The sequence below is a fragment of the Nocardia sp. 852002-51101_SCH5132738 genome (assembly GCF_001665695.1).
Classification (GTDB): Bacteria; Actinomycetota; Actinomycetes; order Mycobacteriales; family Mycobacteriaceae; genus Nocardia; species Nocardia nova.
This window is the reverse complement of sequence record NZ_LZML01000046.1, coordinates 1-50,454: the sequence shown is the minus strand read 5'-3', so window position 1 is coordinate 50,454 and position 50,454 is coordinate 1. Positions and strand designations below refer to the sequence as shown.

Here is a 50,454-nt window from a genome sequence, read left to right as displayed (position 1 = left end):
TCCCCCGCCGTCGAAGAAGCCGCCCCCATCGAAGCCGCCGCCGTCGTACCCGCCGCGCTGGTCGTAGCCGCCGCCGTCGTATCCGGCGGTGTCGTATCCGCCCTGGTCACCGCCGTCGAAGCCTTGCCCGGGATCCTGACCGGCGTCCTGCCCCGCGTCGAATCCGGCGTCATACCCTGCGCCGTAACCGTTTTCGAAGCCGGCCGCGCCGTAACCGACGCCGTGCATGCCGCCGAACAGCGCGTCGAACAGCAGCACCGAGCCCACGCCCCAGGCACCGGCCACCAGTGCGGTCTTCCACCACGGCTCGGAGTACCAGCCGGCCGGCACCGGACGACCGGCGACCCGGCCGCCCGGGTAGTAGTTCGGAGTTTGCGGGGAGGGTGTGGGCGATGCCTCGATGCGGCGGCCGTCGAAGTCGACGGTGCGGTCCTCGGTGACGCGTCCGGCGGACCGCTGCCCGTCCAGTTCGGGGACCGGTGGGCCGGGGTCGAGATTCATCGCGGTCCGCGCCGCGCGCACGTAGTACAGGCCCTCGATCGCGGTTTCCTTGGCCAGCCGCGCCTGGGTGACGGTGGTGGCCTGATCGATCTGCGAGCCGGCGGCGTTGAGCCGTTCACCCGCATCCGCGAGCGCCTGCTTGGAGGCCTGATCGGTCCCCGTGAGGTTGTAGACCTGGCCGCCGAGGCGTTCGGTCAACCGGCGGGCATCGGCCTTCGCGTCGGCGAGTTGGTTGTTCTCCCGGGTGCGTTGGTTCGAACGCCCCGCGACCGCCATCGCGACGAACGCGATCAGCACGACGACCAGAAGAATCAGCAGGAGCCACACATCGACCAGGGTACGCGTCGACGGTTTGCCCGAGGCTTGCTCTCAGCCTGCGACGGCCGCGTCGTAGTCGAGTCGGGCGGCGCCGTAACCGCCCGGCTCGCCGTCGGAATCGCTCAGTTCGGACAGTGCGAACTGCCGCTTGCCGGCCGTCTTGGCCGAATACATCGCCCGGTCCGCGCTGCGCAGCAGATCGGAGAAGTCGCACGGACGTCCGGGCGGGGAGAACGCCGTGCCGACGCTCGCGGACACCGGCACCGGCCCGGCATCGGTCGGCACCGGATCGTGCAGGGCGGTCAGCACGCGCATCGCCACCTCGGCGAGCGTATTGCGGCGGGCGGGCAGGGCGATGACGAATTCGTCGCCGCCGTAGCGGCATACGACCGTTTCGTCCGGGCAGGCCGCCCGCAGCCGCCGCGAGATCTCCACCAGCACCTCGTCGCCGACGGAATGGCCGTAGCCGTCGTTGATCTGCTTGAAATCGTCCAGATCGATCAGCAGCAAGCCGACACCGCGGGTGTGGTCGGTGGCCATCAGCCGCACCCGCTCCTGCAGCAGGGAGCGGTTGGCGAGGTCGGTGAGCGCGTCGTGCGTCGCCTCGTGCCGCAGCCGGTCCTGCAGCGCGGCGATCTCCTGCACTCGCACCGAAACCGCCGCCGTCAGATTCCGCTCCTGCTGGGCCAGGGCGCGCTGCTGTAGGGCCTCGGCATAGCTGTCGATGGCATGGCTGGCCACGAACGGCCACCGGGTCGCCACCAGGGAGCCGGAATCACCCGGCGCGAAGCCCAGCAGCGCTCTGGTGGCAGGAGCGAGCATGCGGGTGCGGTCGAGGGGCGCCTCGGCCAGCCGTCGCCCGATCGCGCGGGCGGCGGATACCGGAAACGGTTCGGACTGTGCAAGATTCAACAATTCGTCGACGATGGCCGCGAACACCTGCTCGAGGTGTTCCGGACCGACTGTCAGCCCGCTGCCGGGATAGACGGCACGAACCCAGTCCCGTGTCGTCGCCGCCACGATGGCGGCGGTCTGCGTGTCGAGTTCGGCAGGCATCGCCGATCACCTCGCGCAGACGTCGTCGACGCCGGCGCTCCGGCCGGTCACGCCCTCCGGAACGCGCTCACTGCTTCGCGGTCGAGTACACCTTCGGCGCACGCTCACCGCCCCCTTTCCAGATACCCCCGTCCGGCAAAAAGGATCCTAGCAAGCCACTCGGCACCGAAAAACGCTGTTTTACAACCTGTTCCGATACGTCGCGAATGGCGATCGGCAGTGTGATCGACGCCGGGCCTGCGGCGTTACACCTTGCCCCAGCGTGTCGCGCCCGGTGTGTTGGCGCCGACGTTCACCCGCGGGTGGGCGCGTCTTCGCGAATCGTTCTTATCGCAGGCCAGAGGGCTCGACATCGCACCGGATCGAGCGGCGGCGGCGAGTCGCTGGTGACGAGTATCACAGCGAGCTGGCGAGGTTCGGTCGTGGAGTGAACGTTCGATGCTCCGCCTGCGCGTGGGGGTCGCTGCGGCACCGGGTTGTGCCCAGGTGTGGGAACAGGCGGCGGCGGATGGGTGCGCCCGACCGCCGGTGGCGACCTTGCCTTCGGCGGTGACGGCGGTCGTGCCGTGAACGCTCGGAAGGCGCCACCTCGACCGGCCGACGCGGTTGCTGTGCAGTCGCTGTGGGCCGGCTGCGGAGGGAGCCGGGAGCGCCGGTGCGCAGTCCGGCGGACGCGCCGTGCGAAAACCGGGTGTGCGATTGGCATTCCGGAAGTGAAGTTCGGTACAGTCCTACACGCAGACGACATCGTGGCGATCCCATTGGTGTCGTATGCCTGCGGGTGTAGTTCAATGGTAGAACCTCAGCCTTCCAAGCTGATGGTGCGGGTTCGATTCCCGTCACCCGCTCCGATGAGGGGATTGTCGGCAATCCCCGGCCGCCGGATCCCGTCCATCGGGAGGCGCCAGCGGAGCCGCTGGACGGAAACGGGATGTAGCGCAGCTTGGTAGCGCATCCGCTTTGGGAGCGGAGGGTCGCAGGTTCAAATCCTGTCATCCCGACCACGGACGACCGGGAATTTTCGCCCGGTCGTGGGCGCTGGAATTGTGAGGCCGCGTTCTGCGGCCGACCGGACGATCGCAACCGTACCCGGACCCCGACAAGACGGTATTTCCGAAGGGAATGCCGGCTATGGCCTGGATCGTATTGGTGCTGTCCGGAGTCTTCGAGGCCGTCTGGGCCACCGCGCTGGGGAAATCACACGGCTTCACCCGCATCGTGCCGTCGGTCGTCTTCGCGGCTGCGCTGGTGGCCTCGATGTCGGGTCTCGCCTATGCGATGCGCACTCTGCCCGTGGGCACCTCCTACGCGGTGTGGGTAGGCATCGGGGCCGCGCTCACCGTGCTGTACGCGATGGTCACCGGGACCGAACAAGCGTCGCTGGTGAAGATCGCTCTGCTGCTGTTGATCGTTGCGAGCGTCGTGGGATTGAAACTGACCGGATAGCCGGTCGAGGATCACCGAACCCGCCGGCGGCGTCCCGGCCGCGACGTTCACCCGGATGGGTGAGCGCTCGCCTGCCGGGACCGCCGGTCGGTGGAAGTTCCTTATCGATTGCCGCGCGCCGGCCGCGGTGATCCGGCCGAACGAGCATGCGCCTGAACATGTTTCGTTCCGCCGGTCGAGCGGGCGGACGAGCCGCGCTCGGTCCGGCCGGGGGCCGCCGCCGTGCGTTCACGCGCGGGTTTGCCACCTGTGCGGGCGGGCACGTCGGCGGTGCCCCGGTGTCCGCGACCCGTGCGCGCGCCCGCGCGTCCGTTGTCCGATGCGGCCGGGCGCTCGCCGACGGTGGTGCGCCGGTTTCGCGCTGCCGTGGTTCGGCCGCCGGCCGCGGTATCCGTGGTGGCCGTCGTCATTCGGTCGCCGTCGTGCCCGGATCGGTGGCGTCCGGCTGCCGTGCGGCCCGCGGATACCGTCGCGGCGCTGTGGTTCGCGGATTCGCGGCGTTCGCTCCGCGCCGCCGGGCCGCGGCTCCGCCTCGGCCTGCGAGACGGGCTGTCGGCGCCCGAGGCGGGACGGCGTGAATTCTGTTCGGCGCGTCCGGGTTTCGAGGCGGTGGGAGCCACCGGCGCGGCGACCGTGCCGACCAGTGCGGTGACCTGAGCGGAATCCGGACGCACCTGTTGCGGGCGGACGTCGAGTCCGGCCTTGCGCAGCAGGACCGCGACGTCCTTGCGCTGTTCCGGCAGCATGATCGTCACCACGTCGCCGCTGCTGCCGGCGCGGGCGGTGCGCCCGGAGCGGTGCAGGTAGGCCTTGTGCTCGGCGGGCGGATCGACGTGCACGACGAGTTCGACGTCGTCGACGTGGACGCCGCGGGCGGCGATATCGGTCGCGACCAGCACGCGTGTGGTGCCGTCGGCGAAGGCCGCCAGATTGCGGTCGCGTGCGACCTGCGACAGATTGCCGTGCAGATCGGCGGCCGGAATTCCGGCGGTGGTGAGCTGCTTGGCCAGCCGTCGCGCGTGATGTTTGGTGCGCATGAACAGAATTCGCCGCCCGGTTCCGGAGGCGAGGGTGTGGACCAGTTCGCGCTTGGCCTCGCTGTCGCCGATCTCGAAGACGTGGTGGGTCATCGCGGGCACCGGGGAGTGGGCCTCGTCGACGGTGTGTGACAACGGGTTTCGCAGAAAGCGCTGCACCAGCTTGTTCACCCCGTTATCCAGGGTGGCGGAGAACAGCATCCGCTGACCGTCGGCCGGGGTCGCGGCGAGGATTCGGGTGACACCGGGCAGGAAGCCGAGATCGGCCATGTGGTCGGCCTCGTCCAACACGGTGATCCGCACCTCGTCCAGGGCGACCAGGCCCTGTTTGATCAGATCCTCCAGGCGGCCCGGGCAGGCGACGACGATATCCGCGCCCGAACGCAATTCGCGGACCTGCCGGGCCTGCGGCACGCCACCGAACACCGTCACCACCCGCAACTCGCACGCATCGGTCAGCGGTTCGAGAGTCGCCGCGATCTGAGTGGCGAGCTCGCGGGTGGGCGCCAGCACCAGACCCGCGGGGCGGCCCGGGAGGCGCCGGTGACCGAGCCGGTGCAGCCGGTCGACCATGGGAATCGAGAAGGCGAGGGTCTTACCGCTGCCGGTACGCCCGCGAGCGAGCACATCGCGGCCGGCCAGCGTGTCCGGAAGCGTAGCGGCCTGAATCGGCAACGGTGCGCTGAAACCCTGCGCGGCCAGCGCGCGCAACAGGGGCGCGCCGACGCCGAGAGTGTCGAAGGTGGCGGCAGGCGTCGATGAACGAGTCGTCATGAGTAGTCGTGGTGCCTTTCGAGCAGCAGAGGTGAACCGCAGCGGCGCTGGGTTGGCAGCGGAGCCGCGGTTGCAGCGACGCTGAGCTTCGTGGCCCGCACGAAGGCTGACCGCTGGGTGGCCGACGCGAAGAGTAGACATCCACGACGGAGGGAGTACGAATAACCGATACTCCCGGTTAAGACTATCCCGTCGGGGCCGTTTCTCCCCCATCGCGCGAGGGTGACGGTTCTCTCCTCGACAACCGGTGTTGATGACCGGGCGGCGGGGGATGTCACGGGGCGGGTTCACAGGTTTCTCCCAGCGGCGTCCCAGCACAGCGGGGGCACGGCCGACCATCATGGCAGCCATGACCGAAACTGCTATCGCGCCCGGCCGCCCCGCGGACGGGGTGGCGACGCCCGGCCGGGGCGGGACCCGGAGCCTGCCGTGGGAGTATCTGGGACTAGCCGCGCTGCTGGGCGGCACCGCGATCGCCTATCTGTGGAATCTGAGCGCGAACGGCTGGGCCAATTCCTTCTATGCCGCCGCGGTGCAGTCCGGGGCGAAATCGTGGAAGGCGTTCTTCTTCGGTTCCTCGGACTGGGGCAATTCGATCACCGTCGACAAGACGCCGGCGTCGCTGTGGCCGATGGAGATCTCGGCCCGACTCTTCGGGATGAACAGCTGGAGCATGCTGATCCCGCAGGTGCTGATCGCGGTCGCCGCGGTCGCCCTGCTCTGGTCGACGCTACGCCGGACCTTCGGCCCCGGCGCCGGGTTGCTCGGCGGGCTCGCGCTGGCGGTGACGCCGGTGGCCACGCTGATGTTCCGCTACAACAACCCGGACGCGCTGCTGGTTCTGCTGATGATCGCCGCCGTATGGGCGATGACGCGTGCCCTGGAGGACGGCCGGTGGCGCTGGCTGCTGCTGTGCGGCGGCTTCGTCGGACTCGGATTCCTGGCCAAGCAGTTGCAGGTGCTGCTGGTCGTGCCCGCGCTGGCGCTGACCTATCTGTTCGCCGGGCCGCCCCGGCTGGGTAAGCGCTTGCTGCAGTTGCTGGCCGCCGGAGCCGCGGTGGTGGTCGGCGCCGGCTGGTGGGTGCTGGTCGCGCAGTTGTGGCCGGCCGATTCACGGCCGTACTTCGGTGGTTCGAAACACAATTCGATCATCGAGCTGACCCTCGGCTACAACGGGCTGCAGCGACTCGGGGTTGATTCCGGCGGTGGGTTCGGCGGTCCGCCCGGACCCGGCGGCCGCGGCCACGGGCCGTCGTTCGGTTCGGAGGCCGGGATCACGCGACTGTTCAGCGAGACGGTCGGCGGTCAGATCGCCTGGTTGATTCCGGCGGCGCTGATCCTGTGCGTCGCGGCTGTCGTGCTGTGCGGCAAGACGTCCCGCACCGATACCCGGCGCGCCGCACTGCTGCTGTGGGGCGGCTGGGCGCTGGTCACCGCCCTGGTGTTCAGCTTCATGAAGGGAATCTTCCACCAGTACTACACCGTCGCCCTGGCACCCGGTGTCGCCGGCGCGGCCGCGATCGGGGCGGTGGTGCTGTGGCGGCAGCGTGATCGGCTCGGCGTCCGCGTCGTGCTGGCCGCGGCCACCGCGCTGACCACGGTCACAGCGGTGATCGTGCTCGATCGCACTCCGGATTTCGTGCCGTGGTTGCGGTGGATCGTCGGCGTGGCGGGCGCGGTCGCGACCGTCGCGCTGGTGATACCGCAGCCGCGCCGGACGGCGGCCTGGACGGCCGTTCTCGCGGTGCTCGTCGCGATCGCCGCACCGGTGGCCTATTCGACCCAGACCATCGCCTCCGCCCACAACGGCGGCATCGTCCTCGCCGGACCGAAGACCAGCGGTGGCTTCGGATTCGGTTTCGGACCGAACGGGCCGGCCGGCGCGTGTGGTCCCGCCGGGCCGAGCGGATGTGCCCCGGCGGGGCCCGGCGGCGGGCCGGCGGACGACGGCTCGGATTCGGCCGGCGCCAACCGATCTCCCGCACAACCGGGCCGGATGTCGCGACCGGGCGACCCGGCGGCCGCCGGACCCGGTGCCACGGAACGCGGTGCCGCCGACCGTCCGGCCGGTCCGGGTATGGGGCAGCGGACGAATCAGCAGCTGATCGATCTGCTGAAGAACAACGGCGCCGGGTACACGTGGGCGGCCGCGGCCATCAGCTCGATGGGTGCCGCGGACCTGCAGCTCGATTCGGGTTACGCGGTCATGCCGATCGGCGGCTTCGGTGGCGGCGATCCGTCCCCGACCCTCGATCGATTCCGTGCCGATGTCGCACAGGGACGGATCCACTACTTCGTCGGTTCCGAGCGCCGCGGCCCGGGATCGGGTGCGACGTCGGAGGCGAGCCGGATCGCCCAGTGGGTGGAGAGTACCTACGCGGCCACCGATGTCGGCGGCACCAAGGTGTACGACCTGACGGCGCCGACCCGGTAATCCGGGCGGTACAGGGCGGCGGTGGCGGCCCTGTACCGCCACGACCCCCGTCCGGTACGGCAGACTGCGACCATGGCCACGGCGTCGAAATACAGTGCGGGCGTTCTGCTGTTCCGGCAGGCTCCGCGGCTGCAGGTCCTGCTCGGGCACATGGGTGGTCCGTACTGGGCACGCAAGGATGCCGGCGCCTGGTCGGTGCCGAAGGGGGAGTACGAGCCGGATTCCGAGGATGCCCGGACCGCCGCGGCGCGGGAGTTTACGGAGGAACTGGGCCTGCCCGTGCCCGAGGGCGAGTGGATCGCGCTGGGGGAGTCGCAGTACGGCAGCGGTCGTTCCCGCAAGCAGGTCACCGTGTGGGCCGTGGCCGGTGACCTGGATCCGGAGCAGGTGGTCCCCGGCACCTTCGAGATGCAGTGGCCGCCGAGATCCGGTCGGATGCAGAGGTTCCCGGAGATCGATCGGGTCGAGTGGCTCGAACCGGAACTCGCTCGCGAGAAGATCGTCGCCGGTCAGCGGCCGTTTCTGGACCGGCTCACCGAGGTACTCGCCGCCGGCTGAGGTTCAGCGGTAGGTGTCCGCGAAGCGCTCGCCGCCGGCTTCGATGAGCCGTACGCCCTGGAGTTCGTGGACGGTCAGCCGATGCGTGGGGCGCCCCGTGTCCCAGGCCGGGATGAGATTGCGGCGGCGGGCGGCGTAGGCGGTCATGAGATCGCGTGCTAGCCGGGCCGGCGATACGCGGTCGACCGCGGCCCGCCGCAGAATCACCACCAGCAGATGTTGCGGAATCTCCTCGGCGTCGCCGAGCGGCCGGAAAGTTCTCGCCCGCACCGGAACCGACAGTGGCGCCGCCGTTTCCGTCTCCACGAATTCGGTGATCGCCGCCGATAATTCGGCGGCGGGCACCGGCGTCGGCACCAGTCGCGGCAACACCGCGGTGGTCGCGGACAAAACCCGGGGCGCGGCACTCGAGCCGGGCATCGGATATACCGTTCGCAACTGTTCGTGGCGTGCGATCAGATCGGCGAAGGCGTCGCGCAATCCGACGGCATAGAGATAACCCGTGAAATGCAAGGTGAACGATGCCGTGCCCGCGGGCGTCGGATCGACAGGCGGCACGGCGGGGACCACCGCGGGGGTAGAGCGCAGTTCCATGCGGTATTTCCGTTCCTCGTTCGCACCCCCGTCCCGGCGGGCACATGCGGAGCCTAACTCCGAACGGCCGCCCGCGCTGTTCGACGGGTACGACGAGGGTTATCGGCCGTACGGCCAGCGCCAGTCGGCCACCTCCGGAATATCGGCGCCGTGCTCGCGCGTCCAGATGCGCGCGGCCAACCGGGCGTCGGCCATTTCCTGGCGCAGGCCGGCCGCCTGGGTGCCCAGCCCCGGAACCCGGTCGATCACGTCCATCACCAGGTGATAGCGGTCGAGGTCGTTGAGCATCACCATGTCGAACGGAGTCGTGGTGGTGCCCTTCTCCTTGTATCCGCGCACGTGCAACTCGGAGTGGTTGGTGCGCCGATAGGTGAGCCGGTGGATCAGCCAGGGATAGCCGTGGAAGGCGAAGATGATCGGCCGATCCCGGGTGAACAGGGTGTCGAATTCGCGATCGGGCAGGCCGTGCGGATGTTCGTCCGCCGGCAGCAGCCGCATCAGATCGATCACGTTCACCACGCGAATGCGCAACTGCGGCAGCCGTTCTCGCAGAATGGCGGCGGCCGCCAGCGTCTCCAGAGTAGGTATGTCACCGGCGCAGGCGAGCACCACATCGGGTGTCGTGCCCGACTCGTCGTTGTGGCCGGCCCATTCCCAGATTCCGGCGCCGCGGGCACAATGCAGCCTCGCCTCTTCGATCGACAGCCAATCCGCCTGCGGCTGTTTGCCGGCCACCACCACGTTCACGTAATGGCGGGAGCGCAGGCAATGGTCGTAGGTCGACAGCAGCGTATTGGCGTCCGGCGGCAGATAGACGCGCACGATCGACGGCTGCTTGTTCATCACCACATCGAGGAAACCGGGGTCCTGATGGGTGAATCCGTTGTGATCCTGCCGCCACACATGAGAGGTCAGCAGATAATTGAGGCTCGGAATGGGCCGGCGCCACGGCACCGCGCCACTGGCGTCCAGCCATTTCGCGTGCTGGTTGAACATCGCGTCGACGATGTGGATGAACGCCTCGTAACAGGTGAAGACGCCGTGCCGTCCGGTGAGCAGATATCCCTCCAGCAGGCCCTGGCACATATGTTCCGAGAGCACCTCGATCACGCGGCCGCGGCGGTCCAATTTCACATCGAATTCGCCGATTTCGGCCTGCCAATTGCGGCCCGTCACGGTGAGCACGTCCTGAAGCCGGTTACTGGCCAATTCGTCGGGTGCGAAGATCAGGAAATTGTCGCGATTGGCGTCGGTGATATCGCGCAGCCAGGTGCCCAGCACCTGGGTGGCCTCGTGCGAGGTGGCGCCCGGCGCGGGAACCTCGACGCCGTAGCGGCGCCAGTCGGGTAGTCGCAGATCCTGCATCGTGGCGCCGCCGTTGGCCACCGGATTGGCACTCATCCGCCGCGGCCCCGGGGGAACCTGGCGCAGCAACTGCGGATACGGCCGGCCGTCCTCGTCGAAGAGTTCCGCGGGGCGATACGACTGCAGCCACTGCCCGAGCACGCGGCGGTGATCGTCGTCGGTACGCGCGGCCGGGAGCGGGACCTGATGGGCGCGGAAGGTGCCCTCGACGCGGTCGCCGTCGACCACCGGCGGGCACGTCCAGCCCTTCGGCGTGCGCAGCACGATCATCGGCCAGCGGGGACGGGTGCCGTCGGCGCTCTCGCGCGCGGCGCGCTGGAATTCGGCGATGCGGTCCAGGCTGCGATCCAGCGCCGCGGCCATCGCCTGGTGAACGGTCGCCGGGTCGTGCCCGGCGACGATGATCGGGTCGTAGCCGTAACCGTGCAGCAGCGAGAGCAGTTCGGCTTCCGGAATGCGGGCCAGCAGGGTCGGATTCGCGATCTTGTATTCGTTGAGCGCCAGAATCGGCAGTACCGCGCCGTCGCGCGCCGGATTCAGGAATTTGTTCGCGTGCCAGCTGGTCGCCAGCGGCCCGGTTTCGGCCTCGCCGTCGCCGACCACGCAGAACACGGTCAGGTCGGGGTGATCGAGCGCGGCGCCGTAGGCGTGCAACAGGGAGTAGCCGAGTTCGCCGCCCTCGTGGAAGGAGCCCGGCGTCTCCGGCGCGCAGTGGCTGGGTACGCCGCCGGGATAGGAGAACTGCGCGAACAGCGCGCCCATTCCTGTCGCGTCGCGCGAAATATTGCTGTACAGCTCGGAATACGTGCCTTCCAGCCAGGCACACGCGTTGGGTCCGGGGCCGCCGTGGCCGGGTCCGGCGACGAAGACCGCGTCCAGATCGCGGGCCCGGATCGCCCGATTGGCATGTGCCCACACCAGATTCAGTCCCGGCACGGTTCCGAAGTGCCCCAGCAGCCGCGGTTTGATGTGCTCGGCCGTCAGCGGGGTGCGCAGCAGGGGATTGTCCGTCAGATAGATCTGGCCCACCGCGAGATAGTTCGCCGCGCGCCACCACGCGTCCAGATCGGCGAGTTCGTCCGGTGACAGCGGGCCGGGAACCTCGGCCAGCCGATACGGTTCGGGCGCGATCGTGGCGCCACCGCTGCCGCCGGTATTGTCGGCCGCCGTATCGGCTCCGGTCGGATCGGTGGCCGGGACCCGTCCTTCCGAACTCGCCAAGTCGGTCACGATCGTGCTCCTCACACTGGGGTGTTCGGTAACCGCATCGGATGGAGACTCGAGGCCAGGCTACCGGGCCCACCGCGAGAGCGCCGTGCGCACCGATTAGGGTGCCGCGCATGCAGACTTTGGCCAGGATCATCGGCTCGGCCGCCGTCGCGGTGGCCGCGGTCGCCCTCACCGCCTGCGGGGGCAACGACAACAACTCGGCGAGCCCGTCGACCACCGCGCCCGGCACCCACGCCCCGGCCGCGACCTCGGCCGCCGCGGCTCCGACGGCGAGCCACGGCCGCGAATGCACCGCCGACGACATCGGCGTCACCGGCGGCTTCGGCCAGGCGCCGACCATCACCATTCCCGACAACTGCGATCCGCCGAAGCAGCTGGTCACCAAGGATCTCGTCGAGGGCACCGGCCCGGCGGCGGCGAGCGGCCGGCCGGTGGAGATGAACTATTCGCTGGTCACCTGGTCGGACAAGAAGAAGCTGGACAGTTCCTTCGATCGCGGCCAGACCTTCCCGCTCACCCTCGGCACCGGTGAGGTCATCCCGGGCTGGGACCAGGGTCTGATCGGCATCAAACAGGGCGGCCGCCGCCTGCTGATCATCCCGCCGGACCTCGGCTACGGCCAGGGCGGGCAGGGCGTCAAGCCCAACGAGACCCTGGTGTTCGTCACCGATGCCGTGAAGGTCGGCTGAGTCCCGCCCGCCGGACGTGGGATAGCCGATTGTCGGGTGCAGGCCGGTGTCGACTACCCTGATCGGGATGCGATTTCGGGGGGAAACGACGCCGTCGTCACACGGCACCCGAACATCGTCGCCGGCGGATCACACCTCCGTCCGGCGGCCACACAGACCAGTGAACAACGAACAAGGAGCATGTCCGTGAAGAGCACCGTCGAGCAGCTGAGCCCGACCCGGGTCCGCATCAATGTCGAGGTGCCCTTCGAGGAGCTGAAGCCGGACTTCGACAAGGCGTACCGGGCGCTGGCGCAGCAGGTTCGCATTCCCGGCTTCCGCCCGGGCAAGGCCCCGGCCAAGCTGCTCGAGGCCCGCCTCGGTCGCGGCGCCATCCTGGAGCAGGTCGTCAACGACGCGCTGCCGGCGCGCTACAGCGAGGCCGTCACCGCCTCCGAGGTGAAGGTGCTCGGCCAGCCGGAAATCGAGATCACCAAGATCGAGGACGGCGACGAACTGGCCTTCACCGCCGAGGTCGACGTCCGTCCCGAGATCGCGCTGCCCGACTTCGAGAGCATCGAGGTCACCGTCGATCCGCTGAGCATCGGCGACGAGGACATCGAGCAGCAGCTGCTGTCGCTGCGCCAGCGCTTCGGCACCCTGAAGAGCGTCGAGCGCGCCGTGCAGGAGGGTGATTTCGTCTCCATCGACCTGTCGGCCACCGTGGACGGCGAAGAGGTCTCCGAGGCGACCACCTCCGGGCTGTCGCACGAGGTCGGCTCCGGCCAGCTGATCGAGGGCCTCGACGACACCCTCGTCGGCCTGAAGGCGGAGGAGTCCAAGGACTTCACCTCCACCCTGGTGGCCGGCGAGCACGCCGGTAAGGAAGCCGTCATCACCGTGAAGGTGAACTCGGTCAAGGAGCGCGAGCTGCCCGAGGCCGACGACGAATTCGCCCAGATGGCAAGCGAATTCGACACCATCGACGAGCTGAAGGAAGACCTGCGCAAGCGGGTCGAGCAGAGCAAGAAGGTGCAGCAGGCCGGCGAGATCCGGGACAAGGTGCTCGAGGCGCTGCTGGACAAGACCGAGGTGCCGCTGCCCGAGGCCGCGGTGCAGGCCGAGGTCGACGCCGTGCTGCACGACGCGGTGCACGGCTTCGACCACGACGAGGCGAAGTTCGCCGAGGCGCTCGAGGCCCAGGGCAGCACCCGCGAGGAGTTCGACAAGGACTCCAAGGAGGCCGCCGAGAAGTCGGTGAAGACCCAGCTGCTGCTGGACGCGGTCGCCGAAGCGGAGAACACCGAGGTCGGCCAGCAGGAGCTGACCGAGCGGATCCTGTTCCAGTCGCAGCGCTACGGCATGGCGCCGGAACAGTTCATCCAGCAGATCCAGCAGGCCGGGCAGCTCGGCGCGATCTTCGCCGACGTGCGCCGCGGTAAGGCGCTGGCCGGCGTGGTGATCAAGGCCAAGGTCACCGACACCGAGGGCAACGCGGTCGACACCGCCGAGATGTTCGGTGAGCCCGCCGAGGCGGTGTCCGATTCCGAGGGCGCCGAGAACGCCGCCGAGTAGCCATCGGCGACATATGAGTCAGCTGTAAGCGAAGCAAGGCGGTACCGGGAGTTCGGTGCCGCCTTGTTTCGTTAGGGTTTGTGTCAACCGAATCAGGCCGCGGTCGAGCGTCGGGGACGGAGGCGGTAGCTTGCGTAACCACGAAGGGCCCCGGAAGACCGCATATTGGACAGAGGCTGTGCCGGCAGGCATCGTGCCGGCGAGAGAGGGCAGGTATCCGTGACAATCAATCAGGCTGTGGCACCTTTGAAGTCGGGGCCGGTCATGACATCCGCGACTGCTGGGCTCAACCTCAGTGATTCGGTGTACGAGCGTTTGCTCCGCGACCGCATCATCTTCCTGGGCACCCAGGTCGACGACGACATCGCCAACAAGCTGTGCGCGCAGATCCTGCTGCTCACGGCCGAGGACCCGAACCGCGACATCTCGCTCTACATCAACTCGCCCGGTGGGTCGGTCACCGCGGGTATGGCCATCTACGACACCATGCAGTTCGCCGAGTGCGATATCGCGACCATCTCGTTCGGCCTGGCGGCCTCGATGGGCCAGTTCCTGCTCACCGCGGGCACCAAGGGCAAGCGTTACGCGCTGCCGCACACCCGGATCATGATGCACCAGCCCTCCGCCGGCATCGGCGGCAGCGCGGCCGACATCTCGATCTACGCCGAACAGCTCGCCCACACCAAGCGGGAACTGAACGAGCTGCAGGCGTTGCACACCGGCCAGTCCGTGGAGCAGGTCACCGCCGACGCCGACCGCGACCGCTGGTTCACCGCGGCCCAGGCCCTGGAGTACGGCTTCATCGACCACGTGATCACCAATGCACGGCAGGCGAACGGCGCCGGTAACTGAGCGCGAAACCGCTCATCCCCCATCGACTTTGGAGAAGAAGATGACCCTGATCGATCCGCGTGCCGGTCTGTCCGGTATCGCACCGGCGAGCCCGCAGGCCCGCTACATTCTGCCGTCGTTCATCGAGCACTCGAGCTTCGGCGTCAAGGAGTCCAACCCGTACAACAAGCTGTTCGAGGAGCGCATCATCTTCCTCGGCGTGCAGGTGGACGACGCCTCGGCCAACGACATCATGGCGCAGCTGCTGGTGCTGGAGTCGCTGGATCCCGACCGCGACATCACGATGTACATCAACTCGCCCGGTGGTTCCTTCACCTCGCTGATGGCCATCTACGACACCATGCAGTACGTGCGTGCCGATGTCGCGACGGTCTGCCTGGGCCAGGCGGCCTCGGCGGCGGCGGTGCTGCTGGCGGCCGGCACTCCGGGTAAGCGGGCTTGCCTGCCCAACGCCCGCGTGCTGATCCACCAGCCGTCGCTGGAGGGTGGCATCCAGGGCCAGGTCTCCGATCTGGAGATCCAGGCTGCCGAGATCGAGCGCATGCGCCGGTTGATGGAGACCACGCTGGCCCGCCACACCGGCAAGGACGCCGACACCATCCGCAAGGACACCGATCGCGACAAGATCCTGACCGCCGACGAGGCCAAGGACTACGGGATCATCGACACGGTGTTCGACTACCGCAAGCTGAGCGCCCAGAAGAAGTGACCCCGCCGCGGAGCTCGCGAGCGGGCTCCGCGGACGCTGGTCCGGGCGGCGGAGCGAGGTCGGCACCGCCCGGATCGGCAGCCGGGATGGGTCGTGGCGAGCGTGTTGGGTGAGCTTTCCGACACTCTCTCCGCGAGAAACATCCTCGAGTTGTCGACCTCCGTCGCGTCGACCGGGTACGGTCGGTCTAGGGACCTTGGCTCATGGGGTGTCGGCACAAACGACCGACCCGGACGACATACGCCGAAGTGCGAGAATCCGATCGACGCGCGACACTGATCGGATGCACGGCGGGTAGCGTTGTTCGAAGGCGGCTTGTCGGCATCCGGGACAGACGGTTGCACGCGGACAAGGAAGTAGGGACCCACGAGATGGCGCGCATCGGTGATGGCGGCGATCTGCTGAAATGCTCGTTCTGCGGAAAGAGTCAGAAGCAGGTCAAGAAGCTCATTGCGGGACCAGGGGTGTACATCTGCGACGAGTGCATCGACCTCTGCAACGAGATCATCGAAGAGGAGCTGGCGGAGTCGAGTGAGGTCAAACTCGACGAGCTGCCCAAGCCGGCCGAGATCCGGGAATTCCTCGAGCAGTACGTGATCGGCCAGGATTCGGCCAAGCGCACGCTGGCGGTGGCCGTCTACAACCACTACAAGCGCATCCAGGCCGGTGACAAGGGCCGCGACAGCCGCGGCGAGCCGGTCGAGCTGATGAAGTCGAACATTCTCATGCTCGGCCCCACCGGCTGCGGTAAGACCTACCTCGCGCAGACGCTGGCCAAGATGCTCAACGTCCCCTTCGCCATCGCGGACGCCACCGCGCTGACCGAGGCCGGCTATGTCGGCGAGGACGTCGAGAACATTCTGCTCAAGCTGATCCAGGCCGCCGATTACGACGTCAAGCGGGCCGAGACCGGAATCATCTACATCGACGAAGTCGACAAGATCGCCCGCAAGAGCGAGAACCCGTCGATCACCCGTGACGTCTCCGGTGAGGGCGTGCAGCAGGCGCTGCTGAAGATCCTGGAGGGCACCCAGGCGAGCGTGCCGCCGCAGGGCGGGCGCAAGCACCCGCATCAGGAGTTCATCCAGATCGACACGACGAACGTGTTGTTCATCGTGGCCGGCGCCTTCGCCGGACTGGAGAAGATCGTGCAGGACCGGGTCGGCAAGCGCGGCATCGGTTTCGGCGCCGAGGTCCGGTCCAAGGCCGAGATCGACACCGCGGACCACTTCGCCGAGGTCATGCCGGAGGATCTGATCAAGTTCGGTCTTATCCCCGAATTCATCGGCCGCCTGCCGATGGTCGCCTCGGTGACCAACCTGGACAAGGATTCGCTGGTCCGCATCCTGTCCGAGCCGAAGAACGCTCTGGTGAAGCAGTACGTCCGGCTGTTCGAGATGGACGGTGTGGACCTGGAGTTCACCAAGGACGCGCTGGAGGCCGTGGCCGATCAAGCCATCCTGCGCGGCACCGGCGCTCGCGGTCTGCGCGCCATCATGGAAGAAGTGCTGCTGCCGGTGATGTATGACATCCCCAGCCGCGACGATGTGGCCAAGGTGGTCATCAACGCCGAGACGGTCAACGACAACGTGCTGCCGACCATCGTGCCGCGCAAGCGCCAGGCGGCCGAGCGCCGCGAGAAGTCGGCCTGACCGCCGGAGCATTTCCGAAAGCTGCGAAAGGGGCGGGAGGTCTGAACCTCCCGCCCCTTTTTCGTGCCCGCGATCCGGAATCGCTTCTCGCTCAGTCCTGCGCCCAGGGCACTCGACAGGAATCGGTGCTGAAGCCCTGCGCGGTGATGCCGAGCGCGGAATATGTTCGGGCGCGGGAATTCTCCAGCGCGATCTGGTAACTCAACTCCACCACGCCCGCGTCGCCGAAGCGGGCCCGCAGGTCCTCGATCTGCTCATCGGTGACCGTGGTGGGAGTGGCGGTCATGGCGTCGGCGTAGGCGATCGCGGCGCGCTCGTCCGCGCTGTAGGCCGCCGAGGTCTGGTAGTCCGCGATCTGCTTCAGTTTGTCGATATCGAGGTGGCTCAGCCGCATGAGCATCGTGCCGAAATCGACGCACCAGGAACAGCCGATCGTCCAGGCCACCCGGTAGACCGCGATCTCGAGAACATCGTCGGGGACGACGGAGGTGGCGCGGCCGACCAAAGACTCGTGGGCCGCGTACGCCGTGAGCATTTTCGGATGATTGGCGAGCACGGCCATCGGCTCGGGCACCTCGCCGAACCTGCGCTTGCCGACGCGGTACATGAACCGGGTCAGTGGGCCCGCCTGCTGCGGCGGCACCGGGGGGATGCGGGTGGCACTCATGATTCTCCCTTCGGAAGACGGTTCACCCCTTGGACGAGACGCCGTCCGTCGATGTGACGGGGCAGAAATGTGATGCCGGTCTCATCAATCCCGAGCGTAGTCGCGGTGAGCCAGGAAGTCATAAGCGTAGACATATGATCAGCGCCAGCATACGATAAGTTCATGACTAGTATTTCCGAACTCGATCGCAAGGCGGTCGACTACAGCGTGACGATCGTGTCGAAGGTGGCCCGTGGCGATCTGCACCGGCCCACACCCTGTGGCGAATGGGATCTGACCCAACTGCTCACCCATATGGCCGCGCAGCACCGCGGCTTCGCGGCCGCCGCGCGTGGCCACGGTGGCGATCCGGCCGTCTGGCAGCTGGATCCGCCGGCGGATCCGGTGGCGGTGTATCGCGAGGCGGCGGCCGATGTGACGGCGGCCTTCTCCGAAACCGGTGTGCTGGAAAGGGATTTCGCACTTCCGGAATTCGGGCCCGGGTTCACCGCTGCGGGCGATCAGGCCATCGGCTTCCATCTCATCGACTACGTCGTGCACGGGTGGGATGTGGCCCGGGCGATCGGTCTGCCCTACGAGCTGGATCCGGAGCTGGCGGAGCCCGCGCTGCGGATCGCCGAGGCGGTGCCCGACGGAGACTTTCGCTTGCAGCCGGGTTCGGCGTTCGCGCCCGCGGTGCCGAATACCGACCCCTCCGATCCGCTCGCTCGGATCCTCGGCCTGCTGGGCCGATCGCCGTCGTGGCCGGTAGGCGCGAAATAGGCGTTCGCCCAATGGAATTGCGTATCCCGGCGCCCGAGCTCCCGGCGGCGCCGGCGAAGTCGGCCGGACCGCGGCGGAAGCGGACCGGCGAGCACGTATCTTGTTCGGCATGGCGGATGCGCAGCGACCCGATCTGGCGGCGATGATCGTGCCGCTCGGACGTGCCCTGATGGCGGCCGAGCGGCCGGTACTCGAATCGCACGGGCTGACGATGTGGGCGTATTCGGTGCTGCTGGCGCTGGGCCGGGGGCCGGCGCGAGGGCAGGGCGTGCTCGCGGAGGAGATCGGCGCCGACAAGACCCGCATCATCGCCGTCCTCGACGATCTGCAGGAACGCGGGCTGATCGAGCGCTATCCCGATCCGGCCGACCGGCGGGCCCGCCTGCTGGCCGTGACCGAGGCGGGGCAGGCCCTGGTGCAGGCGGCACAGGCAGATATCCAGGCCAAGGAAGAAGCGCTGCTCGACCGCCTGGATGCGGCGGACCGGGCTGGATTCCTCAACGCCCTGATGGTGCTTGCGGTGGTTCCCCGCGCCGACATCGTCGATGCCGGCGCGGATTCGCAGTAGAAGTATCGAGTTGTGGCGGTAGCGCGTGGAGCTGGTCGGAGGCGGTGACGACCGGTTGCCCCGTCGCGCCCGTTGCCGAAGATCGCCGTTGACCTTCCGTGGTTCGCCGTTGAACCTTTTCTCCGATGCTTGCTCATCGCCGACGGGAGCGAGCCCGTTACTGCTGTTCGGCGGGCCTTTCCCGGCGGCGGCTGGGCGGTAGCTTCACCTACTACGACGGCGCGGGAACCGGATATTCATCGGCGCCGGATCGCGCAGTTGCGCGCGCTCCCGGGGTGCCGCCACGACGACGGCGGCGGCCAGTGCCGGCAGCAGCACGGCGGCGATCAGGCTGAGGGCGAAATTGCCGCCGCTCATCTGTTCCGGCTTGTGCGCAGCGTGGTAGATGAGTTGGGGAATTCCGAAGACCAGCCAGCCGATCCCGGCGACCCGGGCCACCACACTGTCGCGGTAGTACAGCGCCGCCAGGCTGACCGCGCCGAAGCCGAGGAAGAATGCCCCGACGTCGGTGGCCAGATGGTGGTTGTAGGGGCCGTCCATGCCCACCCAGTTCAGCCCGAAGCCGGGGAGAAACCACGGTTCCGGCAGCAGTAGCGCCCAGAGTCCGACCACGACGCCGTTGATCGCCAACAGCCACAACGAGATTCTGGTGATCAACCAGCGGCGGCGATCGACGTCCAGGCGCATGCGCACCCGGACCCCCTCACCCGTGCCGTGTACCGAAATCCGCATCGCGCGCCCTCCCGTCCGCCGGTTGTCGCCTTACGGTAAGCCGGGCAAAACGGATGAACAAGAGGTGGAACGCCTACCGTGACAGCGATGCGGTCGCGGGACTCAGATCTGTTCGCTGATCAGGTCGTCGGGGCCCCAGTAGGCCCGCATGCTCGTGATCCGGCCCTGCTCGTCGAATTCCATGGCGTCGATCGCCGAGAGCGTCATCCGGTGGCCGCCGGCCTCGCCGACGAGGGTGAACGAGACGGCGGCGTGATTGCCCACGATCCGGGCGGCGTGCAGCTCGGTCTTGCGCTCCATCGACTCCAGCGCCTGATAGAGCTGGCCGATGGCCTCGTGACCGTGGCGCGGGTCGCTGCCGATCGGATCCTCGACGACGGCGTCGGGCGCGTAGAGCGACAGGATCTCCGAGGTCGGACCGGTGGCCACCAACTGCACGTAGCGTTCGGCCGTTTCGCGGATCTGCTGCGCTGCCATGTGAACTCCCAAGGAAATTGAAACGTGTTCTAGTTGGCAGGGTAGCAGGGTTGCGTCGATCCGGTCGCCGGTTCGCGGCTCAGGTGCCGGTGGCCGCCGCGGGCGCGGTCTCGAGCCGGTCGACCCCGCTGTAGATGTTCATCGTGTCGCCGCGCAGGAAGCCGGCCAGCGTGAGCCCGTTGTCGGCGGCCAGGTCGACGGCCAGCGAACTGGGCGCCGAGACCGCGCCGAGGACCGGAATGCCCGCCATGACGGCCTTCTGGACGAGCTCGAACGAGGCCCGGCCGCTGACGATCAGCAGTGTGTCGTGAGCCGGTACGCGCCCTTCGCGCAGCGCCCAGCCGACCACCTTGTCCACCGCGTTGTGCCGGCCGATGTCCTCGCGTACGACCAGTGCGGTGCCGTCGGGGGTGAACAGCCCGGCCGCGTGCAGTCCGCCGGTGGCATCGAAAACCGCCTGACGCGAACGTAACTCACCGGGAAGGGTGGCCAGCAGCGTCGGATCGACGCGCGGCGCGTCGGCCGGCGGCCGGAAGCGGCTGCGCGTGCGCACCTGATCGAGCGCGGTGGTGCCGCACAACCCGCACGAACTGTTGGTCACGAATCCGCGGGGCCGGACGGTGACCGCGCGGCGCAATTGGATATCGAGCACGTTGTAGGTGTTGCGGCCGTCGTCGTCGGTGCCCGCGCAGTACCTCGCCGATACGATGTCGTCGGCCGACTCGATGATGTTCTCGCTGAACAGGAATCCGTGCAGCAGGTCGATGTCGTGGCCGGGGGTGCGCATGGTGACGGTCAGCGCCGTCCCGTCGACGCGCAGTTCCAGCGGCTCCTCCACGGCCAGCGTATCGGGCCGGGAGACGATGCCGGCGGGTGTGATGCGCCGGGTGGGTCTGCGCGCGGTTACTCTGCTCACAAGCTGCCTCGCAGTTCTGGTCGGTGCCGCCGTGCGGTCACGCGGTGATGTGGCGGTGCGGCTCCAGCCGGATCACGACCGCCTTGGACACCGGGGTGTTGGAGCGCTCGGCGACGTGGTCGAGCGGGACCAGCGGGTTGGTTTCGGGGTAATAGGCCGCGGCGTTGCCGCGCGGCGTGGCGTAGCCGACGATCCGGAAACCGGTGACCCGGCGCTCGACGCCGTCGCTGAATTCGGAGATCAGATCCACGAGATCGCCGTCGGCGAAACCGAATTCGGCGATATCGTCCGGATGCACCAGCACGACGCGGCGGGCGTTGTGAATGCCCCGATAGCGGTCGTCGAGGCCGTAGATCGTGGTGTTGTACTGGTCGTGGCTGCGCAGCGTCTGCAACAACAGCCGCCCCTGCGGGATCCGCGGCCAGTGCAGGTCGTTGACCGCGAAGTTGGCCTTGCCGGAGGCGGTGCGGAACTCGCGGTTGTCGCGGGGCGGATGTGGCAGCTGGAAACCGTTGCGGCCGCGCACCTTCCGGTTGTAGTCGGCACAGCCGGGCACCACCCGGGCGATGGCGTCGCGAATGTGGTCGTAGTCGCGCCGGAACCGCTCCCACGGCACGGGGTGATCGGGGCCGAACAACTCGGCGGCCAGCTCGCAGACGATCGCGACCTCGCTGCGCAGATCGTCGCTCACCGGCTGCAGCCGGCCCGTGGACAGATGCACCATCGACATCGAATCCTCCACCGACACCTGCTGTCTGGTCCCGTCCTGCAGATCGAGATCGGTGCGGCCGAGGGTCGGCAGAATCAGGGCGGTACGGCCGTGCACGACGTGGCTGCGGTTGAGTTTGGTCGAAATCTGCACGGTCAGCTCGCACGCGCGCAGAGCCGCCTCGGTGACCTCGGTATCCGGCGTCGCCGAGACGAAGTTGCCGCCCATGCCGATGAACACCCGGGCGCGCCCGTCGCGCATGGCGCGGATGGAATCGACCGTGTCCCAGCCGTGTTCGCGCGGGGCGGTGATACCGAATTCGGAATCCAACGCGTCGAGGAAGCTCTCGGGCATCTTCTCCCAGATGCCCATGGTCCGGTCGCCCTGCACGTTGGAATGCCCGCGTACCGGGCAGACGCCCGCGCCCGGTTTGCCGATCATGCCGCGCAGCAACAGCAGATTCGTCGCCTCCTCGATGGTGGCGACACCGTGGCGCTGCTGTGTCAGACCCATCGCCCAGCAGATGATGGTGGACTTCGAGCGGGCCAGCAGCCCGGCCGTGCGGTCGAGCTGTTCGCGGGTCAGACCCGTCGCCTCGACGACCTCGTCGAGATCGACTGCGCGCATATGCTTTTCGTATTCGGCGAATCCGGCGGTGTGCGCGTCGACGAAGACCCGGTCCACCACCGTGCCGGGTGCGCGATCCTCCGCGTCGAACAGCAGTTTCGCCAGGCCCTGGAACAGGGCCATATCGCCGCCGAGGCGGATCTGCAGGAAATCGTCGGCGATGGTGACGCCGGAGGTGAAACCCTTCACCGTCTGCGGATCCCGGAAGCCGATCAGTCCGGTCTCCGGCAGCGGATTCACCGCGATCACCGTGGCGCCGTGCGCTTTCGCGGTGCTCAGCGCCGACAGCATGCGCGGATGGTTGGTGCCGGGATTCTGTCCTGCCACGATGATCAGATCCGCGGCGGCGAAATCGTCGATCGACACCGACCCCTTGCCGATGCCGATCGACCGGGTGAGCGCCGCGCCGGAGGATTCGTGACACATGTTCGAACAGTCGGGCAGATTGTTCGTGCCGAAGCTGCGCACCAGCAGCTGATAGAGAAAGGCCGTCTCGTTGGCGGTGCGCCCGGAGGTGTAGAACACGGCCTCGTCCGGGGAGGCCAGGCCGCGCAGGGTGTCCGCGATCAGCCGATAGGCCTGCTCCCACGCGATGGGGGAGTAGTGGGTGTCGCCGGGCCGCAACACCATCGGATGGGTCAGGCGTCCCTGCTGCCCCAGCCAGTACCCGGTCTTGCCCGCGAGATCGTCCAGCGAGTGAGTGGCGAAGAACTCCGGCGTGACCGTGCGCAGGGTCGCCTCCTCGGCGACGGCCTTGGCCCCGTTCTCGCAGAATTCGGCCGGGCGGCGGTGGCCGGTGGGTTCGGGCCATGCGCAGCCGGGGCAGTCGAAGCCGTGGCGCTGATTGACCCGGATGAGGGTGCGGGCCGTGCGAACGATGCCCATCTCCTCGACGGCCCGGTCGAGGGCGACCGCGACGGCCGTGACGCCGGCGGCCTGCTCTTTCGGCGGGGTCACCGCCAGCTTGGCTTCATCGATATCGCGAGTCGGCGGTGTGCGGTGCATAGCCCCATCGTCCTCCTGCGCGTGCGGGCGCCGTCTGCGGCCCGCCGATCGCTCGACATCGACACCGCGAACCGGGCCGCGCGGCCGAGCCTACGGGGTATCGTGCCGACAGACCGTGCGGCGCCGTCGGGGATGTTCGCGCACGACAGACGGTCTCGGTTCGCGCTGCGGCGCCTACGACGAGGACGGCATCATGCACGAGACGACGATCAGCGGGCCGCCGCGGCAGCGGGTGCGCCGTCGGGCCGCCACCGTAGCGGCCGGCGGCATCCTCGGCGCCGCGGCGGTGTTCGCAGTGGCGATCCCGCAGACGGCGAGCGCCGCGGTGACCAGACTCGGCGCCACCCCCGACATGAACTTCGGCATCGCCACCAATTACGGCAGCGGATGCAGTTACACGCTGCAGGCGAATGTCACCGATCCGGTCGCGCCGGTCACCTTCTACGACAACGGAGCTCCCATCGGCGTGGCGCCGCCCGGCGGCGCGTATGCGCTCATCACGTGGGTTCCGGCGGTTCCGGGGCAGCACACGCTCAGTGCGGTGCAGGCCGGCCAGCCGGCGCAGATGCCGGCGGCGACGCTCGTTCTTCCGGTCGGCACCGGCATCCACCTCGGGTATGCCTGCCTGGTCGCCGGCGGTTAGGGCTCACCCCGGCGAATGAACTCCGCCCGCGCCCGGTAGCCCCGCGTCGGCGGCGAGGACGGCCAGGGCCGACTGCAGTGCGGTGCGCTGTGCGGCCGTCAAGGACCCGGTGAATTCGCGGTCGAGCCGCCGCGCCCGCTCCTCGGTCGCGGCGAGCAATGCGCGCCCGTGGTCGGTGAGGGTGAGGATCTGGCGCCGGCGATCGTCCGGATCGCGATCGCGACGGACCGCACCGAGTCGTTCGAGATGGTCGGCCAGGGCGACGACCAGGCTGGGAGCGACGCCCAGCCGGGTCGCCAGATCCTGTTGTGAGGCGGCGACGCTGTGATCGAGAGCGACCAGCACGCCGACGTGTTTCGGCTTGAGATCCAATTCCTCGATCGCCACGGCGAACCGATCGGTCACGATCGCGCCCAGCGTGCCGAGGCGGAAGGCGATCGTCGCGGGAACCGCGGTCTTGACGTGCGTCACGCCCACGAGTATATCTTTGCCTGAACGATTCAGACTGTGAATGATTTGTGGAGAGAATGATTATGGTGGTGTTGGCTGTGGTCGCCAATTCGCTGGTGGCCGTGATTTCCGGTGTGTCGTGCCTGATCGGCCTGGCGCGACCGCGTCTGGCCCTGGCGGAGGGGGAGGAGCTGACCTCGGCGGCGACGTTCTTTCTCGGCGCCTATGCCGCGCGGGCCCTGCCGCTGAGTGTGGTGACCGTGGCCGTGCTGGTCGCGGGAGGCGAGGCGGCCACGCTGCCCGTGCTGGTGATCGCGGGTCTGGCCCAGGTGGGCGACGCGATCATCGGTGTGCGCCAACGGAATACGCCGATGGCGATCACCTGCGTCGGATTGGCGGCGGTACACCTGGCCACGGCGGTATGGCTGTTCGCGCGGTGAACGGCCATACCGCCGGGGGATGCGCTCGGTGATCTCAACCGACCCTGCTGGGAAGCTCGTGCCGCTCGAACGATGCTGTGCCACCGGCGGTTTCGTTCGCGCCGAGTTCGACCTCGTCGGCCCCGGCCTCGGGGCCTTCCGGTCGCAAGCCGAACAGGGCGGCCAGCACGGTCGCCGCACACGCGGCGGCGCCGACCCAGAACGCGACGGTGAACTGACTCTCTTGCGGCAGCGGCAGATGCGGCAGCAGTTTCGCCGTCAGCAGGGTGGTGATGATGGCGCTGGCCAGTGAACTGCCGACAGTGCGGGAGATCGAATTGATGCCGTTGGCGATTCCGCTCTGGTGGTGCGGGACGCTCGCCGCGATCAGTGCGGGCATCGCCGCGTAGGCGAAGCTGATCGCGACGCCGATCACCACGCTCGCGGCGATCACCGAACCGGTCGCGTCGTGTGCCAGTGCCAGCCCGCCGAATCCGGCCGCACCGATCACGCCCGACAGGGCCAGCACGCGACGGCCGCCCAGCCGGCCGACCAGGATTCCGCCGGCCGGTGCGGCCAGCATCGACGAGAGTGTCGCGGGCAGCAGATATTCGACCGAGGCGCGCAGGATCGAGGCGCCGAATCCGTAGCCGGCCACCCGTGACGGCATCTGGGCCAGATATGACACGCCCATGAACTGCATGAACATCGCGAATCCGATGAACATGCCGGACAGATTGGTGAACAGCACCGGCCGGTGGGTGAACATCCGCAGATCGACCAGCGGGGTACGCACACGACGCTCGGTTACCACCCAGGCCACCGCCGTCGCGACCGCGCCGGCGAAGCAGGCGATCGTGCTCGCGGAGGTCCAACCCCATTCGTGCCCTTGAGAAATGGGCAGCAGCAGCAGGACCAGGAAGCCGCCGAGCGTGACCGCGCCGGGCAGGTCGACGCTGCCCGGATGCCGCTTACCCGTGGCCGGCACCGCCACCGCGGCCGCGGCCAGTGCCACCACCGACAGCACCGCGGTGAACCAGAACACGATGTGGTAGTCCGGGTCGGCCCCCTTGGTCAGCAGACCGGTCGACACCAGGCCGAGGCCGCCGCCGAAACCGAGTGTGCCGCTGACGATCGCCATCGCGTGATGCAGGCGCCGAGCCGGAATCTCCTCCCGGAGGACGGCCAGGGCCAGCGGAAAGATCGCCGTCGCGACGCCCTGCAGCACCCGGCCGACCAGCAGCACGCTCAGAGAATTCGCCAGTGCCGAGACCGCGGAACCGGCCGTGGCCACCGCGAGCACGCCCAGCAGGGTGGGCTTCTTGCCGTAGAGGTCGCCGATGCGGCCCAGCAGCGGCGTGAAGACCGCGGCCGACAGCAGGGTCGCGGTGGTCACCCAGCTCACCGATGTGGTCGAGACCTGCAACTTCGTCGCGATCAGGCCCAGAATCGGCACGGCCTGAGTCTGCATGACCGTGACGATCATCGCCGCGAAGGCCAATACGCCGGTCAGCAGCGAACCTCTGCGCTCCACAGCCACCTCCAGAAAATTGAAGACCTATATGTTTGAAGACCTCAAGTATTTAAGGAGTCGACGATAGCCGTTGTCAATCGTTTGGGTAGCATCGGAGCTATGTCACCGGACACAGCGCAGAGCCCGCTGGCATTGCTGATCGCGCGCTTCGTCTCGGCCTACCTGCAGGATTTCCTGACGGCGGCCGAGGGGCACGGGCTCACGCTGACGCAGGCCAAACTGCTGCTGGCGCTCAACGAACCGCCCGCCGAGCTACCCATGCGGGTACTGGCCGACCGGATGGCGTGCGACCCGTCGAATCTGACCGGTGTCGCCGATCGCATGGAATCGCGCGGTCTGGTCCAGCGCACGGTGAATCCCGCCGATCGGCGCGTCAAATACCTGGTGTCCACCGATGCCGGCCGTGAGCTGGCCGCGCAGATCCGCGGCTCACAGGTGCGCGCGTACAAGGCGCTGGCCGAATTGGCGCCGGAGGACGAAGAGGTGCTGCGGGAGTTGCTGGAACGTCTGGTTCCGAAACTCGAGAACGCGGATTAGCGCCGCGGCGGCACTGCTCTCAGGAGGCGAATCGTCCGCTGCGCAGCGCGCTTTCGCGGTGCTGCGGCGGAAAGCCCGGACCCAGCCGAGCCGATACTTCGGCGTGCCGCAGCGGTTCTCCGCACTGTGCGCACACCACTTCGGCGTGGGTGTCGTGCCCGCAGGTGTCGTGGTGGACGACCACCGGCGGTCCGGCTTCCGAGGCGAGCCAGCGGTCACCCCAGCGCATCATGGCCGTGAGCACCGGGAAGAAATCGCGTCCCTTGTCGGTGAGGCGGTATTCGTAGCGGACCGGACGATCCTGATAGGGGACCTTCTCCAGCATCCCCTCCTCGACCAGCCGCGTCAGGCGCTGGGTGAGGACATTGCGGCTCAGGCCCAGCGTGCGTTCGAAATCGTCGAAACGCGTTGTGCCGTAGAACGCTTCGCGCAACACCAGCGGCGTCCACCAGTCACCGATCAGATCGACCGTGCGGGCGACCGAACAGGGCCAGGTGGCGAAGGTGGTGCGCTTCATGTACCCACCGTATCGATCCGGGCGGGCACGTACTTGTGCCACGGGGTGCCGACCCATTCGTCGCGATCGTCGAAAGCTGTCAACTCGTTGGGGGCGGCCCCGCTGGTGAGGACCTCGTCCGCCTCGACGACGGACAGGCCCAGGCCGTTGGGCAGCGCCAGATGTCCGCTGCGCATGCGGTCGGTCGGCTCGACGGTCACCTGCGCACTGCCGTTGCGGGTGGTGAGCCGCACCTCGTCGCCGGAGGTCAGGCCCAGCCGGAGGGCATCGGCGGTGCTGATGCGCAGCGCGCCTGCGGGATCGCGTTTGCGCCAGGCCGGATCGCGCATGATGGTGTTGGCGGTGAAGGCGCGCCGCTCCCCGGCGGCCAGGACGAACGGCCAATCGTGGTCCTCGTCCGGTGCGGGGAGTGCGGCCAATGCCGACAGCAGTTCCGGAACGGCGAGCCGGACTTTGCCGCCGCGTACCCGGTTCCAGGTCTCGTCGACCTCGTCGTCGGTGATGACGACGCCGTGTTCGCCGGTGAGGATCGCCTCGAACAGCCGCTCCCCGGCAGCGAGGCCGGTGCCGTAGCCGGCTCGCTCCACGCCGGCCGGGTTCTTCCGGGCGCAGGTGTAGGCGGCGCCCCACAACACCGCGGCGGCAGCGGCGCCGTCGGGCAGTGTCGGGCCGAGGGTGCGGTAGAGCAGGATCGGAGCCAGCTTCGCCTTCGCCGGATCGGCGAGGACGGCGAGAAATGCCATGGCGAAGGCCTCGCGGCCCTGGTCGAGCGCCGCGCGCAGCGGCCGGTAATCGTCCTCGGTCAGCGCCCCGGCGGCCTCGACGAGCCGGGCGTGAATCTCGGGTTCGGCGAGTACGCCGGGCGGAGCCGCAAGCACCGGATGCCGGAGGTGGAAGATGTTGCGAGGGAATTCGAAGTTGAAGAAGGTCGCCTCATACTTCTCGAACTGGGTCGGCGCGGGCAGGACGTAGTCGGCGGCGCGAGCGGTTTCGGTCATCGCCACGTCGATGACGACCACCAGTTCCAGCGCCGCGAGTGCGTCGCGCATCCGGGCCGAATCCGCCAGTGAGTGAACGGGATTGGCGCTCTCGACGATCATCGCCCGATAGCGGGCGGGATGGTCGGTCAGAATCTCCTCGGTGATCACGTTGCACGGCACCAGTCCGCTGATGATGCGCGCGCCCACGACCGGGCTGCGCGGCCCGGCGTCGGCGGGATGGCCGCGATCGTGCCCGATCGCCGCCATTCCGGAGAAGGCATACTGCGTCCCGGGCTTGCCGAGGTTTCCGGTGAGCAGCCAGAGCAGTTTCTCGACGTAGCTGACCAGTGTCGAGTGGCGGTTCATCTGGACGCCGAGGTCCTCGAGCGCGGCGACCGAGTCCGCCGCTGCCAGGCGGTGAGTCGCCGCGGTGACCAGGCCGATCTCGACATCGGCCAGGGCGCAGTACTCCTCGATCGGCACCGTGCGCAGCACCGCCGCCACCTCGTCGAAACCTTCGGTGCGCGCGGCCAGCCAGTCATGGTCGACCAGGTCGTCGCGGATCAGGATCGCCGCCATCGCCGCCAGCAGATAGATATCGGTGCCGGGGCGCAGTTGCAGATGGAAATCGGCCAGTTCGGCGGTCTCGGTGCGGACCGGGTCGAGCACGATGATCGAGCGCTGCGGATCGCGCGCGATCTCCTTCAGTACCGAGCGGGCGCGCGGGAAACCGTGGGACTGATAGGGATTCTTACCGATGAACAGCGCCACCTCGGCATGTTCGACGTCCGAGCGGACCGGATGGCCGGTCATCCGAGCGCCGACCCAGAAGTCGCCGGTCTTCTCCTGGGCCAGCGCGCTGGATCGATAACGCATGCCGTAGGCGGCCATGGTGGCCGGAGCGTAGGCGCCGCCGAGATGATTGCCCTGGCCGCCGCCACCGTAGTAGAAGATCGATTCGCCGCCGTATTCGGCGCCGATCTCGCGCAGACGCGCGGAGATCTCCGAAATAGCGGTGTCCCAATCGATTTCGGTGAACGATCCGTCGGCGTTGCGGCGCAGCGGCGCGGTGAGGCGGCCGGTGCGCCCGTTCTGGTACCGATCCAGTTGCAGAGCCTTGTTGCAGGTGTAGCCAGCCGAGGAAGGATGCAGCTTGTCGCCGCGAATCTTGTCGAAGCTGCGGCCGTCGGCGCCCAGCAGCACCTGGATGCCGCAATTGCACTCGCACAGGATGCATGCCGTCGGATGCCAGTCGGTCATGAGAGCAGCGTAGAAGAGTTAGTTCACAAACGCTACCCACAAATCGGGCCGACTGCCGCTGGATCGTGCCAGGCTTGGACCGGGGCCGATGAGTTTGTCCGTCCGGCGCCGTCGTACCGGTGAGAGAACGCAATCCCATCCAGAGGAGCGATCATGTCCTACACCTTCGAACCCGGAGATCCGTGCTGGATCGAGTTGTTCACCGCCGACACCGATCGAGCCGTCGATTTCTACGGCGAGCTGTTCGGCTGGACCGCCGAGAGCGATGAGCAGTACGGCGGGTACATCACCTTCCGCAAGGACGGCAATGCCGTCGCCGGCGGGATGCGCAACGACGGCACCGACGGTGCGCCCGATCAGTGGACCGTGTATCTGACCAGCGTCGATGTCCATGCCACCGCTGCCTCCGCCGCCGAGCACGGCGGCCGGGTCGTGGTGGAGCCGATGGCCATCGGCGACGTGGGCAGTATGGCCGTCCTCGCCGATCCGTCCGGTGCGGGCGTCGGTGCGTGGCAGCCCGGCGTCCACCGCGGTTTCGGTTCCTTCGGCGTCGCCGGTGGCGGCAACTGGAGCGGGCACGTCGGGTACCCATCGTGGTTCGAACTGCACACACCGGCCTATGCCGAGGCGTTGACGTTCTACCGCGAGGTGTTCGGCTGGCGCGATCCCTTCACCGTCGGTGATTCGCCCGAGTTCCGTTACACGACAATTCATTCCGCGACGCCGATGCTCGGTGGCGTGATGGACTCGGCGGCGTATCTGCCCGCGGGATCTCCCGGCGGGTGGCGCGTCTACATCGGCGCCGAGGACGTCGACGCGACGGTGAAGCAGGCGGTGAGCCTGGGGAGTTCGGTCGAATCCGAGCCCGAGAACACGCCGTACGGGCGGTTGGCCGCGCTGCGCGATCCGAGCGGTGTCGCGTTCAGCGTGGGTGGTAACGCGTCCTGACATTTCATTACCCGTCCGGTAATCGCGCCGGGGGAATGGTCGTCGCTACCGTCGAGGTTGTCCCGAGCGGTCGGGAACGCGGTACGAGATGTGGGAGCGATGATGTCGGACGAACGGGCGCTGGTGATCGGCGGCGGTGGGGTGGCGGGTATCGCCTGGGCGAACGGCGTGATCGCCGGGTTGGCCGATGCGGGCATCGATCTCACCGCCGCCGATGTGTACATCGGCACGTCGGCGGGCGCCAATGTGGCGGCACAGCTGACCAGCGGGCTGACGCCGGAGGAGCTGTTCCGCCGCCAGATCGACCCGGCGCTGCAGAGCGCCGAGATCGTGCCGGAGGGCAATCCGCTCGAGGGGGTGTGGGAGACGATCAACCAGATCATCACCGAGAGCGACGGCGATATGGCCGTGGCGCGGCGGCGACTCGGCAACCTCGCCCTGGCGACCGATACCGTGCCGGAATCCGACCGGCGCGCGGTGATCGAATCGCGGCTGCCGGTGCACGAATGGCCCCGGCAGCGGCTGCTGATCACCGCCGTCGACGCCGGCACGGGTGAACCGCGCGTGTTCGATCGCGACTCCGGGGTCGCGCTGGTCGACGCGGTGACAGCCAGTTCGGCGGTGCCGCTGGTCTGGCCGCCGCACACCGTCGACGGCGTGCGCTATACCGATGGTGGCGTGCGGACCAGTGTCAATGCCGATCTGGCGGCCGGATTCGACCGGGTGCTGATCATTGCGCCGCTGCCCGATCCGGCGCTGGACGGTGAAATCGCGGGACTCATCGAACGGGGCGCGCGGGTGGAATCGATCGTCCCCGACGAGGCCGCGATCGCCGCCTTCGGGGCGAATCCGCTCGACACCGCCTCCCGCGTGCCGTCGGCGCATGCCGGTCGGGTGCAGGGAAAGTCGGCGGCAGCGCGGATCGCCGAACTGTGGGGCTAGGCGGCGTTTCGGGGTCTTGACCCGCAGCGCCGACGTCGCGAACCGATTCCGCGGTGAGCGGCTCGGTATGTGATCCGCCTCGGGATCGGCGCGCAGCCGTCCCGGTACGATGTCACGACGGGCTGCGGTCGTTCAGGCCCGGCTGGCGGCGAGTGCCTCCTGTGCGGCCGGGAGGGCTGCGGCTCGGTCACTGTCGACGAGGCCGATCCGGGTGCGTCGATCCAGCAGGTCGCTCTCGTCCAGCGCGCACTCATGAGTTGTCGCATAAGCGAATTCGGCACGCAGGACGTCGATACCGGGTGCGACCGGTTCGGCGAGGCCCGGATTGTCCCGCAGTGCGGCGAGCACCTGGGTGGCCTGATCTCCGTATCGTTCGACCAGCACCCCGGGTGCCGCGATCCGGTCGCGTGAGCGTCCGGAAACCGCTCCTACCAACGGAATTCGCTTGGTCCGGCAGGGGGCGGCGGACAGGCCGGCGGCGGCTACGGCGGCATCGACCGCATCCTCGGCCATCTGCCGGTAGGTGGTCAGCTTGCCGCCGACGATGGTGATCGGGCCGCCGGGGGAGTGCAGGACCGCGTGCTCCCGCGAGATGTCGGCGGTGGAATCCTCGGCGGTGCGCAGCAGTGGCCGCAGGCCGGCGAACGACCCGCGGATATCGCTGCGCCGCAACGGTTCCCGCAACACGGTGTTCACCGTGTCGAGCAGGAAATCGACCTCGGAGTCGGTGGGCTTCGGTTCGTCCGGAACCGGGCCGGGTGCGTCCTCGTCGGTCAGGCCCAGATAGACGCGGCCGTGCGCGGCCGGGAAGGCGAAGACGAAACGGCTGGTGCTGCCCGGAATCGGCACGGTCAGTGAGGCGGTGAGCCCGCCGAAGGCCGCGGCGTCGAAGACCAGGTGGGTGCCGCGGCTGGGCCGCAACTCGATGCTCGGATCGACCTGGTCGGCCCACACCCCGGCCGCGTTGATCACCGAATGTGCTCGTACGGACAGGGTTTCACCGGTCAGCACATCGTGCAGGACCGCGGACTCACCGGTCACCTGCTCGGCGCGTACCCGGGTGAGCACGGTCGCGCCGTGCGCCGCGGCGGTGCGCGCGATCGTCACCACCAGTCGCGCGTCGTCGACGAGCTGGCCGTCCCAGGCCGTCATCCCGCCGCGCAACCCGGCGCGGCGCAGTGTCGGCGCCAGCCGCAGCGCTTCGGCCGCGGCGACCCGGCGCGATCGCGGCAATATCCTCGGCGAGGTTCCGGCGCTGCGCCGCAGCACATCTCCGGCCAGGAAGCCCGCGCGGACCAGCAGTCGCTGCGGCAGGGAACCGCCGGAGAACGACGGAACCAGCTGCGGAATCGAGCGAGTCAGGTGAGGTGCGGTGGTGGTGAGCAGGATGTCGCGTTCCACCGCGCTCTCGTGGGCGATTCCGACCCCGCCGGAGGCCAGATAGCGCAATCCGCCGTGGACGAGTTTCGAACTCCACCGGCTGGTCCCGAAGGCCAGATCGTGGGCCTCCACCAGGACGGTTCGCAAGCCGCGAGCGGCCGCGTCCAACGCCACCCCTGCACCGGTGACGCCGCCGCCGACGACCAGGACGTCGATGCGGTCCGCATCGCCGAGCGCCTGCAGTTCACGGCCGCGGCGGGCGGCGTTGAGTGCCGAATCTCCCGCGGTGTCGCCGAGCCCGTGGCCCGCCGTCGATGCGCTCTCGTCGAGCATGCGCTGTCTCGCTCTCTGTTTTCGGGACTAGTCGGTATCGGGACGCAGGTACCGGTCGACGACGCGGGCGAGCTCGACATCGAGCCCGGCGTCGTCGAGCAGATGGCTGACCGTGCTCGCCGACTGCACGGTGGACTGGCCGATCAGCAGCAGCATGGTGGCCAGGTGGTCGGGATCGCCGGCGCGGATGGAACCGTCGCGTTGTCCCTCGCGCACAGCGGTCGAGAACACCTGGATCAATTGCCGCTGGTTGCGGCCGAGCCGGCCGAACACATAGGTCAGCATCAGGTCGGTGTCGATGCGGAAGATCTTGGCGAACAACGGGTTCGAGCGAATCTCGGCCGCGCCCGAGACGATGCCCTCCACCAGGCGCGCGCGGGCCGGACCTTCGGTGGGAATGCTCGCCGCCACGATCTCGCTGAGCTCCCGGACCAGCAGCTCGGCGATCAGCGACCGGGTGTCGGGCCAGCGCCGGTACACCGTGGGGCGACTGACGCCGGCGCGCCGGGCGACTTCACTCAGCGTGGTCCGGCGTACACCGAACTCCTCGACACAGGCGCGTCCCGCCTCCAGGATCGCCAGGTCGATGGCCGGCACTTCGCTGTCGGGGCCGGGGGATTCGTTGGGCTCCATCAACAACTCACCAATCGATCCGTATTCGTCAACTACGTTCATGTTCGTTACTGCTTGACAGTCTATGTCAGACTGTAACGCATGGTCGACACGCGACAGGACACATCGGCAGTACAACCGGAAAACTCGACGCCGGGCGAGTCGTCCGATCGCCCGAGTATGGTCTGGGATGCCTGGGGCATCGCCTCGGCGCATGCGCCGCTTCCGGACCGGATCCGGACCCTGGTGGCGCAGGTGTTCGGAGTGTCCGGGGACCCGGTGGCCCGTCGTGATGAGGGCGACGTGCCGCTGCGGGAATCCGGCTTGACGGCCGCGCATCGAGCGGGGCTGTCGGCGGTGGTCGGTGCGGATCGAGTGTCGACCGACCACCGCGACCGGTTGTTGCACGCGGGCGGCAAGAGCACCCCCGACCTGCTGCGCCGCCGCGCCGAAGCGCCGCAGGACGCACCCGACGCCGTCGTCTTTCCCGCCGACCACGACCAGGTGCTGGCCGTTCTGGCCTACTGCGCCGAGCAGGCCGTCGCGGTCGTCCCCTTCGGCGGCGGCACCAGTGTGGTGGGCGGGGTGGAACCCGCGCGGGGTCGCTTCGCCACCGTGATCGCGCTGGATCTGCGGCGCCTCGACGGACTGTCCGACGTCGACCCGGTGAGCGGTACCGCGACCCTGGGCGCCGGGCTGACCGGACCGCAGGCGGAGAAGCTGCTCGCCGGCCACGGCCTGTCGCTCGGGCATTTCCCGCAGAGCTTCGAATACGCGAGCATCGGCGGCTTCGCGGCCACCCGATCCTCGGGCCAGGCCTCGGCCGGCTACGGCCGCTTCGACGACATGATCATGCGCCTGAAGGTCGCAACACCCACGGGCACAGTCGATCTCGGTCGTGCGCCCGCCTCGGCCGCCGGACCCGATCTGCGCGAGTTGTTCGCCGGATCCGAGGGCACGCTCGGTGTCATCACCGAGGTGACGCTGCGGGTGCATCCGATTCCGGAGACCACCGCCTATCAGGCGTGGTCGTTCCCGGACTTCGTCACCGGGGCCGCCGCGCTGCGCACCGTGGTACAGAACGGCGCGGCGCCGACCGTGCTGCGCCTGTCCGACGAGGCCGAGACCGGGCTCAATCTGGCCCGTTCCGGTGATATCGGCGGGGCGTCGGTCGGTGGCTGCCTGGCCGTCACCACGTTCGAGGGCACCGCGGCCCATGTGGCCGCGCGGAGTGCCGAGGCCTCGGCACTGCTCGCCGCGGCCGGCGGCACCGCACTCGGTGAACAGCCGGCGCGGGAATGGGAACACGGCCGTTTCGCCGCGCCGTATCTGCGCGATGCGCTGCTCGACATCGGCGTGCTGTGCGAAACGCTCGAGACGGCGACCAGCTGGTCGAATGTCGAGCGGCTCAAGGCAGCGGTCACCGCCGCACTCACCGAATCGCTCGGCGCACAGGGCACTCCCGCGATGGTGATGTGCCATATCTCGCATACCTACCCGACCGGTGCCTCGCTGTATTTCACCGTCGTCGCCAAACAGGCCGACGATCCGCTGGCGCAGTGGGCGCTGGCCAAACGCGCCGTCGGTGACGCCATCGCCGGAAACGGTGGCACCATCACCCACCACCACGCCGTCGGCGCCGACCACCGGCCGTGGATGTCGGCCGAGATCGGCGACCTGGGCGCGCGCATCCTGCGCGCGGTCAAGGACGCCGTCGACCCGGCGGGAATCCTCAACCCGGGCAAGCTGATTCCATGACCGCCATCCGATCGGTCGCGCTGGTGACCAACCCGCACTCCGGCCACGGCCGGGGACTGGCCGCGGCCGCCGCGGCCGCCGCCCGCTTCGCCGAACGCGGTGTGCGGGTACGCGAGATCCGCGGTGCCGACGCCGCGGAAACCGTTCGCCTGATCCGGGATTCGGTGCGGGGCCCCGCGTGTCCCGACGCCGTCGTCTGCGCGGGCGGTGACGGATTGGTCTGCGTCACGCTGCAGGCCATCGCCTCGACCGGGGTGCCGCTGGGGCTGCTGCCCGGTGGGACCGGAAACGACCTGGCCCGGGAGCTGGGCGTGCCCGACGACGATCCGCGCGCCGCGGCCGATATCGTGCTCGGCGGTTCCGTGCGCACCATCGACCTCGGCGCGATCGAATCCCGGCCCGACCCCGAGCACGCTCAGGGGTGGGCGGCCGGCATCGAACCCGCGATCGCGCATCGGCCCATGCGATTCGCCACCGTCGCCGGCACCGGCTTCGACGCGCGAGTGACCTTGCGCGCCAACAGCATGCGCTGGCCGAAGGGCTCGCTGCGGTACTCCTTCGCCGCCGTGCCGGAACTGCTCGGGCAACTCGGGGTGCCCTACCGCATCGAACTGTCCGGCGAGCCGGGTTCGGCCGGTGATCGCGTCTTCGAGACCGAGGCCGTGATGGTGGCGGTCGGCAACACCCGGACCTACGGCGGGGGCATGCTCATCTGCCCCGACGCGATCGTCGACGACGGCCTGCTCGACCTGACCGTGGTCGGCGCCATGTCGCGGCTGCAGATGGTCCGTCTGCTCCCGGCGCTGGCCGCCGGCAAGCGCGTCGATCATCCGGCGGTCGGGCACTATCGGGCCCGGACCATCACCCTCACCGCCGCGGTACCGGCGACCGCCGACGGCGACCCGGCGGGACTGCTACCGGCTACCTTCCGCGCCGAAGCCGGAGCGCTGGCGATACTCGTGCCGTGACCCGCCGCGCGCAGGCGGGGCGCGGCCTCCGCATCTCGGCGGCGAATCTGCGAGCATGCTGAGTGGCAAACCCGCACCTGCACAACGGATTCGGGCAAAAGCTGAGAATTGCATATGGATTGGTGTATTGCGCCGATCCGGGCGGTAGTCTCGAAGACGTGGGCGGGGTTTTCGGTGTCCCTCATCCGCCGAAAACCCCGCCCTACATCTTTCTCCGGTGCCGTGTGCAGGGCCCTGTCGAGTGCTCCTGCTCAACTCCGTAGAATCGCACGGTGACCAGCGCAGCCCCTGATAACTCGCGAAATCGTGCCGACGCCCTCCCCAAGAGCTGGAACCCCAGCGATGTAGAGGCCGACCTGTACGAGCGCTGGGTAGCGGCCGGTTACTTCACCGCCGACCCGGCGAGCGAGAAGCCGCCCTATTCGATCGTGCTGCCGCCGCCGAACGTCACCGGCAACCTGCACATGGGCCACGCCTTCGACCACACCCTGATGGACCTGCTCACCCGCCGCAAGCGGATGCAGGGCTACGAGGTGCTGTGGCTGCCCGGTATGGACCACGCCGGTATCGCCACCCAGACCGTGGTCGAGAAGCAGCTCGCCGTCGACGGCAAGACCAAGGAAGACTTCGGCCGCGAACTGTTCGTCGACAAGGTCTGGGATTGGAAGCGCGAATCCGGCGGCGCCATCCAGGGCCAGATGCGCCGCCTCGGCGACGGCATCGACTGGAGCCGCGACCGCTTCACCATGGACGACGGCCTGTCCCGCGCGGTGCAGACCATCTTCAAGCGACTCTACGACGCCGGGCTGATCTACCAGGCCGAGCGCTTGGTGAACTGGTCGCCCTCGCTCGAGACCGCCATCTCCGACGTCGAGGTGAAATACGAGGACGTCGAGGGTGAGCTCGTCTCGCTGCGCTACGGCTCGCTGAACGACGACGAACCGCACGTCATCGTGGCCACCACCCGGGTGGAGACCATGCTCGGCGATACCGCGGTCGCGGTGCATCCGGACGACGAGCGATACCGGGCGCTGATCGGCACCACCGTCTACCACCCGATCACCGGTCGCCAGATCCCGATCGTCGCCGACGACTACGTCGACCCCGAATTCGGCTCCGGCGCAGTGAAGATCACCCCCGCGCACGACCCCAACGACTTCGAGATCGGCCTGCGGCACAACCTGCCGATGCCGACCATCATGGACAAGACCGGCAAGATCGCCGACACCGGAACCGAATTCGACGGGATGGACCGGTTCGAGGCGCGCGTCAAGATTCGCGAGCGGCTGGCCGACGAAGGGCGCATCGTCGCCGAGAAGCGTCCGTACGTGCACAGCGTCGGACACTCCGAGCGCTCCGGCGAACCGATCGAACCGCGCCTGTCGATGCAGTGGTGGGTGAAGGTCGAATCGCTGGCCAAGGCCGCCGGTGACGCCGTGCGCAACGGCGCGGTGAAGATCTACCCGGCGAGCCAGGAACCGCGCTGGTTCGAGTGGGTCGACAACATGCACGACTGGTGCATCTCACGGCAGCTGTGGTGGGGCCACCGCATCCCGATCTGGTACGGCCCCGAGGGCGAGATCGCGTGTGTCGGCCCCGACGAGCAGGCGCCCGAGGGCTGGGTGCAGGACCCGGATGTCCTCGACACCTGGTTCTCCTCCGGCCTGTGGCCCTTCTCCACGATGGGCTGGCCGGACCCCACCCCGGAACTGGCGAAGTTCTATCCCACCAGCGTGCTGGTCACCGGCTACGACATCCTGTTCTTCTGGGTGGCCCGGATGATGATGTTCGGCATGTTCGTCTCCGACGATCCGGTCATCGCCGCCGGGAAGGACTCCGGACGGCAGCAGGTTCCGTTCGACGACGTCTTCCTGCACGGCCTCATCCGCGACGAATTCGGCCGCAAGTACTCCAAGTCCAAGGGCATCGGTGTCGACCCGCTGGTGTGGATCGACGAGTTCGGCGCGGACGCAACACGTTTCACCCTGGCCCGGGGCGCCCAGCCGGGCAGCGACCTGTCGGTCGGTCCGCCGCACGTGCAGGCCTCGCGCAACTTCATCACGAAGCTGTTCAACGCCAGCAAATTCGCGCTCATGAACGGGGCCGCGCCGGGCGAACTGCCCGAACGCGCCACCCTCACCGACACCGACCGCTGGATCCTCGACCGGCTGGACGAGGTGCGTGCCGAGGTGGACGCGGCCTTCGACCGCTACGAATTCGGCAAGGCCTGTGAGGCGCTGTACCACTTCGCCTGGGACGAACTGTGTGACTGGTACCTGGAATTGGCCAAGGTGCAGTTCGCCGAGTCGGAGGAACGGGCCGCGAGCACGCGCATCGTTCTCGGCAACGTGCTGGATTCGGTGCTGCGCCTGCTGCACCCGGCCATCCCGTTCGTCACCGAAACGCTGTGGCAGGCCCTCACCGAGGCCGGCGAGGACGACTCGCTGGTGACCGCCGCGTGGCCGCAGTCCTCGGGTGTCGCCACCGATACCGTTGCGGCGCAGCGCATCGCGGATCTGCAGAAGCTGGTCACTGAGATCCGCCGGTTCCGCAGCGATCAGGGCCTGACCGACAAGCAGAAGGTCGCCGCGAAACTGATCGGCATCGACGATACCGCCGACCTGACCGGGCTGCACGCGGAGATCGCCACCCTGGCCCGGCTCACCGCTCCGGACGCCGACTTCTCCGCGACCGCCGCGGTGGAGGTGCGCCTGTCCGGCGCCACCGTCACCGTCGAACTGGACACCTCCGGTTCGGTCGACCTCGACGCCGAACGCCGCCGGCTGGAGAAGGATCTCGCGGCCGCGCAGAAGGACCTCGCCGCCACCAGCGCCAAACTCGGCAACGAGGCCTTCCTGGCCAAGGCGCCCGACGAGGTGGTCGCCAAGATCCGCACCCGTCGCGAGGTCGCCGAATCCGAGGTGGCCCGGATCGGGGCGCGGCTGGCGCAGATCACGGAGCCGGCGGCGAAGAAGTGAGCGGCGGCGAAGGATTCGACCGCGAACCGCTCGCCGGCGGTGCGGACCGGCTGCGCACCGGTCCCTCGCCGGTGGACCTCGCCGAAATGGCGCTGGTCGAGGCCGAACTCGACCAGCGCTGGGGTGAAACCAAGATCGAGCCGTCGCTGACCCGGATCGCGACCCTGATGGACCTCCTCGGCTCCCCGCAGCAGAGCTATCCCGCCATCCACATCGCGGGCACCAACGGCAAGACCTCGGTCACCCGGATGGTCGATGCGCTGCTCACCGCGCTGCACCGGCGCACCGGGCGGTTCACCAGCCCGCATCTGCAACTGGCGACCGAACGGATCGCCATCGACAACGCGCCGATCAGCCCGGCCCGCTACGTCGAGATCTATCGGGAACTGCTGCCCTACGTCGAGATGATCGACGCGCGATCGACCGACGGAGCCCTCGGCGACGGACCGGGACCGCGGATGAGCAAATTCGAGGTCCTCGTCGCGATGGCGTACGCGGCGTTCGCCGAGGCGCCGGTCGATGTCGCGGTCGTCGAGACCGGGATGGGCGGCACGTGGGACGCGACCAACGTCATCGACGGGCAGGTCGCGGTGATCACGCCGATCGGCCTGGACCACACCGACTATCTGGGGCCGGATCTGGCCTCGATCGCCGGTGAGAAGGCCGGGATCATCAAGAAGTCGCCGCAGGATCTGCTGATTCCGCGCGACACCGTGGCCATTATCGCCGAACAGGATCCCGAGGCGATGGAGGTGCTGCTGCGGCGCGCGGTGGAGGCCGATGCCGCGGTGGCCCGCGCCGGGTCCGAGTTCCGGGTGCTGTCGCGCCGCGTCGCGATCGGCGGTCAGGTACTGGAGATCCAGGGGCTCGGCGGCGTCTACGACGAGATCTTCCTGCCGCTGCACGGCGAACACCAGGCGCACAACGCGGCGCTGGCGCTCGCTGCGGTCGAGGCGTTCTTCGGCGCCGGCGCGCAGAAACAACTCGACATCGACGCGGTGCGCGCCGGATTCGCGGCGGCGGCCAGTCCGGGCCGGATGGAACGGATGCGCAGCGCGCCGACCATCTTCATCGACGCCGCGCACAATCCCGCCGGTGCGCGGGCGCTGGCCGCGACCCTCACCGAGGAATTCGACTTCCGTAAGTTGGTGGGCGTGGTCGCGGTGCTCTCGGACAAGGATGCGGCCGGCATTCTCGCCGCGCTGGAGCCGGTGCTGGACGAGATCGTTGTCACCACCAACGGTTCACCGCGGGCGCTCGGCGTCGACGAACTCGCCGACCTGGCCGTCCAGCGTTTCGGTGATGAGCGAGTCGTCACCGCGAACAGCCTCGCCGATGCGGTGGAAACCGCGATCGCCATCGCCGAGGAAGCGGGCGACGCCGGCGAACCGGTATCCGGCGCGGGCATCGTGGTCACCGGCTCGGTGGTCACCGCGGGTGCGGCGCGCTCGCTGTTCGGGAAGGACCCCGCGTGATGCGGTGGGCCGGAGGCGGCAGCTTGCGTCACCACGCGGGCCCGGCGGAACGTGGATGCAGGGTGCAGTGGGAAGCTGGTGTCGAGGGCATCGGCGGTGCGGCGCGGAGGAGGCAACGTGGGTAGCGAGGACGATGTGCGCGGCGAGGCCGGCGCACCGAAGCCGGGTGTACCCGCGCCCGCGACCGACCCGTGGAAGGGTTTCCGCGGTGTGATGGCCGGTGCGCTGGTACTCGAGGCCATCACCGTGCTGCTGGCACTGCCGGTGGTCGGGGCCGTCGGCGGCGGACTGAGCTGGTGGTCGGTGACCTACCTGGTCGGCCTGGCCGTATTGATGTTCGTCGGCTCCGGAATGCAGCGCCGCTCGTGGGCCGTGCCGTTCAATCTCGGCCTGCAGGTGCTGGTGCTGGCCGGCGGATTCATCCATCTGTCGATCGGCATCATCGGCGTCGTGTTCGCGGCCGTGTGGGCGTTCATTCTGGTCCTGCGCTCCGACGTCAAACGCCGCATGGACCAGGGTTTACTGCCCAGCCAGCGGATGCAGGGCTCGTCCTGAGGGCTCGGTTCGGAATCCCGTGGCAGCGCCGGTTAGAGTGGCGCCGTGACTGAGCAGACGTTGGTACTCATCAAGCCGGACGGCGTGGCGCGAGGCCTGGTTGGTGAGATCATCACCCGCATCGAACGCAAAGGCCTGAAGATCGCGGCCCTCAAGCTCGAGCAGGTTTCCGAAGAACTTGCCGCCGCCCACTACGCCGAACACGCCGACAAGCCGTTCTACGGCTCGCTGATCGAATTCATCACCTCCGGACCGGTCGTTGCTGCCATCCTCGAAGGCCCGCGCGCCATCGCCGCCTTCCGCCAGCTCGCCGGCGGCACCGACCCGGTCGAGAAGGCCGTTCCCGGCAGCATCCGCGGCGACTACGCCCTGGAAACCCAGTTCAACCTCGTGCACGGCTCCGACTCGCCCGAATCCGCGAAGCGCGAGATCGCACTCTGGTTCTAGCTCTGTCTTTCAGGCTCCGATTCGCACCGGCGGGTTCGCGGCCTCTGGGCTCGCCGTTCGGGCATCCGACGGCGAGCCGGCCGCGAACGGTCGCTCGGAGGACTCGCTCCGGGCCGGGTGAGCCGGTTTGCTCGCGGGTCGCGGCGACACTCCAGCCAGTGATCGACGTCGGTCGGGAAAGACCTACTCGGGTGTAGGTAAGAGCCGCCGGTCGGGCCACGGAAACGGGGCGGTCGCGCTCCGATGGCGTACCAGTGGGTCGCTGTGTGGGATACTGGAAGCGGATGTGATCGACGCCTACCTATCGGGGCAGGTGGCGAACGCAACCGAATGGCACCGCGGCTCGACGCCGATCATCGCTGCCCCGGACGGTTACAAGACTCGCTGTTCGGCGGCACGCTGGATGAGCGCTCGAGCTCAGGTGCGCAAGCCAACAGCCAGGCGCCGCGTGACCAGTTAGCCCGAACGACGTACGACAGGTGATAACCGGGCACGCGGGGCGAGACCATCAGACCTTGCGCCACAGGCGTGAGGCGAACGGACAGCGCCCCCGCGTCGGCCGCGTCACTCTCGTACGAGTGGGACGCGCCCGGGGGCCCGAGGAGATTTCGTGGCCGATCAAGAGCCGCAAGGAACATCGCAGAGCAATGGTGAATCCACCTCGACCGAGGTGGCCGGGGTAGGGGAGGCAGCGCAGTTGCCCGAACGTATCCGGGTGCACGCGCTGGCGAAACTTTTGGGAACCACCAGCAAGCGCATCCTTGCCCACCTGACCGAACTGGGTGCGGAAGCCCGCAGTGCCCAATCCAGCCTGGACCGGACCGTCGCCGAATCCGTGCGCGACGCGCTCGTTCCCCCACAGGCCGGCGCCGAGCAACCGGTGGCCGAGCCCGCGACCGAACAGGCCGAGACGCCTGCTCCGGCGCCCGCCGAGAGTGCGTCTCCGGCGACCACATCCACCGCCGCGGCCGATACCGCGCAGACCGCCACCGCGCCGGATACGGCCGGCGAGCCCGTGCCGAGCGAGTCCGGCGCCTCCACCGCGGTCGCCGAAACCGAGGTCGCCGATACCGTGCAGGCCGCGGGCGTCGCCGAGGCCGCCGGCACGGCGAACTCCGCAGTGACATCCGAGTCGCCGGCGACCCCCGCCGAGCCCGAATCGGCACCCCACACTTCGCTGTTCACCAGCCCGTTCCAGCAGCCCGTCGCGCAGCCCGAGGAGCCGGTCGTCTTCGAGCCGGCGAGTATCGCGGCCGCGCCGCTGTTCCTGCCGCCGGATGCCGCGGCGGCCGAGGAGATGCGCCGCCGCCGGCGCGCCGAACGCGAGGCCAAGGCCGCCGAAAAGGCGGCCGAGAAAGCCGCTGAAAAGGCCGCCGAGAAAGCCGGCGAAAAGGTCACCGACACCGAGCCGGAGGAAACTCCGGCGGAGCCCGAGTCCGTCGCGGCAGCCGAGCCCGAGACCGAAGCCGGCGGCGACTGGGACGACGAGCAGTCGCGTGACGAGCAGGAGGACGGCGGTCGCTCGCGTCGTCGCCGCCGTGGCCGTCGCGGTCGCGGCCGGGGCCGGGGCGAACAGCACGCCGATCACGAGTCCGACGACGAATCCGACGACGAGGACGCCGAGTCGCACGCCGACTCCGACGAATCCGCCGAGGAAGCGGCCGCCGAGCAGACCGGCGAGGAGAGCGACGACGAGTCGGGTTCGACGCCGGAGGGTTCCACCCGTCGTCGCCGTCGTCGCCGTCGTCGCAAGGCCGGTGAGGACAACGAATCCGAGCCTGCCGACGACGATCCGCCGAACACCGTCGTGCATGAGCGGGAACCGCGCAACAAGCGCCGCGCGGTCGACGAGGTGCAGGGCATCAGCGGGTCGACCCGGCTGGAGGCCAAGCGGCAGCGTCGTCGCGACGGTCGCGAGGCCGGTCGCCGCCGCCCGCCGATCCTCACCGAATCGGAATTCCTGGCCCGTCGCGAGGCGGTCGACCGGGTCATGGTGGTCCGCGAGAAGTCGTTCCCGGCCGGTGAACACTCGCATGTCGGCGCGACCACCCAGGTGGCGGTGCTCGAGGACAACATCCTGGTCGAGCATTTCGTCACCAACACCGGCACGGCGTCCATGGTCGGCAACGTCTACCTGGGCAAGGTGCAGAACGTGCTGCCCAGCATGGAGGCGGCGTTCGTCGATATCGGCCGCGGCCGCAACGGCGTGCTCTACGCCGGTGAGGTGAACTGGGAGGCCGCCGGGCTCGGCGGCAAGGAACGCAAGATCGAGCAGGCTCTCAAACCCGGCGACACCGTCCTGGTGCAGGTCAGCAAGGATCCGGTGGGGCACAAGGGCGCCCGGCTGACCACGCAGATCAGCCTGGCCGGTCGCTTCCTGGTCTACGTTCCGGGCGGGACCTCGACCGGTATCAGCCGCAAACTGCCCGACACCGAGCGCAAGCGGCTCAAGGAGATCCTGCGCGATATCGTCCCGCAGGACGCCGGAGTGATCATCCGCACCGCGTCCGAAGGTGTGAGCGAGACCGAGCTGGCCCGCGACGTCGAGCGGCTGCAGGCCACCTGGAAGACCATCGAGAAGCAGGCCGAGAACGGGTCGGGCGCGCCGAAGACCCTGTACGAAGAGCCGGACCTGCTGGTCAAGGTGGTCCGCGACCTGTTCAACGAGGACTTCTCCAAGCTGGTCATCGAGGGTGACCGGGCGTGGACGACCGTCGAGAACTACGTCCGCACCGTCGCACCGGACATGCTGGCCCGGGTCGAGCGCTACGAGAACAACGGCGTGGACGTCTTCGGCAGCCTGCGCATCGACGAGCAGCTGGCGAAGGCCCTCGACCGCAAGGTGTGGCTGCCGTCCGGCGGCACCCTGGTCATCGACCGCACCGAGGCGATGACCGTGATCGACGTCAACACCGGCAAGTTCACCGGTTCCGGCGGCAGCAACCTGGAAGAAACGGTCACCCGCAACAACCTGGAGGCCGCCGAGGAGATCGTGCGCCAGATGCGGTTGCGCGATATCGGCGGCATGATCGTCGTCGACTTCATCGACATGGTGCTGGAATCCAACCGCGATCTGGTGCTGCGTCGCCTCACCGAGGCGCTCGGACGCGACCGTACTCGCCATCAGGTGTCGGAGGTCACCTCACTCGGCCTGGTCCAGATGACCCGCAAGAAGCTGGGCACCGGACTGGTCGAGGCGTTCTCCACCACCTGTGAGCACTGCCACGGCCGCGGCATCATCGTGCACAACTACCCGGTCGAGACCGCGCCCGCCGAGGAAGGGGCCGGCCGCCGCGAAGGCCGTCGCCGCCGCAAGGACAAGGACCGCGACAAGGAGACCAAGCAGGCGAGCACCGCCGCGCCCGAGACCGCGGATTCGCATCCCGAGGAGGAGGCGGCCGTCAAGCGCGCTCATCCGGTCGCGCTCGCGATGGCCGCGCATCACACCGACGACGAGGTGGCCGAGGCCGCCGCGCCGGTCGAGGCGAAGGCGGAACCGAGCCCGCAGGCCAAGGGCTCGCGGGATTCGCGCCAGGGACGTGCGAGGGCGGCAGCGGCGGAGGTCACCGAATCCGCTGAAGCCGAAGCCGTGCGAGCGGAACCCGTGCACGCGGAAGCAGCCGATTCCGTGGTCGCCGCCGGTCGAGACGGCTCCGAGCCGGTCGCAGAGCCCGAGCGGCCCGCACAGGAGCCCGCTGCCGAACGGGTGCCCGCGGTGACCGGCCGAATCGGAGCACAGTTGGCGCCGGCCGAGCCCACGTCCACTCCAGCTCCGGCGGAGACGAAGCCGGTCGAGAAGATGCCGGTCGAGAAGAAGCCGGACGAGCAGGCTCCGGAGGCAGGTGTCCGTCGCGGCCGCCGCCGGGTGGCTCGCACCGCGTCGGCTCCGTCGACCGACAGCCGGGGCGCGGTCTTCGTCCTGACCGACGCCGATCAGGACAGCGCGCCGAAGTTCTCGCTCGACGAGCTGGCTCCGGCCGAGGTGACCCCGCGGCAGCGGACCCGTCGCCGGTCCGCCGGGCGAGCCGCGGGCGCGCCGGAATCGCCGAACTGATCCGGGGCGTCGAACCGGAGAACTCGCAGCACAGGCCCCGCCCGCACGGCGGGCGGGGCGCCGCCGCGGATCGCGCTCGGAGTGGTGGCGACCCGGTTTGGTGCGTGGGGTGGCAGTCCTGTAATCTTGGACAGTCGCTGCCCGGTGACAGCACCGTGTTGTGTTGAGAAAACGCTGCGCTGTCATGAGATCCGGCTCGAAAACGAGCCCTCCGGTGCGGAAGAAGTACCGAGGCGGCGGTGACTATCAGACCAGTCGTACGGCGGTTTCCGGTGTCCACCGGCAGGCGGCCGTGTGAGCAGAGTGCCGAGCACTAGTTGAGGAAAGAGGGCAGCCGACCGATGGCAACGTACGCGATCGTCAAGACCGGCGGAAAGCAGTACAAGGTCGCGGTCGGTGACCTGGTGAAGGTCGAGAAGATCGAGGGTGAACCGGGCACGGCCGTATCGCTGTCGCCGGTGCTGGTGGTTGACGGCGCCAAGCTGACTACCGATGCCGACAAGCTGGCCAAGGTTTCGGTGTCCGCCGAGGTGGTCGAGCAGACCAAGGGCCCGAAGATCCGGATCCACAAGTTCAAGAACAAGACCGGCTACCACAAGCGTCAGGGCCACCGTCAGAAGCTGACGGTCCTGAAGGTCACCGGCATCAAGTAATTTCGACCTAGCGGAACCACCCGGTTTCGAATCGAGGAGTTTTCAGCCATGGCACATAAGAAGGGTGCGTCCAGCTCTCGCAACGGTCGCGATTCCAACTCCAAGCGACTCGGCGTGAAGCGCTTCGGCGGCCAGGCCGTCAAGGCCGGCGAGATCCTGGTTCGCCAGCGCGGAACCCACTTCCACCCCGGCGTCAACGTCGGCCGCGGCGGCGACGACACGCTGTTCGCCCTCGAGGCGGGCGCGGTCCAGTTCGGCACCAAGCGGGGCCGCAAGACCGTCAACATCGTGGTACCGGAGCCGGTGCAGGCCTGAGCCGCGCCGGAGCCTTCTCCACACATTCTTCGAAGCGGGCCAGGGTTTAGCAGATAAACCCTGGCCCGTTCGCCGTTCCGGGAGGCTCACCACCACCGTCCACCGAAACACAGAGGTCCAGCTGGCATGTCCAAATTCATCGATCGTGTGGTACTGCACGTCCGCGCCGGTAAGGGCGGTCACGGCTGTGCCTCGGTGCATCGGGAGAAGTACAAGCCGCTCGGCGGACCCGACGGTGGCAACGGCGGCAACGGCGGGGACGTGATTCTCGAAGTCGACCCGAACGTGCACACGCTGCTGGACTTCCACTTCCACCCGCACGCCAAAGCCGGCAACGGCAAACCCGGCGAGGGCGGTAACCGCGACGGCAAACAGGGTTCGGAGCTGCTGCTGAAGGTGCCCGACGGCACGGTCGTCATCGGCGACGGCGGGGAGGTCGTGGCCGATCTGGTCGGCGCGGGCACCCGGTTCGTGGCGGCGCGCGGTGGCCGCGGCGGACTCGGCAATGCGGCGCTGGTGTCGCGCGCCCGCAAGGCGCCCGGCTTCGCGCTGCTGGGTGAGGAGGGCGAGGAACGCGATCTCGTTCTCGAACTGAAATCCGTGGCCGATGTCGGCCTGGTCGGGTTCCCCTCGGCCGGAAAGTCTTCGCTCGTTTCGGTGCTCTCGGCGGCCAAGCCCAAAATCGCCGATTACCCCTTCACGACGCTGGTGCCGAATCTCGGCGTGGTGTCCAGCGGGGACACCACCTTCACCGTCGCCGATGTGCCGGGCCTGATCCCCGGCGCCAGCGACGGACGCGGCCTGGGGCTGGACTTCCTGCGGCATCTCGAGCGATGCGCGGTGCTGGCTCACGTAGTCGATTGCGCCACACTGGAACCCGGCCGCGACCCGATCTCCGACGTCGACGCGCTCGAGGCCGAACTGGCCGCCTATCGCCCCGCCCTGCAGGCAGACGCCGGCCTGGGCGATCTGGCCGATCGGCCGCGCGTGGTCATCCTCAACAAGGCCGATATCCCCGACGCCGCCGAATTGGCCGAGATGGTGACGTCCGAGTTCACCGAGCGCGGCTGGCCGGTGTTCACGATTTCCGCGGTGAGCCGGGAAGGTTTGCGGCCGTTGACCTTCGCGCTGGCCGATATGGTCCGCGAGTATCGCGAGGCGCATCCGAAGGCGGCGCCGAAGCGTCCGGTGATCCGGCCGGTGGTGGCCGGGGAGACCGGCTTCACCGTCGAACCCGATCCGGAGGTCGAGGGCGGCTTCATCGTCCGCGGTGAGCGCCCCGAAAGATGGGTGCGCCAAACGCAGTTCGACAACGACGAGGCCGTCGGCTACCTGGCCGACCGGCTCGCGCGCCTCGGCGTCGAGGACGAGCTGGTTCGCCAGGGTGCGGTGCCCGGCGCCGAGGTCACCATCGGCGATGTGAGCTTCGAGTGGGAGCCGCAGATCTCGGCCGGCGTCGATATGGTGATGACCGGGCGCGGGACCGACCCCCGCCTGGACCAGACCGACCGCATCTCCGCCGCCGAGCGCAAGCATGCCTCCCGGGTGCGCCGCGGCCTGGTCTCGGAGGACGAGGACCAACCGTGATCGCCCGCCACGCCGGTTTCGCCGGTGTGTGCGGGCGTGCCGGTCCGGTAGTCGTCGTGCGTCACGGTGGTGGCGCGTCAAGTGAGTGAGTGTTGTTGTGACACAGGTGGATTACGATAAGGGAGCGGTAACTACTAGGCAGTCGATCCGGGCCGCGCGCAGCGTGGTGGTCAAGATCGGCTCGTCGGCGCTGACCAGCCTCGAGGGCGGACTCGACAACGCGCGCCTGGACAAGCTCGCCGAGGCGATCGAGGCCCGTATGCGCGCCGGATCGGATGTGGTGGTGGTCTCCTCCGGTGCGATCGGCGCCGGCATAGCCCCGCTCGGATTGGCCGCCCGCCCAAGGGATCTCGCGACGAAGCAGGCCGCGGCGAGCGTCGGCCAGCTGGCGCTGGCCCACGCCTGGGGCACCTCGTTCGCCCGATTCGACCGGGTGGTGGGGCAGGTGTTGCTCACCGCGGGTGACTTCGCCCGGCGCGAACACCACCGCAACGCGCAGCGCACCCTCGACCGTTTGCGTGCCCTGCACGCGGTCGCGGTGGTCAACGAGAACGACACCATCGCCACCGAGGAGATCCGCTTCGGTGACAACGACCGGCTGGCCGCGCTGGTGGCGCATCTGGTCGGTGCGGATGCGCTGGTTCTGCTGTCGGATGTGGACGGACTCTACGACGGCGACCCCCGCAAGGGCGCCGCGACATTCATTCCCGAGGTGCGCAACAGCGCCGACCTCGACGGTGTGATCGCCGGTAGCGGTGGCGCACTCGGCACCGGCGGTATGGCGTCGAAGCTCTCGGCCGCCCGCCTCGCCGCCGACGCCGGCGTGCCCGTCCTGTTGGCCGCCGCCTCCGATGCGGCGCTGGCACTGCGCGACGCCTCGGTGGGCACGGCCTTCGCCGCGCGTCCGGTCCGGTTGTCGGCCCGCAAGTTCTGGGTCCGCCACGCCGCCGACAGCCGCGGCGCCATCCACCTCGACGCCGGCGCCGTCAGGGCCGTCGCGCATTCGCGCCGGTCGCTCCTCGCCGCCGGCATCACCGGCGTCAAGGGCCGCTTCTACGGCGGTGATGTGGTCGACCTGCTCGCTCCCGACGGCCGCACCGTAGCGCGCGGCGTCGTCGAATACGACAGCACCGAACTGCAAGCCATGGCCGGCCACTCCACCTCCGAACTGCCGGAAGGTATGCAACGCCCCGTCATTCACGCCGACGATCTGGTGAAGTTGTAGGCATCTCGGCTGCGGATCGAGAGTCGTACCGGCAGCGCGAAAGCCACTCGGCCTCTGTGCGTTCCGGCTCCGCCGCCGAGCCGTTCGATGAGAAGGCCAGTCGAAACGTCGCGATCGATGCCGCCGTGTCGGTCGGCGACAACATTCTCGACGGAGTTCCTACCGCCGCGCCACGATGATCAACAGCGGTGCCCGGACCGGGCGGGGCGCGTTCCGCCCGGCCCGGCGGCGGCTGCCGAATCTCGCGCGACCGACTATCGATCGGCCCCGGGGATACACCGGTGGTCGGGAGTCGCCGATGTGTCGGTGTTGGGGATGAGGGCTACGTGTGTGCGCCGGCGACAACGTCCTCGACGGGAGCTGCTACTCCTGTTCCGCAGTCGTCGGCCGGCTCACCTGGGTTGAGCGCTGGGTGATGTGTCCGAACATAGCTGGACTGCCGAAATCTCACGCCCCCGAATACCGATCAGCCCGGCGGCGATACCCCGGGTTGGTCGGGAGTCGTCGGTGTATCGGTGTTGGGGATGGGGCCGGTGATACCTGGCTGACCTTCCTGGTCGGTGAGCGGAGCGCCGCGTTCGGTGTCGGTGATCGGTGCGGCGGATTCGGTGTCGAGGGCGTGGACGGTGTCGTGGTCGTCGAGGACGAGCCG

The 50,454-nt window shown here is 68.7% G+C and carries 43 protein-coding genes, 2 tRNA genes and 1 riboswitch; of the genes, 28 read left to right on the top strand and 17 right to left on the bottom strand.

Features of this window, described 5'->3' with window-relative positions; genetic code table 11:
- Together A5789_RS07110 and A5789_RS07105 are read right to left on the bottom strand one after the other, a co-directional pair.
- Nucleotides 1-777 (bottom strand): GA module-containing protein (locus A5789_RS07110; protein WP_064927160.1); only part of this gene is annotated, 777 nt, incomplete at its 3' end.
- Nucleotides 778-870: 93 nt separating this feature from the next.
- A complete protein-coding gene (locus A5789_RS07105; RefSeq protein WP_063017525.1) occupies nucleotides 871-1,875 on the bottom strand; it encodes a GGDEF domain-containing protein in 1,005 nt (334 codons plus the stop codon).
- Between the two features lie 777 nt (nucleotides 1,876-2,652).
- Between A5789_RS07105 and A5789_RS07100 the strand changes: the two genes are divergently transcribed.
- From A5789_RS07100 to A5789_RS07090, 3 genes are all read left to right on the top strand, one after another.
- A tRNA-Gly gene (locus tag A5789_RS07100) sits at nucleotides 2,653-2,723 on the top strand.
- A gap of 79 nt (nucleotides 2,724-2,802) precedes the next feature.
- Nucleotides 2,803-2,879: transfer RNA gene (locus A5789_RS07095), tRNA-Pro, on the top strand.
- Nucleotides 2,880-2,921: 42 nt separating this feature from the next.
- Nucleotides 2,922-2,989, top strand: a riboswitch (guanidine-III (ykkC-III) riboswitch).
- Nucleotides 2,990-3,006: 17 nt separating this feature from the next.
- The gene (locus tag A5789_RS07090; RefSeq protein ID WP_063017527.1) at nucleotides 3,007-3,321 is read left to right on the top strand and encodes a multidrug efflux SMR transporter; all 315 of its coding nucleotides are present in this window, start codon (nucleotides 3,007-3,009) and stop codon (nucleotides 3,319-3,321) included.
- Between the two features lie 101 nt (nucleotides 3,322-3,422).
- Here the strand turns inward: A5789_RS07090 and A5789_RS07085 are convergent, their stop codons facing one another.
- A complete protein-coding gene (locus tag A5789_RS07085; protein ID WP_082940513.1) occupies nucleotides 3,423-5,132 on the bottom strand; it encodes a DEAD/DEAH box helicase in 1,710 nt (569 codons plus the stop codon).
- A gap of 349 nt (nucleotides 5,133-5,481) precedes the next feature.
- On the opposite strand from A5789_RS07085, the gene A5789_RS07080 reads away from it, so the two are divergent.
- Nucleotides 5,482-7,566 (top strand): glycosyltransferase family 39 protein, encoded by a 2,085-nt coding sequence (locus A5789_RS07080; protein WP_082940512.1) that lies wholly within the window; start codon nucleotides 5,482-5,484, stop codon nucleotides 7,564-7,566.
- Nucleotides 7,567-7,638: 72 nt separating this feature from the next.
- A complete protein-coding gene (locus A5789_RS07075) occupies nucleotides 7,639-8,124 on the top strand; it encodes an NUDIX domain-containing protein (RefSeq protein WP_063018940.1) in 486 nt (161 codons plus the stop codon).
- A 3-nt stretch (nucleotides 8,125-8,127) separates the two neighbouring features.
- Here the strand turns inward: A5789_RS07075 and A5789_RS07070 are convergent, their stop codons facing one another.
- Nucleotides 8,128-8,718: a hypothetical protein gene (locus A5789_RS07070; RefSeq protein ID WP_063018942.1), complete on the bottom strand. Its 591-nt coding sequence runs from the start codon at nucleotides 8,716-8,718 to the stop codon at nucleotides 8,128-8,130.
- A gap of 99 nt (nucleotides 8,719-8,817) precedes the next feature.
- Complete coding sequence (locus A5789_RS07065) at nucleotides 8,818-11,313, bottom strand: phosphoketolase (RefSeq protein WP_369817453.1); 2,496 nt, start codon at nucleotides 11,311-11,313, stop codon at nucleotides 8,818-8,820.
- A gap of 110 nt (nucleotides 11,314-11,423) precedes the next feature.
- Between A5789_RS07065 and A5789_RS07060 the strand changes: the two genes are divergently transcribed.
- The 5 genes from A5789_RS07060 (at nucleotide 11,424) to clpX (ending at nucleotide 16,769) form a co-directional block, all read left to right on the top strand.
- Complete coding sequence (locus tag A5789_RS07060; RefSeq protein WP_063018943.1) at nucleotides 11,424-12,002, top strand: FKBP-type peptidyl-prolyl cis-trans isomerase; 579 nt, start codon at nucleotides 11,424-11,426, stop codon at nucleotides 12,000-12,002.
- 186 nt (nucleotides 12,003-12,188) lie between these two features.
- A complete protein-coding gene (gene tig, locus A5789_RS07055) occupies nucleotides 12,189-13,556 on the top strand; it encodes a trigger factor (RefSeq protein ID WP_063018961.1) in 1,368 nt (455 codons plus the stop codon).
- A gap of 264 nt (nucleotides 13,557-13,820) precedes the next feature.
- On the top strand, nucleotides 13,821-14,408 hold the full coding sequence (locus A5789_RS07050; RefSeq protein WP_062962776.1) for an ATP-dependent Clp protease proteolytic subunit: 588 nt from the start codon (nucleotides 13,821-13,823) through the stop codon (nucleotides 14,406-14,408).
- A 40-nt stretch (nucleotides 14,409-14,448) separates the two neighbouring features.
- Nucleotides 14,449-15,117, top strand: coding sequence for an ATP-dependent Clp protease proteolytic subunit (locus tag A5789_RS07045; protein ID WP_062962775.1), 669 nt, complete (start codon nucleotides 14,449-14,451; stop codon nucleotides 15,115-15,117).
- A gap of 371 nt (nucleotides 15,118-15,488) precedes the next feature.
- Nucleotides 15,489-16,769, top strand: coding sequence for an ATP-dependent Clp protease ATP-binding subunit ClpX (clpX, locus tag A5789_RS07040; RefSeq protein WP_063001068.1), 1,281 nt, complete (start codon nucleotides 15,489-15,491; stop codon nucleotides 16,767-16,769).
- A 91-nt stretch (nucleotides 16,770-16,860) separates the two neighbouring features.
- Here the strand turns inward: clpX and A5789_RS07035 are convergent, their stop codons facing one another.
- Nucleotides 16,861-17,436, bottom strand: coding sequence for a carboxymuconolactone decarboxylase family protein (locus A5789_RS07035; protein WP_063018945.1), 576 nt, complete (start codon nucleotides 17,434-17,436; stop codon nucleotides 16,861-16,863).
- Nucleotides 17,437-17,598: 162 nt separating this feature from the next.
- Between A5789_RS07035 and A5789_RS07030 the strand changes: the two genes are divergently transcribed.
- Nucleotides 17,599-18,198 carry a TIGR03086 family metal-binding protein gene (locus tag A5789_RS07030; protein WP_063018947.1) on the top strand — a complete coding sequence of 200 codons (600 nt, stop codon included), beginning with the start codon at nucleotides 17,599-17,601 and terminating at the stop codon, nucleotides 18,196-18,198.
- A 109-nt stretch (nucleotides 18,199-18,307) separates the two neighbouring features.
- Nucleotides 18,308-18,766, top strand: coding sequence for a MarR family winged helix-turn-helix transcriptional regulator (locus A5789_RS07025; RefSeq protein WP_063018949.1), 459 nt, complete (start codon nucleotides 18,308-18,310; stop codon nucleotides 18,764-18,766).
- Between the two features lie 204 nt (nucleotides 18,767-18,970).
- On the opposite strand, the gene A5789_RS07020 is transcribed toward A5789_RS07025, so the two are convergent.
- From A5789_RS07020 to A5789_RS07005, 4 genes are all read right to left on the bottom strand, one after another.
- Nucleotides 18,971-19,498 carry a hypothetical protein gene (locus A5789_RS07020; protein ID WP_064901625.1) on the bottom strand — a complete coding sequence of 176 codons (528 nt, stop codon included), beginning with the start codon at nucleotides 19,496-19,498 and terminating at the stop codon, nucleotides 18,971-18,973.
- Between the two features lie 102 nt (nucleotides 19,499-19,600).
- Nucleotides 19,601-19,975, bottom strand: coding sequence for a nuclear transport factor 2 family protein (locus A5789_RS07015; protein ID WP_030512726.1), 375 nt, complete (start codon nucleotides 19,973-19,975; stop codon nucleotides 19,601-19,603).
- A gap of 79 nt (nucleotides 19,976-20,054) precedes the next feature.
- Nucleotides 20,055-20,891, bottom strand: coding sequence for a formate dehydrogenase accessory sulfurtransferase FdhD (gene fdhD, locus A5789_RS07010; protein ID WP_063018955.1), 837 nt, complete (start codon nucleotides 20,889-20,891; stop codon nucleotides 20,055-20,057).
- Between the two features lie 37 nt (nucleotides 20,892-20,928).
- Nucleotides 20,929-23,232 carry an FdhF/YdeP family oxidoreductase gene (locus A5789_RS07005; RefSeq protein WP_064901624.1) on the bottom strand — a complete coding sequence of 768 codons (2,304 nt, stop codon included), beginning with the start codon at nucleotides 23,230-23,232 and terminating at the stop codon, nucleotides 20,929-20,931.
- 193 nt (nucleotides 23,233-23,425) lie between these two features.
- Between A5789_RS07005 and A5789_RS07000 the strand changes: the two genes are divergently transcribed.
- Nucleotides 23,426-23,875: a hypothetical protein gene (locus A5789_RS07000; RefSeq protein ID WP_155525730.1), complete on the top strand. Its 450-nt coding sequence runs from the start codon at nucleotides 23,426-23,428 to the stop codon at nucleotides 23,873-23,875.
- Nucleotides 23,876-23,878: 3 nt separating this feature from the next.
- Here the strand turns inward: A5789_RS07000 and A5789_RS06995 are convergent, their stop codons facing one another.
- A complete protein-coding gene (locus tag A5789_RS06995) occupies nucleotides 23,879-24,346 on the bottom strand; it encodes a MarR family winged helix-turn-helix transcriptional regulator (protein WP_064901631.1) in 468 nt (155 codons plus the stop codon).
- A gap of 62 nt (nucleotides 24,347-24,408) precedes the next feature.
- On the opposite strand from A5789_RS06995, the gene A5789_RS06990 reads away from it, so the two are divergent.
- The gene (locus tag A5789_RS06990) at nucleotides 24,409-24,765 is read left to right on the top strand and encodes a hypothetical protein (RefSeq protein WP_063017677.1); all 357 of its coding nucleotides are present in this window, start codon (nucleotides 24,409-24,411) and stop codon (nucleotides 24,763-24,765) included.
- Nucleotides 24,766-24,799: 34 nt separating this feature from the next.
- On the opposite strand, the gene A5789_RS06985 is transcribed toward A5789_RS06990, so the two are convergent.
- The gene (locus A5789_RS06985) at nucleotides 24,800-26,278 is read right to left on the bottom strand and encodes an MFS transporter (RefSeq protein WP_227462927.1); all 1,479 of its coding nucleotides are present in this window, start codon (nucleotides 26,276-26,278) and stop codon (nucleotides 24,800-24,802) included.
- A 99-nt stretch (nucleotides 26,279-26,377) separates the two neighbouring features.
- Here A5789_RS06985 and A5789_RS06980 point away from each other — a divergent pair, with 99 nt between their 5' ends.
- Nucleotides 26,378-26,815 (top strand): MarR family winged helix-turn-helix transcriptional regulator, encoded by a 438-nt coding sequence (locus tag A5789_RS06980; protein WP_030512732.1) that lies wholly within the window; start codon nucleotides 26,378-26,380, stop codon nucleotides 26,813-26,815.
- A gap of 19 nt (nucleotides 26,816-26,834) precedes the next feature.
- On the opposite strand, the gene A5789_RS06975 is transcribed toward A5789_RS06980, so the two are convergent.
- The gene (locus A5789_RS06975) at nucleotides 26,835-27,332 is read right to left on the bottom strand and encodes a helix-turn-helix domain-containing protein (protein ID WP_064901622.1); all 498 of its coding nucleotides are present in this window, start codon (nucleotides 27,330-27,332) and stop codon (nucleotides 26,835-26,837) included.
- Nucleotides 27,329-29,572, bottom strand: coding sequence for a molybdopterin-dependent oxidoreductase (locus A5789_RS06970; protein ID WP_064901621.1), 2,244 nt, complete (start codon nucleotides 29,570-29,572; stop codon nucleotides 27,329-27,331). The genes A5789_RS06975 and A5789_RS06970 overlap by 4 nt, the downstream gene beginning before the upstream one ends.
- A gap of 153 nt (nucleotides 29,573-29,725) precedes the next feature.
- Between A5789_RS06970 and A5789_RS06965 the strand changes: the two genes are divergently transcribed.
- Nucleotides 29,726-30,520 carry a VOC family protein gene (locus tag A5789_RS06965; protein WP_064901620.1) on the top strand — a complete coding sequence of 265 codons (795 nt, stop codon included), beginning with the start codon at nucleotides 29,726-29,728 and terminating at the stop codon, nucleotides 30,518-30,520.
- 99 nt (nucleotides 30,521-30,619) lie between these two features.
- Nucleotides 30,620-31,462 (top strand): patatin-like phospholipase family protein, encoded by an 843-nt coding sequence (locus A5789_RS06960; RefSeq protein ID WP_321190244.1) that lies wholly within the window; start codon nucleotides 30,620-30,622, stop codon nucleotides 31,460-31,462.
- A gap of 132 nt (nucleotides 31,463-31,594) precedes the next feature.
- On the opposite strand, the gene A5789_RS06955 is transcribed toward A5789_RS06960, so the two are convergent.
- Both A5789_RS06955 and A5789_RS06950 read right to left on the bottom strand, forming a co-directional pair.
- Nucleotides 31,595-33,175: a glycerol-3-phosphate dehydrogenase/oxidase gene (locus A5789_RS06955; protein ID WP_064901616.1), complete on the bottom strand. Its 1,581-nt coding sequence runs from the start codon at nucleotides 33,173-33,175 to the stop codon at nucleotides 31,595-31,597.
- Nucleotides 33,176-33,202: 27 nt separating this feature from the next.
- Nucleotides 33,203-33,850 carry a TetR/AcrR family transcriptional regulator gene (locus A5789_RS06950; protein WP_227462926.1) on the bottom strand — a complete coding sequence of 216 codons (648 nt, stop codon included), beginning with the start codon at nucleotides 33,848-33,850 and terminating at the stop codon, nucleotides 33,203-33,205.
- A gap of 117 nt (nucleotides 33,851-33,967) precedes the next feature.
- On the opposite strand from A5789_RS06950, the gene A5789_RS06945 reads away from it, so the two are divergent.
- The 11 genes from A5789_RS06945 to proB all read left to right on the top strand — a co-directional run bounded on the left by A5789_RS06945 (nucleotide 33,968) and on the right by proB (nucleotide 49,802).
- Nucleotides 33,968-35,545 carry an FAD-binding oxidoreductase gene (locus A5789_RS06945; protein WP_064927158.1) on the top strand — a complete coding sequence of 526 codons (1,578 nt, stop codon included), beginning with the start codon at nucleotides 33,968-33,970 and terminating at the stop codon, nucleotides 35,543-35,545.
- Nucleotides 35,542-36,513 carry a diacylglycerol kinase family protein gene (locus tag A5789_RS06940; protein ID WP_064901614.1) on the top strand — a complete coding sequence of 324 codons (972 nt, stop codon included), beginning with the start codon at nucleotides 35,542-35,544 and terminating at the stop codon, nucleotides 36,511-36,513. The genes A5789_RS06945 and A5789_RS06940 overlap by 4 nt, the downstream gene beginning before the upstream one ends.
- 272 nt (nucleotides 36,514-36,785) lie before the next feature.
- Nucleotides 36,786-39,491 carry a valine--tRNA ligase gene (locus A5789_RS06935; RefSeq protein WP_064901612.1) on the top strand — a complete coding sequence of 902 codons (2,706 nt, stop codon included), beginning with the start codon at nucleotides 36,786-36,788 and terminating at the stop codon, nucleotides 39,489-39,491.
- A gap of 86 nt (nucleotides 39,492-39,577) precedes the next feature.
- Nucleotides 39,578-40,966: a folylpolyglutamate synthase/dihydrofolate synthase family protein gene (locus A5789_RS06930; protein WP_064901628.1), complete on the top strand. Its 1,389-nt coding sequence runs from the start codon at nucleotides 39,578-39,580 to the stop codon at nucleotides 40,964-40,966.
- A 213-nt stretch (nucleotides 40,967-41,179) separates the two neighbouring features.
- Nucleotides 41,180-41,521 (top strand): DUF4233 domain-containing protein, encoded by a 342-nt coding sequence (locus A5789_RS06925; protein WP_082857361.1) that lies wholly within the window; start codon nucleotides 41,180-41,182, stop codon nucleotides 41,519-41,521.
- Between the two features lie 45 nt (nucleotides 41,522-41,566).
- The gene (gene ndk, locus A5789_RS06920) at nucleotides 41,567-41,968 is read left to right on the top strand and encodes a nucleoside-diphosphate kinase (protein WP_030512744.1); all 402 of its coding nucleotides are present in this window, start codon (nucleotides 41,567-41,569) and stop codon (nucleotides 41,966-41,968) included.
- Between the two features lie 610 nt (nucleotides 41,969-42,578).
- A complete protein-coding gene (locus A5789_RS06915; RefSeq protein ID WP_064901610.1) occupies nucleotides 42,579-46,022 on the top strand; it encodes a translation initiation factor IF-2 N-terminal domain-containing protein in 3,444 nt (1,147 codons plus the stop codon).
- Nucleotides 46,023-46,363: 341 nt separating this feature from the next.
- Nucleotides 46,364-46,675, top strand: a complete 312-nt coding sequence (rplU, locus tag A5789_RS06910; protein ID WP_064901608.1) for a 50S ribosomal protein L21 — start codon at nucleotides 46,364-46,366, stop codon at nucleotides 46,673-46,675.
- A gap of 48 nt (nucleotides 46,676-46,723) precedes the next feature.
- Entirely contained in the window at nucleotides 46,724-46,990 is a 267-nt protein-coding gene (gene rpmA / locus A5789_RS06905) for a 50S ribosomal protein L27 (RefSeq protein WP_030512747.1), read from the top strand.
- Between the two features lie 126 nt (nucleotides 46,991-47,116).
- Nucleotides 47,117-48,577 carry a GTPase ObgE gene (gene obgE, locus A5789_RS06900; protein ID WP_064901607.1) on the top strand — a complete coding sequence of 487 codons (1,461 nt, stop codon included), beginning with the start codon at nucleotides 47,117-47,119 and terminating at the stop codon, nucleotides 48,575-48,577.
- Between the two features lie 106 nt (nucleotides 48,578-48,683).
- Complete coding sequence (proB, locus tag A5789_RS06895) at nucleotides 48,684-49,802, top strand: glutamate 5-kinase (protein ID WP_064901627.1); 1,119 nt, start codon at nucleotides 48,684-48,686, stop codon at nucleotides 49,800-49,802.
- A 466-nt stretch (nucleotides 49,803-50,268) separates the two neighbouring features.
- Here proB and A5789_RS37230 read toward each other — a convergent pair.
- A partial coding sequence (locus tag A5789_RS37230) for a hypothetical protein (RefSeq protein WP_197516566.1) occupies nucleotides 50,269-50,454 on the bottom strand: 186 nt, incomplete at its 5' end.

Excerpts from the sequence above, each read along its gene's own strand:
- A5789_RS07105 (WP_063017525.1), bottom strand. The coding sequence starts at position 1,875 with ATGCCTGCCGAACTCGACACGCAGACCGCCGCCATCGTGGCGGCGACG.
- A5789_RS07090 (WP_063017527.1), top strand. The coding sequence starts at position 3,007 with ATGGCCTGGATCGTATTGGTGCTGTCCGGAGTCTTCGAGGCCGTCTGG.
- A5789_RS07085 (WP_082940513.1), bottom strand. The coding sequence starts at position 5,132 with ATGACGACTCGTTCATCGACGCCTGCCGCCACCTTCGACACTCTCGGC.
- A5789_RS07080 (WP_082940512.1), top strand. The coding sequence starts at position 5,482 with ATGACCGAAACTGCTATCGCGCCCGGCCGCCCCGCGGACGGGGTGGCG.
- A5789_RS07075 (WP_063018940.1), top strand. The coding sequence starts at position 7,639 with ATGGCCACGGCGTCGAAATACAGTGCGGGCGTTCTGCTGTTCCGGCAG.
- A5789_RS07070 (WP_063018942.1), bottom strand. The coding sequence starts at position 8,718 with ATGGAACTGCGCTCTACCCCCGCGGTGGTCCCCGCCGTGCCGCCTGTC.
- A5789_RS07060 (WP_063018943.1), top strand. The coding sequence starts at position 11,424 with ATGCAGACTTTGGCCAGGATCATCGGCTCGGCCGCCGTCGCGGTGGCC.
- A5789_RS07050 (WP_062962776.1), top strand. The coding sequence starts at position 13,821 with ATGACATCCGCGACTGCTGGGCTCAACCTCAGTGATTCGGTGTACGAG.
- A5789_RS07045 (WP_062962775.1), top strand. The coding sequence starts at position 14,449 with ATGACCCTGATCGATCCGCGTGCCGGTCTGTCCGGTATCGCACCGGCG.
- clpX (WP_063001068.1), top strand. The coding sequence starts at position 15,489 with ATGGCGCGCATCGGTGATGGCGGCGATCTGCTGAAATGCTCGTTCTGC.
- A5789_RS07035 (WP_063018945.1), bottom strand. The coding sequence starts at position 17,436 with ATGAGTGCCACCCGCATCCCCCCGGTGCCGCCGCAGCAGGCGGGCCCA.
- A5789_RS07030 (WP_063018947.1), top strand. The coding sequence starts at position 17,599 with ATGACTAGTATTTCCGAACTCGATCGCAAGGCGGTCGACTACAGCGTG.
- A5789_RS07025 (WP_063018949.1), top strand. The coding sequence starts at position 18,308 with ATGGCGGATGCGCAGCGACCCGATCTGGCGGCGATGATCGTGCCGCTC.
- A5789_RS07020 (WP_064901625.1), bottom strand. The coding sequence starts at position 19,498 with ATGCGGATTTCGGTACACGGCACGGGTGAGGGGGTCCGGGTGCGCATG.
- A5789_RS07015 (WP_030512726.1), bottom strand. The coding sequence starts at position 19,975 with ATGGCAGCGCAGCAGATCCGCGAAACGGCCGAACGCTACGTGCAGTTG.
- A5789_RS07005 (WP_064901624.1), bottom strand. The coding sequence starts at position 23,232 with ATGCACCGCACACCGCCGACTCGCGATATCGATGAAGCCAAGCTGGCG.
- A5789_RS07000 (WP_155525730.1), top strand. The coding sequence starts at position 23,426 with ATGCACGAGACGACGATCAGCGGGCCGCCGCGGCAGCGGGTGCGCCGT.
- A5789_RS06990 (WP_063017677.1), top strand. The coding sequence starts at position 24,409 with ATGGTGGTGTTGGCTGTGGTCGCCAATTCGCTGGTGGCCGTGATTTCC.
- A5789_RS06980 (WP_030512732.1), top strand. The coding sequence starts at position 26,378 with ATGTCACCGGACACAGCGCAGAGCCCGCTGGCATTGCTGATCGCGCGC.
- A5789_RS06975 (WP_064901622.1), bottom strand. The coding sequence starts at position 27,332 with ATGAAGCGCACCACCTTCGCCACCTGGCCCTGTTCGGTCGCCCGCACG.
- A5789_RS06970 (WP_064901621.1), bottom strand. The coding sequence starts at position 29,572 with ATGACCGACTGGCATCCGACGGCATGCATCCTGTGCGAGTGCAATTGC.
- A5789_RS06965 (WP_064901620.1), top strand. The coding sequence starts at position 29,726 with ATGTCCTACACCTTCGAACCCGGAGATCCGTGCTGGATCGAGTTGTTC.
- A5789_RS06960 (WP_321190244.1), top strand. The coding sequence starts at position 30,620 with ATGATGTCGGACGAACGGGCGCTGGTGATCGGCGGCGGTGGGGTGGCG.
- A5789_RS06955 (WP_064901616.1), bottom strand. The coding sequence starts at position 33,175 with ATGCTCGACGAGAGCGCATCGACGGCGGGCCACGGGCTCGGCGACACC.
- A5789_RS06950 (WP_227462926.1), bottom strand. The coding sequence starts at position 33,850 with ATGAACGTAGTTGACGAATACGGATCGATTGGTGAGTTGTTGATGGAG.
- A5789_RS06945 (WP_064927158.1), top strand. The coding sequence starts at position 33,968 with ATGGTCTGGGATGCCTGGGGCATCGCCTCGGCGCATGCGCCGCTTCCG.
- A5789_RS06940 (WP_064901614.1), top strand. The coding sequence starts at position 35,542 with ATGACCGCCATCCGATCGGTCGCGCTGGTGACCAACCCGCACTCCGGC.
- A5789_RS06930 (WP_064901628.1), top strand. The coding sequence starts at position 39,578 with ATGGCGCTGGTCGAGGCCGAACTCGACCAGCGCTGGGGTGAAACCAAG.
- A5789_RS06925 (WP_082857361.1), top strand. The coding sequence starts at position 41,180 with ATGGCCGGTGCGCTGGTACTCGAGGCCATCACCGTGCTGCTGGCACTG.
- rplU (WP_064901608.1), top strand. The coding sequence starts at position 46,364 with ATGGCAACGTACGCGATCGTCAAGACCGGCGGAAAGCAGTACAAGGTC.
- rpmA (WP_030512747.1), top strand. The coding sequence starts at position 46,724 with ATGGCACATAAGAAGGGTGCGTCCAGCTCTCGCAACGGTCGCGATTCC.
- obgE (WP_064901607.1), top strand. The coding sequence starts at position 47,117 with ATGTCCAAATTCATCGATCGTGTGGTACTGCACGTCCGCGCCGGTAAG.